Origin of the sequence: Rhodoferax sp. (assembly GCF_044236835.1) — a bacterium.
Lineage (GTDB): Bacteria > Pseudomonadota > Gammaproteobacteria > Burkholderiales > Burkholderiaceae_C > Allorhodoferax.
The window spans coordinates 1-56605 of sequence record NZ_JBIIGC010000009.1; the positions used below are offsets into that span (position 1 = coordinate 1).

53 protein-coding genes and 2 tRNA genes (1 of these 55 cut by a window edge) are annotated in these 56605 nt (G+C 62.4%); 39 read left to right on the forward strand and 16 right to left on the reverse strand.

Going from position 1 to position 56605, the window contains the following annotated elements; genetic code table 11:
- Both ACILRC_RS07770 and ACILRC_RS07775 read left to right on the forward strand, forming a co-directional pair.
- Positions 1 to 626: group II intron maturase-specific domain-containing protein (locus tag ACILRC_RS07770; protein WP_395668792.1), on the forward strand; the 626-nt coding region annotated here is incomplete at its 5' end.
- A 118-nt stretch (positions 627 to 744) separates the two neighbouring features.
- Complete coding sequence (locus ACILRC_RS07775; protein WP_395668793.1) at positions 745 to 1992, forward strand: MFS transporter; 1248 nt, start codon at positions 745 to 747, stop codon at positions 1990 to 1992.
- A gap of 100 nt (positions 1993 to 2092) precedes the next feature.
- Here the strand turns inward: ACILRC_RS07775 and ACILRC_RS07780 are convergent, their stop codons facing one another.
- Positions 2093 to 2863, reverse strand: a complete 771-nt coding sequence (locus ACILRC_RS07780; protein WP_395668794.1) for a 3-hydroxybutyrate dehydrogenase — start codon at positions 2861 to 2863, stop codon at positions 2093 to 2095.
- An 83-nt stretch (positions 2864 to 2946) separates the two neighbouring features.
- Between ACILRC_RS07780 and ACILRC_RS07785 the strand changes: the two genes are divergently transcribed.
- Positions 2947 to 3840 (forward strand): alpha/beta fold hydrolase, encoded by an 894-nt coding sequence (locus ACILRC_RS07785; protein ID WP_395668795.1) that lies wholly within the window; start codon positions 2947 to 2949, stop codon positions 3838 to 3840.
- A gap of 30 nt (positions 3841 to 3870) precedes the next feature.
- On the forward strand, positions 3871 to 6129 hold the full coding sequence (locus ACILRC_RS07790) for a RelA/SpoT family protein (RefSeq protein ID WP_395668796.1): 2259 nt from the start codon (positions 3871 to 3873) through the stop codon (positions 6127 to 6129).
- Between the two features lie 75 nt (positions 6130 to 6204).
- Here the strand turns inward: ACILRC_RS07790 and upp are convergent, their stop codons facing one another.
- Positions 6205 to 6858 (reverse strand): uracil phosphoribosyltransferase, encoded by a 654-nt coding sequence (gene upp, locus ACILRC_RS07795; RefSeq protein WP_395668797.1) that lies wholly within the window; start codon positions 6856 to 6858, stop codon positions 6205 to 6207.
- A 212-nt stretch (positions 6859 to 7070) separates the two neighbouring features.
- A complete protein-coding gene (locus ACILRC_RS07800) occupies positions 7071 to 8639 on the reverse strand; it encodes a helicase HerA-like domain-containing protein (RefSeq protein WP_395668798.1) in 1569 nt (522 codons plus the stop codon).
- Positions 8640 to 8696: 57 nt separating this feature from the next.
- Here ACILRC_RS07800 and ACILRC_RS07805 point away from each other — a divergent pair, with 57 nt between their 5' ends.
- The 11 genes from ACILRC_RS07805 to ACILRC_RS07855 are packed head-to-tail and all read left to right on the forward strand — an operon-like array spanning position 8697 to position 18678.
- Entirely contained in the window at positions 8697 to 9416 is a 720-nt protein-coding gene (locus tag ACILRC_RS07805; protein ID WP_395668799.1) for a YebC/PmpR family DNA-binding transcriptional regulator, read from the forward strand.
- Positions 9417 to 9425: 9 nt separating this feature from the next.
- Positions 9426 to 10718 (forward strand): phosphoribosylamine--glycine ligase, encoded by a 1293-nt coding sequence (gene purD, locus ACILRC_RS07810; protein WP_395668800.1) that lies wholly within the window; start codon positions 9426 to 9428, stop codon positions 10716 to 10718.
- Positions 10719 to 10745: 27 nt separating this feature from the next.
- Positions 10746 to 11666 carry an oxygen-dependent coproporphyrinogen oxidase gene (gene hemF, locus ACILRC_RS07815; protein WP_395668801.1) on the forward strand — a complete coding sequence of 307 codons (921 nt, stop codon included), beginning with the start codon at positions 10746 to 10748 and terminating at the stop codon, positions 11664 to 11666.
- Positions 11663 to 12319: a nicotinate (nicotinamide) nucleotide adenylyltransferase gene (nadD, locus tag ACILRC_RS07820; protein ID WP_395668802.1), complete on the forward strand. Its 657-nt coding sequence runs from the start codon at positions 11663 to 11665 to the stop codon at positions 12317 to 12319. The genes hemF and nadD overlap by 4 nt, the downstream gene beginning before the upstream one ends.
- Entirely contained in the window at positions 12316 to 13089 is a 774-nt protein-coding gene (rsfS, locus tag ACILRC_RS07825; protein ID WP_395668803.1) for a ribosome silencing factor, read from the forward strand. The genes nadD and rsfS overlap by 4 nt, the downstream gene beginning before the upstream one ends.
- An 8-nt stretch (positions 13090 to 13097) precedes the next feature.
- Complete coding sequence (rlmH, locus tag ACILRC_RS07830; RefSeq protein WP_395668804.1) at positions 13098 to 13565, forward strand: 23S rRNA (pseudouridine(1915)-N(3))-methyltransferase RlmH; 468 nt, start codon at positions 13098 to 13100, stop codon at positions 13563 to 13565.
- A 7-nt stretch (positions 13566 to 13572) separates the two neighbouring features.
- A complete protein-coding gene (locus ACILRC_RS07835; protein WP_395668805.1) occupies positions 13573 to 14190 on the forward strand; it encodes a Maf family protein in 618 nt (205 codons plus the stop codon).
- Positions 14172 to 15647, forward strand: a complete 1476-nt coding sequence (gene rng / locus ACILRC_RS07840) for a ribonuclease G (protein WP_395668806.1) — start codon at positions 14172 to 14174, stop codon at positions 15645 to 15647. The genes ACILRC_RS07835 and rng overlap by 19 nt, the downstream gene beginning before the upstream one ends.
- A 3-nt stretch (positions 15648 to 15650) precedes the next feature.
- Entirely contained in the window at positions 15651 to 16814 is a 1164-nt protein-coding gene (locus ACILRC_RS07845; protein WP_395668807.1) for a glycosyltransferase family 4 protein, read from the forward strand.
- A complete protein-coding gene (locus tag ACILRC_RS07850) occupies positions 16811 to 17581 on the forward strand; it encodes a polysaccharide deacetylase family protein (RefSeq protein ID WP_395668808.1) in 771 nt (256 codons plus the stop codon). Before ACILRC_RS07845 ends, ACILRC_RS07850 begins: the two co-directional genes overlap by 4 nt.
- Complete coding sequence (locus ACILRC_RS07855; protein WP_395668809.1) at positions 17578 to 18678, forward strand: glycosyltransferase family 9 protein; 1101 nt, start codon at positions 17578 to 17580, stop codon at positions 18676 to 18678. Before ACILRC_RS07850 ends, ACILRC_RS07855 begins: the two co-directional genes overlap by 4 nt.
- Before the next feature lie 62 nt (positions 18679 to 18740).
- Here the strand turns inward: ACILRC_RS07855 and ACILRC_RS07860 are convergent, their stop codons facing one another.
- Both ACILRC_RS07860 and ACILRC_RS07865 read right to left on the reverse strand, forming a co-directional pair.
- On the reverse strand, positions 18741 to 20492 hold the full coding sequence (locus tag ACILRC_RS07860) for an ABC transporter transmembrane domain-containing protein (protein WP_395668810.1): 1752 nt from the start codon (positions 20490 to 20492) through the stop codon (positions 18741 to 18743).
- Complete coding sequence (locus tag ACILRC_RS07865) at positions 20476 to 21774, reverse strand: O-antigen ligase family protein (protein WP_395668811.1); 1299 nt, start codon at positions 21772 to 21774, stop codon at positions 20476 to 20478. Before ACILRC_RS07865 ends, ACILRC_RS07860 begins: the two co-directional genes overlap by 17 nt.
- A gap of 85 nt (positions 21775 to 21859) precedes the next feature.
- Between ACILRC_RS07865 and ACILRC_RS07870 the strand changes: the two genes are divergently transcribed.
- The 7 genes from ACILRC_RS07870 to ACILRC_RS07900 all read left to right on the forward strand — a co-directional run bounded on the left by ACILRC_RS07870 (position 21860) and on the right by ACILRC_RS07900 (position 26295).
- Positions 21860 to 22627, forward strand: coding sequence for a glycosyltransferase family 2 protein (locus ACILRC_RS07870; protein WP_395668812.1), 768 nt, complete (start codon positions 21860 to 21862; stop codon positions 22625 to 22627).
- A complete protein-coding gene (gene tolB / locus ACILRC_RS07875) occupies positions 22608 to 23915 on the forward strand; it encodes a Tol-Pal system beta propeller repeat protein TolB (RefSeq protein ID WP_395668813.1) in 1308 nt (435 codons plus the stop codon). Before ACILRC_RS07870 ends, tolB begins: the two co-directional genes overlap by 20 nt.
- Before the next feature lie 23 nt (positions 23916 to 23938).
- The gene (gene pal, locus ACILRC_RS07880) at positions 23939 to 24481 is read left to right on the forward strand and encodes a peptidoglycan-associated lipoprotein Pal (protein ID WP_395668814.1); all 543 of its coding nucleotides are present in this window, start codon (positions 23939 to 23941) and stop codon (positions 24479 to 24481) included.
- A complete protein-coding gene (ybgF, locus tag ACILRC_RS07885) occupies positions 24478 to 25299 on the forward strand; it encodes a tol-pal system protein YbgF (protein WP_395668815.1) in 822 nt (273 codons plus the stop codon). Before pal ends, ybgF begins: the two co-directional genes overlap by 4 nt.
- A 10-nt stretch (positions 25300 to 25309) precedes the next feature.
- On the forward strand, positions 25310 to 26083 hold the full coding sequence (locus ACILRC_RS07890) for a ThiF family adenylyltransferase (RefSeq protein WP_395668816.1): 774 nt from the start codon (positions 25310 to 25312) through the stop codon (positions 26081 to 26083).
- Positions 26084 to 26133: 50 nt separating this feature from the next.
- Positions 26134 to 26209: transfer RNA gene (locus tag ACILRC_RS07895), tRNA-Lys, on the forward strand.
- A gap of 10 nt (positions 26210 to 26219) precedes the next feature.
- A tRNA-Lys gene (locus ACILRC_RS07900) sits at positions 26220 to 26295 on the forward strand.
- Between the two features lie 34 nt (positions 26296 to 26329).
- Here ACILRC_RS07900 and ACILRC_RS07905 read toward each other — a convergent pair.
- Positions 26330 to 27223, reverse strand: coding sequence for a LysR family transcriptional regulator (locus ACILRC_RS07905; RefSeq protein ID WP_395668817.1), 894 nt, complete (start codon positions 27221 to 27223; stop codon positions 26330 to 26332).
- Positions 27224 to 27320: 97 nt separating this feature from the next.
- Between ACILRC_RS07905 and ACILRC_RS07910 the strand changes: the two genes are divergently transcribed.
- The gene (locus ACILRC_RS07910) at positions 27321 to 28877 is read left to right on the forward strand and encodes an NADH-quinone oxidoreductase subunit L (RefSeq protein ID WP_395668818.1); all 1557 of its coding nucleotides are present in this window, start codon (positions 27321 to 27323) and stop codon (positions 28875 to 28877) included.
- Entirely contained in the window at positions 28874 to 31558 is a 2685-nt protein-coding gene (locus tag ACILRC_RS07915; RefSeq protein ID WP_395668819.1) for a YbcC family protein, read from the forward strand. The genes ACILRC_RS07910 and ACILRC_RS07915 overlap by 4 nt, the downstream gene beginning before the upstream one ends.
- Positions 31559 to 31585: 27 nt before the next feature.
- On the opposite strand, the gene ACILRC_RS07920 is transcribed toward ACILRC_RS07915, so the two are convergent.
- Positions 31586 to 32572, reverse strand: a complete 987-nt coding sequence (locus ACILRC_RS07920; protein WP_395668820.1) for an NADPH:quinone oxidoreductase family protein — start codon at positions 32570 to 32572, stop codon at positions 31586 to 31588.
- Positions 32573 to 32656: 84 nt separating this feature from the next.
- On the opposite strand from ACILRC_RS07920, the gene surE reads away from it, so the two are divergent.
- The 4 genes from surE to rlmD all read left to right on the forward strand — a co-directional run bounded on the left by surE (position 32657) and on the right by rlmD (position 36638).
- The gene (gene surE, locus ACILRC_RS07925) at positions 32657 to 33421 is read left to right on the forward strand and encodes a 5'/3'-nucleotidase SurE (protein ID WP_395668821.1); all 765 of its coding nucleotides are present in this window, start codon (positions 32657 to 32659) and stop codon (positions 33419 to 33421) included.
- An 11-nt stretch (positions 33422 to 33432) separates the two neighbouring features.
- Positions 33433 to 34215 (forward strand): protein-L-isoaspartate(D-aspartate) O-methyltransferase, encoded by a 783-nt coding sequence (locus tag ACILRC_RS07930; protein ID WP_395668822.1) that lies wholly within the window; start codon positions 33433 to 33435, stop codon positions 34213 to 34215.
- A gap of 13 nt (positions 34216 to 34228) precedes the next feature.
- A complete protein-coding gene (locus tag ACILRC_RS07935) occupies positions 34229 to 35092 on the forward strand; it encodes a peptidoglycan DD-metalloendopeptidase family protein (protein WP_395668823.1) in 864 nt (287 codons plus the stop codon).
- A gap of 79 nt (positions 35093 to 35171) precedes the next feature.
- The gene (gene rlmD / locus ACILRC_RS07940) at positions 35172 to 36638 is read left to right on the forward strand and encodes a 23S rRNA (uracil(1939)-C(5))-methyltransferase RlmD (protein WP_395668824.1); all 1467 of its coding nucleotides are present in this window, start codon (positions 35172 to 35174) and stop codon (positions 36636 to 36638) included.
- On the opposite strand, the gene ACILRC_RS07945 is transcribed toward rlmD, so the two are convergent.
- Positions 36635 to 37057 carry a hypothetical protein gene (locus tag ACILRC_RS07945; protein WP_395668825.1) on the reverse strand — a complete coding sequence of 141 codons (423 nt, stop codon included), beginning with the start codon at positions 37055 to 37057 and terminating at the stop codon, positions 36635 to 36637. The genes rlmD and ACILRC_RS07945 overlap by 4 nt on opposite strands.
- Positions 37058 to 37181: 124 nt before the next feature.
- The gene (locus tag ACILRC_RS07950) at positions 37182 to 37877 is read right to left on the reverse strand and encodes a Bax inhibitor-1/YccA family protein (protein WP_395668826.1); all 696 of its coding nucleotides are present in this window, start codon (positions 37875 to 37877) and stop codon (positions 37182 to 37184) included.
- A gap of 279 nt (positions 37878 to 38156) precedes the next feature.
- Here ACILRC_RS07950 and ACILRC_RS07955 point away from each other — a divergent pair, with 279 nt between their 5' ends.
- Positions 38157 to 38564, forward strand: a complete 408-nt coding sequence (locus ACILRC_RS07955) for a heme-binding protein (protein WP_395668827.1) — start codon at positions 38157 to 38159, stop codon at positions 38562 to 38564.
- Positions 38565 to 38576: 12 nt separating this feature from the next.
- Here ACILRC_RS07955 and ACILRC_RS07960 read toward each other — a convergent pair whose 3' ends face one another.
- A complete protein-coding gene (locus ACILRC_RS07960; RefSeq protein WP_395668828.1) occupies positions 38577 to 39398 on the reverse strand; it encodes a pyruvate, water dikinase regulatory protein in 822 nt (273 codons plus the stop codon).
- Positions 39399 to 39546: 148 nt separating this feature from the next.
- Between ACILRC_RS07960 and ppsA the strand changes: the two genes are divergently transcribed.
- The 9 genes from ppsA (at position 39547) to ACILRC_RS08005 (ending at position 48264) form a co-directional block, all read left to right on the forward strand.
- On the forward strand, positions 39547 to 41940 hold the full coding sequence (gene ppsA, locus ACILRC_RS07965) for a phosphoenolpyruvate synthase (protein WP_395668829.1): 2394 nt from the start codon (positions 39547 to 39549) through the stop codon (positions 41938 to 41940).
- On the forward strand, positions 41937 to 44207 hold the full coding sequence (locus tag ACILRC_RS07970; RefSeq protein WP_395668830.1) for a VC_2705 family sodium/solute symporter: 2271 nt from the start codon (positions 41937 to 41939) through the stop codon (positions 44205 to 44207). The genes ppsA and ACILRC_RS07970 overlap by 4 nt, the downstream gene beginning before the upstream one ends.
- A gap of 146 nt (positions 44208 to 44353) precedes the next feature.
- Entirely contained in the window at positions 44354 to 44719 is a 366-nt protein-coding gene (rpsF, locus tag ACILRC_RS07975) for a 30S ribosomal protein S6 (RefSeq protein ID WP_395668831.1), read from the forward strand.
- Between the two features lie 21 nt (positions 44720 to 44740).
- On the forward strand, positions 44741 to 45028 hold the full coding sequence (gene priB, locus ACILRC_RS07980) for a primosomal replication protein N (protein WP_395668832.1): 288 nt from the start codon (positions 44741 to 44743) through the stop codon (positions 45026 to 45028).
- Positions 45029 to 45048: 20 nt separating this feature from the next.
- The gene (gene rpsR, locus ACILRC_RS07985; RefSeq protein WP_029708819.1) at positions 45049 to 45330 is read left to right on the forward strand and encodes a 30S ribosomal protein S18; all 282 of its coding nucleotides are present in this window, start codon (positions 45049 to 45051) and stop codon (positions 45328 to 45330) included.
- Between the two features lie 11 nt (positions 45331 to 45341).
- Positions 45342 to 45794 (forward strand): 50S ribosomal protein L9, encoded by a 453-nt coding sequence (rplI, locus tag ACILRC_RS07990; protein WP_395668833.1) that lies wholly within the window; start codon positions 45342 to 45344, stop codon positions 45792 to 45794.
- Positions 45795 to 46112: 318 nt separating this feature from the next.
- Entirely contained in the window at positions 46113 to 46664 is a 552-nt protein-coding gene (locus ACILRC_RS07995; protein ID WP_395668834.1) for an isochorismatase family protein, read from the forward strand.
- Positions 46661 to 47269 (forward strand): DJ-1/PfpI family protein, encoded by a 609-nt coding sequence (locus ACILRC_RS08000; protein WP_395668835.1) that lies wholly within the window; start codon positions 46661 to 46663, stop codon positions 47267 to 47269. Before ACILRC_RS07995 ends, ACILRC_RS08000 begins: the two co-directional genes overlap by 4 nt.
- Entirely contained in the window at positions 47254 to 48264 is a 1011-nt protein-coding gene (locus tag ACILRC_RS08005) for a GlxA family transcriptional regulator (protein WP_395668836.1), read from the forward strand. Before ACILRC_RS08000 ends, ACILRC_RS08005 begins: the two co-directional genes overlap by 16 nt.
- Before the next feature lie 74 nt (positions 48265 to 48338).
- Here ACILRC_RS08005 and ACILRC_RS08010 read toward each other — a convergent pair whose 3' ends face one another.
- Genes ACILRC_RS08010 through dapC form a run of 6 tightly spaced genes read right to left on the reverse strand, consistent with a single transcriptional unit; the run spans position 48339 to position 55668 of the window.
- The gene (locus ACILRC_RS08010; RefSeq protein ID WP_395668837.1) at positions 48339 to 50372 is read right to left on the reverse strand and encodes an ABC-F family ATP-binding cassette domain-containing protein; all 2034 of its coding nucleotides are present in this window, start codon (positions 50370 to 50372) and stop codon (positions 48339 to 48341) included.
- Positions 50369 to 51256 (reverse strand): 50S ribosomal protein L3 N(5)-glutamine methyltransferase, encoded by an 888-nt coding sequence (gene prmB, locus ACILRC_RS08015; RefSeq protein WP_395668838.1) that lies wholly within the window; start codon positions 51254 to 51256, stop codon positions 50369 to 50371. The genes ACILRC_RS08010 and prmB overlap by 4 nt, the downstream gene beginning before the upstream one ends.
- Complete coding sequence (gene dapE, locus ACILRC_RS08020; protein ID WP_395668839.1) at positions 51253 to 52413, reverse strand: succinyl-diaminopimelate desuccinylase; 1161 nt, start codon at positions 52411 to 52413, stop codon at positions 51253 to 51255. Before dapE ends, prmB begins: the two co-directional genes overlap by 4 nt.
- Positions 52410 to 53573: a PilT/PilU family type 4a pilus ATPase gene (locus ACILRC_RS08025; RefSeq protein ID WP_395668840.1), complete on the reverse strand. Its 1164-nt coding sequence runs from the start codon at positions 53571 to 53573 to the stop codon at positions 52410 to 52412. Before ACILRC_RS08025 ends, dapE begins: the two co-directional genes overlap by 4 nt.
- 39 nt (positions 53574 to 53612) lie before the next feature.
- Positions 53613 to 54437 carry a 2,3,4,5-tetrahydropyridine-2,6-dicarboxylate N-succinyltransferase gene (gene dapD / locus ACILRC_RS08030; RefSeq protein ID WP_395668841.1) on the reverse strand — a complete coding sequence of 275 codons (825 nt, stop codon included), beginning with the start codon at positions 54435 to 54437 and terminating at the stop codon, positions 53613 to 53615.
- A gap of 25 nt (positions 54438 to 54462) precedes the next feature.
- Positions 54463 to 55668: a succinyldiaminopimelate transaminase gene (dapC, locus tag ACILRC_RS08035; RefSeq protein WP_395668842.1), complete on the reverse strand. Its 1206-nt coding sequence runs from the start codon at positions 55666 to 55668 to the stop codon at positions 54463 to 54465.
- A 103-nt stretch (positions 55669 to 55771) separates the two neighbouring features.
- Here dapC and smc point away from each other — a divergent pair, with 103 nt between their 5' ends.
- Positions 55772 to 56605: the start of a chromosome segregation protein SMC gene (smc, locus tag ACILRC_RS08040; protein ID WP_395668843.1), read on the forward strand. It continues 2682 nt past the right edge of the window; the window shows 834 of its 3516 coding nt (coding positions 1-834); its start codon is at positions 55772 to 55774; the stop codon falls past the right edge of the window.

The window sequence follows — 56605 nt, forward strand, 5'->3', positions numbered from 1 at the left end:
TGTCGGTTCCAACAGAAACGCTGATAAAGCGCCTGAACCCAGTCCTCATGGGCTGGGCTCAGTACCACCGGGGAACGGTTGCAAAGCAGACATTCAGCAAAGTCGATCACCAAATCTATTGGAGATTAATGCGCTGGGGTCTGCGCAGGCACCCCCGCAAGACGTCGGGCTGGGTGTACGAGCATTACTGGAAACAGTGTGGCTCACGCCGCCAGTTCGCGGGATTGCGGGACGACCCGTTTGGGAGTGACGAAAGAATACCGCTGCCGCTGTATTGCTTGGCGGACATGAAAATCGTTCGCCACGTCAAAGTGAAGGGGGACTACAACCCCTTCCATCCCGACTGGGAGGCCTACGGCGAGAAGCTGAGGGTGCAACGGATGGGTAACTCCATCTGGAGCGCACAAAGGGCCTCGCTGTGGTTCGACCAGGGTGGTGAGTGCGCTCACTGTGAGCAAGATATCGACATGGCTGATGAGAACATGGACGACCACCATATCGTCTATCGGCAGCTAGGCGGGAGCGATGCTCTCTCCAATCGGGTGCTGCTGCACCCGATTTGTCACAGGCGTGTCCACGCCCTAGGTTTGAAGGTTATCAAGCCGGTCCCAGCACGGGGACTTTAATCTGGTGAAGCGGTCGAGGGTTATGCAACCTGTTGACGCTGTGTAGCCGGTGGTCGTGCGTGAGCCGTATGCTGGGAAACTCGCATGTACGGTTCTTAGGGGGGGATATCATCGAAAGATGGTGTCCCTACCCTCCACTTCTGCCACCGCCCCCACCGCCAACGCTGGCGCAACCGTTCCGCTGCAGCAAGACGCCAAAGTGATCGGGCTGGTCGGCTTGGCGCACGCCAGTTCGCACTTTGGGCACCTGCTGCTGCCGCTGATGTTCCCGGTGTTCATGAAAGAGTTTGGCCTGAGCTATTCGGAGTTGGGCTTGCTGATGACCACTTTTTTTGTGGTCTCGGGCGTGGGACAGGCGTTTTCGGGCTTTGTAGTGGACCGACTGGGCGCGCGGCCCTTGTTGTTTTTGGCAGTGTCGGTGTTTGCCTTGGCCTGTGTTGCAGCGTCTTTGGTCACCGGCTACGCGGGCTTGCTGGCGGTGGCGGCGCTGGCCGGCATGGGTAACGCCACCTTTCATCCGGTGGACTTCACCATCCTCAACCAGCGGGTGTCAGGGCCGCGCTTGGGTTACGCCTTCAGCGCCCATGGACTCACCGGCAATTTGGGGTGGGCAGCGGCTCCGGTGTTTTTTGCCTCCTTCAGTTTGGCCTTCGGTTGGCGCACTGCCTACCTAGCGGCGGCCGTGGTGTACCTGCTGGTGCTGGCCGTGCTGGTGCTGCACCGCGACCAACTCAGCACCCAAGTGGCGCGGCGTGTACCCAGCGCCGCTGGTACCAACCCGGAGCACGACATGGCGTTCATGAAGCTGCCGGTGGTGTGGTGGTGTTTTGGTTTCTTTTTGCTCTCCACCATGACGCTGGCGGTGGTGCAAAGCTTTGCAGTCTCCATCCTCAAGGCCATGCACGGCGTGAGCTTTGAGGCTGCGACCCTCACCCTGACGGGCTACATGCTGTGCGGCGCGCTCGGCATGTTGATCGGTGGTTTTGTCGCGGCGCGGGTTGCCAACAGCGACAAGGTGGTTGCCTGGGCCATGTCGGCAGGCGCGGTGCTATTGGCCCTGTGCGGTGCAGGCGTGCTGGGTGCCAATGCGACCATGGTAGTCTTGGCCGCCACCGGCTTTGCAGTCGGCATTGGGGGCCCGTCGCGCGACATGATGATCAAAAAGGCCACTCCCAAGGGCGCCACCGGCCGGGTGTACGGGCTGGTCTATTCGGGGCTGGACACCGGCTTTGCGATATCGCCGCTGGTGTTCGGTGTGCTGATGGACCGGGGCTGGTACGGGGCGACTTTGCTGGGCGCGGCCCTGATACTGCTGCTGAGCGTGGTGGTTGCATTGGGCGTGGGGCAGCGTACCCGCGCTGCATGAATCGCAGCTCAGCGCCAAGGCAATGCGCTGCTGCCTAACTTGGCGCCTCGATCTGACGGATTGATCGCAGTAAGCACAGCTCCTTAGGTCGCAGCGCGACCTACTGCGCCAACCAACCCCCGTCCATATTCCATGCCGCACCGCGGATGTTGTCGGCCGCACTGGAGCACAAAAAGACTGCCAGGGCACCCAGCTCCTGCGGTGTGGTGAATTGCATCGACGGCTCTTTTTCGCCCAGCAGCCGCTTGGTGGCTTCTTCGTTGGAAATGCCCAGCGCCGCCGCTTTGGCGTCCACCTGTTTTTGTACCAGCGGGGTGAGCACCCAGCCGGGGCAGATGGCGTTGCAGGTCACGCCGCTGGTGGCGTTCTCCAAGGCGGTTACTTTGGTCAGGCCCACCACACCATGCTTGGCTGCCACATAGGCGGACTTTTCCGCCGAGCCCACCAAACCGTGGACTGACGCCACATTGATGATGCGGCCCCAGTTCTTGGCCTGCATCACGGGCAGGGCGGCGCGGGTGGCACGGAAGACGCTGGATAGGTTGATGGCGAGGATGGCGTCCCAGCGCTCGACCGGGAACTGCTCAATGCGGGCCACATGCTGGATGCCCGCGTTGTTCACCAGGATATCGACGCCTCCAAATTGGCTTTGTGCGTAGCGCACCATCTCCTCGATCTCGCCCGGCTTGGACATGTCGGCACCGTGGTAGTCCACCCGCACACCCAGCGCCGCGACCTCCGCCTTGGGTCCCTCTACGTCGCCAAAACCATTGAGCACGATGTCGGCACCCTGCGCGGCCAGTGCCTTGGCAATGCCCAGACCAATTCCGCTGGTGGAGCCAGTAACAAGCGCGGTTTTACCTTTGAGCATGGGAGGATCTTTCTAGGTGGGTGAGGGGTTGATTTACGATGCTGCCATTATCAAACACCCCCGCTTCACACAGCCCCAACGCCATGACCCAACCCACGCTGCATCACATTCCGTGCCCCGACACTGGCACGGGCCATCGCATGGCGTACTGGTCGTGGGGCGACGCGCAGGCCGAGCACACGGTGGTGTGCGTGCATGGGCTCACCCGACAGGGGCGTGACTTCGATGTGTTGGCCCAGTCGCTGCTAGCGCGCGCAGGTGGTGCGTTGCATGTGGTTTGCCCCGACGTGGTGGGGCGTGGCCAGAGCGATTGGCTGGTCGACCCCCAGGGCTACCAAGTGCCCGCTTATGCGGCAGACATGCTGGCGCTGCTGGCGCATCTCAAGCCACGAACGCTGGACTGGGTGGGCACCAGCATGGGCGGCTTGATTGGCATGGCGGTGGCCGCCCACGCCAAAGCCGTCGGCGCGAGCGTGCGGCGGCTGGTGCTAAACGATGTAGGACCTGTCATTGAATGGCAATCCCTGGTACGCATCGGCAGCTACTTGGGCCGCACCATGGCGTTTGATTCCCTGCAGGCCGCAGCCGACGCCATGTGGTCGGTGTCCACTGGCTTTGGACCCCATACGCCGCAGCAGTGGCTGGCCTTGTCGACCCACATGGTCAAACCCCGCGCCGACGGTGCACCTGGCGTGGTGCTGCACTACGACCCGGCGATTGCGCTGCCGTTCAAGGCCGTCACCCAAGAGGCTGCGGCCCAAGGCGAGGCCTTGCTGTGGCAGGTGTACGACAGCATCACGGCGCAAACCCTGCTGCTGCGCGGCGCGCAGTCCGATTTGCTCTCCGTGCAGACTGCGCAGCTGATGTGCCAGCGTGGACCGAAAGCGCGTTTGGTGGAGTTTGCCGGCGTCGGTCATGCGCCCACGCTGATCGCCGACGACCAGCAGCAGGTGGTGCTGGACTTTCTGCTTCCCTGAGGCGCGCAGCGTGGTCGCTAGCACCCTTACATGAAGCGTAACCCCGCTGAGCAGGCCCGTGGCCTTCCTTCCGATTGGGTCGCCGCGACCAGCCAAGGCCCAGCGGAGCCGGCCGACGCCTTGGAACGGGCGCGCGCGTTCGCAGAACCCCTGCTCGCCAGCGAAACACTCGACACCGGTGAAAACGTGCTGGCCCATGCCGATGCGGTGGCCGACATCCTGCGCGGCATCGGCGGCTCACAGGCCATGCAGGCCGCAAGCTACCTGGTCTACGCCTGCGAGCACTTGAACCGACCGCAAGAGGTCATCGCCAAGGCCTTTGGCGAGAGCTTTGCCAACTTGGCGCTGGAGACCACCAAGCTGGTGCGGGTGCAGCGCATGGCCCGGCTGGCGCAAAACGCCGCCAGCCACGCCGGTTTACCCGCGCCGATGGCGCAGACCGCAGCGGCGCAGACCGAGAGCGTGCGCAAGATGCTGCTGGCCTTTTCACGCGACCTGCGGGTGGTGTTGCTGCGCTTGGCGTCGCGCTTGCAAACCTTGCGCCACTTCGCGGCCACCAAGTTGCCAGTGCCTGTTGGCTTGGCCAGCGAGTCGCTGCAGGTGTTTGCTCCGCTGGCCAACCGGCTGGGCATTTGGGAGGTCAAGTGGGAACTCGAGGACTTGTCCTTTCGCTTTCTGGAGCCCGACACCTACCGCCAGGTTGCCGTTTTGTTGGACGAAAAGCGCGCCGAGCGCGAGGCCTCGGTCGAGGCGCTGCGCAGCCAACTGGCCGATGAGCTGGCGGCGCAGGGCATTGCGGCCACCGTGCAGGGGCGACCCAAGCATATCTACAGCATCGTCAAAAAAATGCGCGGCAAGTCACTGGGCTTTGACCAGGTCTACGACATCCGTGCGCTGCGCATCGTGGTGCCCAGCGTGTCCGATTGCTATGCGGCATTGAGTTGGGTACACAGCCGCTTCGCCCCCATCACCGCCGAGTTTGATGACTACATCGCCCGCCCCAAAGGCAACGGCTACCAGTCGTTGCACACGGTGGTGCGTGACGCGCAGGCACAAGCCATTGAAGTGCAGGTGCGCACCCAAGCCATGCACGCCCATGCCGAGCACGGTGTGGCTGCGCACTGGGCTTACAAAGAAGCTGGCACCAAGGGCTACGCGGGCGTGTCGGCCACGGGCGAATACGACGCCAAGATTGCGGTGTTGCGCCAGCTGCTCGCCTGGGAGCGCGACCTCTCGCGCGGCGACGGTTCGGACGGCGAGGGCAGTGCGCCCGCGTCCGGGGAGGGTGTGCTGGACGACCGTATTTATGTGCTCACCCCCGACGCGGCCATCGTGGACCTGCCGCACGGCGCTACGCCGGTGGACTTTGCTTACAGCGTCCATACCACCCTGGGGCACCGTTGCCGCGGCGCCAAGGTGGACGGCGCGATGGTGCCGCTGAACACGCCACTCAAAAACGGCCAGACGGTGGAGGTGACGGCGGTGAAGGAGGGCGGGCCCTCGCGCGATTGGCTCAACCCCGACTTGGGCTACCTGGTGAGTCATCGCGCGCGTGCCAAGGTGCGCGCCTGGTTCAATGCGCTGGCCATGGGCGAGACCGTCTCCAAGGGCCGCGACGCGGTCGAAAAGCTGCTGCAGCGCGAGGGCAAGACGGCCATCAAGCTCGACGATTTGGCGGCCCAGCTCGGCTTTGATTCAGCCGACGATTTGTTTGAGGTGGTGGGCAAGGACGAGTTCTCCTTGCGCAGTATCGAGATGGTGTTGCGCCCGCCCGAGCCTGTGCCGGCGGAAGGTGACGCGGTGCTGCTCAAAAAGCCACGCGCGCCGGGTTCGTCGGGTAAGGCGGGGGTGCTGGTGGTGGGCATCGACTCGCTGATGACACAGCTGGCCAAGTGCTGCAAACCCGCCCCGCCTGACTTGATTGCCGGTTTTGTGACGCGGGGCAAGGGCGTCAGCGTGCACCGGGCCGACTGCTCCAACCTGCGAAACATGGTGCAGCGCAGCGGCGAGCGCTGCATCGACGTGGCCTGGGGCAACGCCGCCGGTGACAGCGCCAGCGTCTACCCCGTGGATGTGGCGGTGGAGGCTGTCGACCGCCAGGGCCTGCTGCGCGACATCTCCGAGGTGTTCGCCAAGGAAAAAATGAATGTGATTGGCGTGCAGACGCAGTCGGTGAGGGGGATTGCGTGGATGACGTTCACTGTCGAAGTGTCCGACTCGGGCAGGTTGTCCAAAGTGTTAACGACGGTGAGCGAGCTGGGCGGGGTGCGCCAAGCCCGCCGGCGTTAGGCGCGGCATCCGCATCCGCGCCCAGTTTGCGAAACCCTCGCGCTACCGTTGCGTTGCCGCTGAAGCGTGCGGTGCCTATTGCGTACCAAAAATCCGGTCCCCCGCATCGCCCAAGCCCGGCAGGATGTAGCCGTGGTCGTTGAGCTCGCGGTCGATCGCGGCGGTGAAGATCGGCACATCCGGGTGCGCCTGGTACATGGTGTTGATGCCCTCGGGGCAGGTCAGCAGGCACAGGAATTTGATCGACTTGGGCCGGCACGCCTTGAGCCGGGTGACCGCAGCCGCCGCCGAGTTGCCGGTGGCCAGCATCGGGTCGACCACCACGATGTCGCGCTCTTCCATGTTTTTGGGCATCTTGAAGTAGTACTCCACCGCTTGCAGGGTCTTCGGGTCGCGGTACAGCCCGATGTGGCCGACCCGTGCGCCCGGCACCACCGACAGCACGCCATCCAAGATGCCGTTGCCCGCCCGCAAGATGCTGACGAACACCAGCTTCTTGCCGTCGATCATCTGGCCGGTCATGGTCTCCAGCGGCGTTTCGATTTGCACGTCTTGCAGCGCCATGTCGCGGCACACTTCATACGCCATCAGGCTGCTGAGCTCGCCCAGCAAGCGGCGAAAACTGTTGGTGCTGGCCTCCTTGTTGCGCATCAAGGTCAGTTTGTGCTGCACCAAGGGGTGGGAGATGAGGTGCACGTTGGCGCGTGCGGCGCTGTTGATGGGGATCATGGATGCAGGCTTTCGTGGGGGTGGTGTGCAAAAAGATGGCCCGGGGCGGCCCAGACGCCAAACTCTACCGCAAGCCAGCCGCTTTCTCGGGCAGTGGTCCGTGGTCAGGCGACTTCGCTGCGGCAACGACGCAGCCGCCTGTGCAACGCAACCCCAAGGCTGCACGTTGGCAGCACTGCCCCAAGGTGGCGTCGCCAGCGCCGCTGCGGGGCCTAGCGCCGGGAGCCGCCAAAGATGCCGCCCAGCACACCCCGAATGATCTGGCGGCCCACTTCGCGCCCGATGGCGCTGGCGGCACTCTTCATGAGCTGCTCGCCGACGCTTGCGCGCTTGCGCCCGGTGCCACCGCCGAGCAGATCACCCAAGCCATCGAGCACACCGCGCTGGTCCGTGCCCTGATCGGTCGGCTGCTCGCGGCCTGGGGTGGCGCTGGGGGTGCGGCCCGACGGCGCCGGGGCAGGCGCGGCACCGCGCAGCGCCTCGTAGGCGGAAGCCCGGTCGAGCGCCTGTTCGTACACCCCTGCGACCATGGACTGGGCAAGAAGCTCTTGGCGCTGGGCTGCCGTGATGGGGCCAATCTGGCTGGCGGGCGGCAACACGTACACGCGCTCGGTGAGGGTGGGGCGGCCCTTGTCGTCCAGCAGGCTGACCAGGGCCTCGCCCACGCCCAGCTCGGTGATGGCCGTAGCCACGTCCAGTCCGGGGTTGGCCCGCATGGTCTCGGCCGCCGCCTTGACCGCCTTTTGGTCGCGCGGGGTGAAGGCGCGCAGCGCGTGCTGCACCCGGTTGCCAAGCTGGGCCAACACGGTGTCGGGGATGTCCAAAGGATTTTGGGTGACAAAAAAAATGCCCACCCCTTTGGAGCGCACCAGTCGCACCACCAGCTCGATGCGCTCCACCAGCACCTTGGGCGCGTCATTGAAGAGCAGATGGGCTTCGTCAAAAAAGAACACCAGCTTGGGCTTTTCTAGGTCGCCCACTTCGGGCAGGGTTTCAAACAGCTCGCTGAGCATCCAGAGCAAAAAAGTGGCGTACAGGCGCGGCGCGTTCATCAGTGCGTCGGCAGCCAGCACGTTGATGACGCCCTTGGCTTGGCCGTTGGCGCCGGGGTAGCGGCTGTCGGTTTGCATGAAGTCGGCGATGTTGAGCATCGGTTCGCCAAAAAAGCGGTCACCGCCTTGGCTTTCGATCTGCATCAGGCCGCGCTGGATGGCGCCGATGCTGGCGGCGCTGATGTTGCCGTACTCGGTGGTGTAGCTCGACGCGTTGTCGCCCACATGCTGGCACATGGCGCGCAGGTCCTTCATGTCCAGGAGCATCAATCCATCGTCATCGGCGATCTTGAACACCAGTTGCAGCACACCCGCCTGGGTTTCGTTGAGGTTGAGCATGCGCGACAGCAGCAAGGGCCCCAAGTCGCTCACCGTGGCGCGCACCGGGTGGCCTTGCTGGCCAAACACATCCCACACCGTGGTGGGAAAGGCAGAGAACGCCGGTGTGGGCAGCCCCCGCTCTGTGATCACCTTGCCCAGTTTGTCGCCCAAGGCGCCAGGCTGCGACAGCCCGGTCAGGTCGCCTTTGATGTCAGCCAAGAACACTGGCACGCCCAGGTTGGAAAAACCCTCAGCCAAGCTTTGCAGCGTGATGGTTTTGCCGGTGCCAGTGGCGCCGGTGATCAGCCCGTGGCGGTTGGCCTTGTCTGGGCGCAAAAAACACTGGATGCCTTGCCCGCCTGCGGTGCGCTGGGCGATGAGGATGCCCTCGTCCTGAATCGATGCCATGGGACTCCCGAAAAGTACAATCCTGCCGCTAAGTTAACCAATTTTAGAGGGCAGCACGTGGCAGGACACAGCAAATGGGCGAACATCCAGCACCGCAAAGGGCGCCAGGACGAGAAGCGCGGAAAGATCTGGACCCGCATCGTGCGCGAAATAACGGTAGCGGCCCGCGCAGGCGGCGCCGACCTCAGCGCCAACCCCCGTTTGCGCTTGGCCGTTGAGAAGGCCAAGGCCGCCAACATGCCCGCAGACCGGGTTAAGTACAACATCGACAAGGCCACCGGCAACGCCGAAGGCGTGAGCTACGAAGAGATCCGTTACGAGGGCTATGGCATCGGCGGCGCGGCCATCATCATCGACACCATGACCGATAACCGAGTGCGCACTGTGGCAGAGGTGCGCCACGCTTTGAGCAAGTACGGCGGCAACATGGGCACGGAAGGGTCGGTGGCCTTCCAGTTCAAGCACTGCGGCCAGCTGGTGTACGCACCCGGTACCAGCGAAGACAAGGTCATGGAGCTGGCTTTGGAAGCCGGTGCCGACGACGTGGTGACCGACGAGGACGGCGCCATTGAAGTCCTGACCGCGCCCGCTGACTTCGAGGCAGTCAAAGCCGCTCTGGAGGCTGCTGGTTTGCACGCCGAGATCGCTGGCGTGACCATGCGGGCCGAAAACACCATTGAACTCAGTGGCGACGACGCGCTGCGCATGCAAAAGCTGCTCGACGTCATCGAAGACCTGGACGACACCCAGGACGTTTACCACAACGCTGCCCTGTAGAAAGCCGACATGAATATTTTGGTTGTAGGCGGCGGCGGGCGTGAACATGCTTTGGCGTGGAAACTGGCCCAGTCGCCCAAGGTGCAAATGGTGTACGTGGCGCCTGGCAACGGCGGCACCGCGCTGGACGCGCGCCTGAAGAACTTGCCCATCACCGACCTCGTGGAGCTGCGCCACTGGGCGCAAAACAACAAGATCGGCCTGACCGTGGTTGGCCCCGAGGGGCCCCTGGCGGCGGGCATCGTTGACGAGTTCCGTGCCCACGGCTTGCGCATCTTTGGCCCCACCCAGGCGGCGGCGCAGTTGGAGAGTTCCAAGGCTTTTTCCAAGGCCTTTATGCAGCGCCACGGCATCCCCACCGCGGCTTTCGCGACGTTTTCTGACGCGCAAGCTGCCCATGCCTATGTGCAAGAACGCGGTGCCCCCATTGTGGTGAAAGCCGACGGCTTGGCAGCAGGCAAGGGCGTGGTGGTGGCCGCCAGCTTGGAAGAGGCGCACGCGGCGATCGACTTCATGCTGCAAAACAACGCTGCCGACGTGGTGCACAACGCCGGCGGTGCGCGCGTAGTCATTGAGGAGTTTTTGGAAGGCGAAGAGGCCAGCTTCATCGTTCTATGCGATGGCAAGAATGTGCTCCCGCTGGCGACTAGTCAAGACCACAAACGCCTGGGTGACGGCGACCGCGGCCCCAACACCGGCGGCATGGGCGCGTACTCCCCGGCACCCATCGTGACGCCCGAAATCCACGCCCGCGCGATGCGCGAGGTGATCTTGCCCACCATCCGGGGCATGGACAAAGACGGCATGGGCTACACCGGTTTTCTCTACGCCGGCTTGATGATCGACGCCCAGGGCCAGCCCAAGACGCTGGAATTCAACTGCCGCATGGGCGACCCAGAGACCCAGCCCATCCTGATGCGGCTCAAGACCGATTTGCTCGAAGTGCTTTTGGCTGCCACCGCGCCTGGTCCGCACGGCAAGCTTGATGAGATCGAACTTCAGTGGGACCGGCGCACCGCCTTGGGCGTGGTGTTGGCCGCAGCCGGTTACCCGGCCCAGCCGCGCAAGGGCGACGCCATCACCGGACTGCCAGCGGATGCCGACGATGCGGTGGTGTTCCATGCGGCAAGCGCGCAGCGCGACGGGCAGTTGGTGACATCTGGGGGGCGTGTGCTGTGCGTGACCGCTCTGGCCGATGGTGTGCGCCAAGCCCAGCAGCGCGCCTACCAGGTGGTGCAGGGTATCCATTTCGATGGCTTGCAATACCGCACCGACATCGGCCACCGGGCGCTCAAGGGCTGAGCCGCCCACCTTCTACCGACCGAATCCATGACTCCATACGCCACCCCAAGCCACGTTCGCAGCTACCTGCTGGACTTGCAAAGCCGCCTCACGGGTGCCATTGCCAAGATCGACGGCGGCACCTTTTTGGTGGACGCCTGGGAGAAGCCGCCTGGCGAGATGCTCCAGGGCAATGGCATCACCCAGATTCTGGAAGACGGCGCGGTGTTTGAGCGCGCTGGTTGCGGCTTCTCGCATGTGCGTGGCCCCAAGCTGCCGCCCAGCGCAACCCAACACCGACCCGAGCTTGCGGGTGCGCCCTTCGAGGCCATGGGCGTCTCTCTGGTGTTCCATCCCCGCAACCCTTATGCGCCCACGGTGCACATGAACGTGCGCATGCTGGCCGCCAAGGCGCCGGATGGCCGCGAAGTGTGTTGGTTTGGCGGCGGCATGGATCTCACACCCATCTACGGTTTTGAGGAGGACGCGGCGCATTTCCACCGCACCTGCCGCGATGCGTTGAGCGAATTCGGCGACGACAAGTACCCGCGCTTCAAAACCTGGTGCGACGAATACTTTTTTCTCAAGCACCGCAACGAGCCGCGTGGCATTGGCGGCGTGTTTTTTGACGATTTTTCCGAGCTGGGCCAAGACCGCAGCTTTGCCATGCTGCAGGCGGTGGGCGACGCCTTTTTGACGGCCTACCTGCCGATCGTGGAGCGCCGCAAAGACACGCCGTACACCGAGCGCGAGCGCAACTTTCAGCTCTACCGCCGTGGCCGCTATGTGGAGTTCAACTTGGTGTGGGACCGCGGCACCCACTTTGGACTGCAGTCCGGCGGGCGCACCGAGTCGATTTTGCTGTCCATGCCGCCGTACGCCAGTTGGTCCTACCAAAACGTGCCCGCCGCGGGCACGCCCGAGGCTGCGCTGTACGAGCGTTTTTTGGTGCGCCGGGATTGGGTGTGAATGCCCTGGCACCGCAGCGCGCGGTGCCGCGCATTGGCGTTTTTGGCGGTGCCTTCGATCCGCCACACCGCGCCCACGTGGCCTTGGCGTGTGCGGCAGTGCAACAGCTCAGCCTAGACAGCCTGCGGGTGGTGCCCACCGGCTTGGCCTGGCACAAGGCGCGTGCGCTCAGCGATGCTCAGCACCGCCTGGCCATGTGCGCACTTGCGTTTGCCGAGGTTCCCAACGTGCAGGTCGATGACCGCGAGACCCGCCGCACAGGCCCCAGTTACACCGCGGATACGCTGTTGGAGATTCAAGCCGAGAATCCCCACGCCCACCTGTACCTGCTGATTGGCCAAGACCAGGCCCTGGCCTTGCCGAGGTGGCAGCGTTGGGATGAGGTGGTACGCACCGCTACAATTTGCGTCGCTTCGCGCCCCGGTTCATCGCACGGATACCCGGGGTCTGCCGAGTCCACAAGCGACAGCCGGTTGGCCGATTTGGAATCGCTTTCGATTCCAGATTGCATCCAGATCGACCTGCCCCCTATGGAATTGAGCGCAACCGAAGTGCGCCACCATGCTGGGATGCACCACCCCATCACGCAGTGGGTGTCCGAACCAGTTGCGCGTTATATTGAAAACCACCACCTTTACCAAGCTGACCGATGACCACTTCCCCTGTTGCCAAAAAAGACATCCAAAAACTGCAGCGCGCCATCGTCGACGGGCTGGAAAACGTGAAGGCGGTGGACGTGGTGGTGTTTGACACCGAGCACCTGTCGGCCTTGTTCGAGCGGGTCATCATCGCTTCGGGAAGCTCCAACCGGCAAACCAAGGCCTTGGCCTCCAGCGTGCGTGACGCGGTCCGTGAAGCCGGTTTTCCCAAGCCGCGCATGGAGGGCGAGGGCAATGGCGAGTGGATCATTGTGGATTGCGCCCAGGCGGTGGTCCACATCATGCAGCCCAACTTCCGCCAGTACTACCACCTTGAAGAGCTGTGGGGCGAGCGCCCAGTGCGCCTCAAGCTCGGTGCGGCCAAGCCAGTAGTGCCGGCCAAGGCGGCCGCGGTGGGCACCAAAGAGAAAGCCCCCACCACGCTTAAGCGCGCCAGCGCCGCCAAGAAAGGCGTGGCCGAGGCGTTCCCGTCCAAGGCGCAGGTCAAGAAAAACATGGCCGCTAAGTCGGCTGCCACCGGTTCTGCGGGAGCAAAGCCCGCCACAGCAAAGTCCGCGAGTCCGAAAGCACCAGCGGCCAAGACGGCTGTCACAAAGTCCGCACCCGCCAAGTCCGTGCCGTCCAAGCGGGTAGCAACGCAAGCGGCTCCGTCGCGCATTGCCAAGCCATCTGCGGCTGCGCCCAAGAAGACTGCGACGCAACCCGCTACCAAGCCTGCAATGAAAAGCGCGCCTGCCAAGAAGGCGACCGCTCGCAAAGCCTGAAGTCGCTTGTGCGCCTGTGCATTGTTGCGGTAGGCCAGCGGGTGCCCGACTGGGCCCAGACGGCGTGGGACGATTACGCCAAGCGCTTCCCGCACGAGATCAAGATCGACCTCAAGGCGGTCAAAACCGAAACCCGTGGTTCCAAAACCTTGGACACGATCTATGCCGCCGAGCGCGCGCGCATCGAGGCCGCCATTCCGAAAGGCAGCCGTATCGTGGCTTTGGATGAGCGCGGGACCAGCCTGACCACCATGGCGTTGGCCGGTCGACTCAGTGATTGGCAGCTAGGTGGCGGCGACGTGGCCTTGGTGATCGGCGGCCCCGACGGCTTGGAACCGGCCTTTCGCCAAGCGGCCCACGAGCGCATCCGCTTGTCCGACTTGACCTTGCCCCACGCGTTCGCGCGGGTGCTGCTGATTGAGCAGCTCTACCGCGCCTGGTCGATCCAGGCCAAACATCCTTACCACCGCGAGTAGCCCCTGCATGCCCGCCTTCATTTACCTTGCATCGCAAAGTCCCAGGCGCAGCCAGCTGCTGACCCAGTTGGGCGTTGCGCACGAGTTGTTGGTGGCCGACCCCGAAGAGAATGCCGAGGCATTGGAAGAACCGCTGCCCAAGGAGGCACCCGCAGCCTATGTGCGCCGGGTCACCGACTTGAAACTGCAAGCCGCGTTGCGGCGCAGGGTGCAACGCGGCTTGCCCCCAGCGCCCGTGCTGTGTGCCGACACCACTGTGGCCCTGGGGCGCACCTTGTATGGCAAACCACAAGACGCTGCCGACGCCGCGCGCATGCTGGGCCAGCTTGCAGGCGCCACCCACCGGGTGCTGACGGCGGTGGCTCTGGCGTTGGAAGAGCAACACTGGCGCGCGCTGTGCGAATCCCGAGTCACGTTTGCGCCCATGGATGCGGCCCAGATTGACGCGTATGTTGCCAGTGGCGAGCCGATGGGCAAGGCCGGTGCCTATGCGGTGCAAGGGGCTGCTGCTGCCTTCATCACCCGCATGTCCGGTAGTTACACTGGGATCATGGGTTTGCCCTTGTTCGAAACCGCCACGCTGCTTGCGCAACTGGACCTGGCACGATGCACCAAGACATCCTGATCAACTGGTCGCCGCAGGAGACGCGGGTTGCGATCGTCGAGAACGGCGCTGTGCAGGAGTTGCACGTGGAGCGCACGCTGGAGCGAGGCTTGGTTGGCAACGTGTATTTGGGTAAGGTGGTGCGGGTGCTGCCCGGCATGCAGTCGGCCTTTGTGGACATTGGTTTGGAGCGCGCAGCCTTCCTGCATGTGGCCGATGTCTGGCACCCGCCCCAAGAGGGCGAAACCATTAGCGCTGCCAAGGCTGCGCATGCAATGGTGCCGATTGAGAAGCAGGTGTTCGAGGGTCAGGCGTTGATGGTGCAGGTCATCAAAGACCCGATAGGTACCAAGGGCGCGCGGTTGTCCACGCAAGTAAGCATCGCGGGGCGCTTGCTGGTGTTTTTGCCGCAAGACGACCACATGGGCGTGTCGCAGCGGATTCCCGCTGCACAGCGCGAGAGCTTGCGCTCCCGCTTGCTGGAGCTGGCTGGGTCGGCAGGTGGCGGATTCATTTTGCGCACCAATGGCGAGGATGCCAGCGATGCCGAGCTGGCCGAAGACATTGCCTACCTGCGCAAGGCTTGGGCCCGTGTCAAGTCCGCGTCTACGCGGCTGCCTCCCATGAGCTTGCTGCACCAAGACCTGAGTTTGCTGCAGCGGGTGTTGCGCGATCTGGTGGTGGAAACCACTCAGACCATTCGCGTCGACTCGCGCGAGCAATTCGACGCGCTGTTGGCGTTTGGCCAAGAGTTCATGCCTTTGGCTGCGGGCAAATTGCAGCACTACAAGGGCGAGCGGCCGATTTTTGATCTGTACGCGATCGACGAAGAAATTGCCAAAGCGCTGGCACGCCGCGTCGACCTCAAGTCTGGTGGCTACCTGATCGTGGACCAGACCGAGGCGCTGACCACGGTGGACGTCAATACCGGTGCCTACGTGGGCGCGCGCAATTTCGACGACACGATTTTCAAGACGAACCTGGAGGCGGCTCAGGCCATTGCGCGGCAACTGCGCCTGCGCAACCTGGGCGGCATCATCATCGTCGACTTCATTGACATGGCGCGCGAGGACCACCGCGATGCGGTGCTGGCCGAATTCAGAAAGCAGCTCGCGCGCGACCGAGTCAAGACCATGGCCGGCACCTTCTCGCAGCTGGGTCTGGTAGAGATGACGCGCAAGCGCACCCGCGAGTCGTTGGCCCACATGCTGTGCGAGCCCTGTGCCGTGTGCGATGGCAAAGGCGTGGTCAAGACCGCGCGCAGCGTGGCCTATGACATCCTGCGCGAGATACTGCGGGAAGCGCGCCAGTTCAATCCCCGAGAGTTCCGCATCGTGGCTTCGCCCAAGGTGGTGGAACTTTTTCTGGACGAAGAAAGCCAGCACCTTGCAGGCTTGAGCGAGTTCATTGGAAAGCCGGTGTCATTGCAAAGCGAGGCTGCCATGGCCCAGGAGCAATACGACATCGTGCTGCTGTAGCCCATGTTCGCTGGAAAACGCCTGCGCATTGCGGTGCTCAGTCGCCATTTCGTTCGCACCGGCGGCGGGGCGGAGCGTTATGCGATCGCTTTGGTGGAGCAAATCGCAGCGCAGCACGAGGTGCATGTCTTCGCACAACACATCGACCACCAATGGCAGGGCGTGACTTACCACCGCCTTGGCTTCCATCTGCATCGGCCCCGTTGGATCAACCAGCTGGGTTTTTCCCTTGCCACATGGTGGGCGACCCGCAAAGGCTTTGATGTCGTGCACTCGCACGAGAACGTGTGGCACGGCAATCTGCAAACCGTGCATGTGCTGCCGGTGCGGCACAGCCTTTTCTTCGGCAAGGCTGGGCTGGCGCTGGCCAAGTCGTACCTCAGGGTGGCCACGAGTCTGCGTTTGATGAGTTATCTGTGGCTGGAGAAATGCCGCTTCAACCCGATCCCAGGGCGTCGGGTGGTGGCGGTGTCCGAGGCACTGCGGCAATCCATGCTGCAGGCCTTTCCCGGCGTGCGCCCAGCCCTGGACGTGGTGACGCCCGGTGTGGCGCTGCCATCAGCGGCAACCACGCCCGAAGTGCGTCTGGCCGCGCGCCAGCGCTTGGGCTTGCCGGATCAGGGCAGCTGCCTTTTGTTTGTGGGCAACGACATTCGCAAAAAGGGCCTGCCTACGCTGCTGCAAGCCCTGGCGAAGTTGCCGGCAACGGTGTCGCTGGCGGTGGTCAGCCGGGCGGGGCAGCGTGAGGCCGTGGCGGCACTGGCCAGCGCCTCAGGTGTAGCGCAGCGGGTGTTTTTCCTGGGGTCGCAGCAGGACATGCAAGCCGCGTACTGCGCCTGCGACATCCTGGTCCACCCCACCTTGCAGGACGCCTACGGTATGGTGGTGCTGGAGGCATTTGCTTACGGTCTGCCGGTGGTGGTCAGTGCACTGCCGTACTGCGGGATTGCATCGGACCTCAGGCACCTGCAACATGCGTGGCTGCTGGGCCAACCCGGTGATGCGCTGGCGCTGCAGGATGCGGTGGCCACCTTGCTGGCAGACCCTGCACTGGCGCAGCAGCTTGGGCAACAGGGGGCAGCCTTTGCCCGAGCCCACGCCTGGCCCCAAGTCGCACGGCACCACCAACAGATTTTCGAGGCCATCGTCGCGGAGTCCGACCCGTGAAAGCCATACCGATCCTGATGTACCACCAGATCGAAGTCGCAGCGCCCAAGGGCAGTGCGATGCGGGGCCTGGTGGTGGCACCTCGCACTTTCTTTTGGCATATGGCCGTGCTATGGGCCTTGGGCTACCGTGGTCTGTCCATGGGTGAATTGGAGCCCTACCTACAAGGTACGCGACGCGGTCGGGTGTTTGGCATCACGTTCGATGACGGCTACGCCAACAACCTGGAGCATGCCCTGCCGGTGCTGCGGCGATTTGGATTCACATCGACCTGTTATGTGGTGGCTGATTTGGTGGGCCAGCACAACCGCTGGGATGCCGTTTTGGGAGTGGCGCCCGCCCGCTTGATGGACGCCACGCAACTGCAGCAGTGGATCGATGGCGGCCAAGAGGTGGGCTCGCACACGCTGACCCATGCCCACCTGCCCGAGCTCTCCAGCGCGCAACAGCTGCAGGAAATTGCTGTTTCCAAAACCCACTTGGAGTCTGTACTGCGCCAAGCAGGCGGCGTGCGGCACTTTTGTTACCCGTATGGCGAATACACCGCAGACACACTGCAGGCGGTACGTACCAGTGGCTACGCAGGTGCCACCACCACCGAGCGAGGCAGGGCCTGGATATCGCCCTCCATTGGCATGTGGGACCTGCCGCGCGTCTTGGTCAGCCGAACGACCACCGTGCTGCATTTGCTGCTCAAGTGTTTCACCCGCTACGAGGACCGCAGGCGCAGCGCTGCCCGCTGCGCACCGCCGGGCAACCAGCCTTGAACCCCAAGAACATCCTGCTAATCAAGTCGCACAGCATGGGCATCGGCGACCTGTTGCGCAGCTCCGCAGCGTGGGCGGTGCTGCACGCGCGCTGGCCGGGGGTGAAGCTGCACTTGCTGATGTTGAGCAAGCATGCGGGCTACCCCTCGGAGGCCTTCATTCGGGGCCACCACCTGCTGGCAAGTGCGCACTTTGTGACCGTCAAGACCGGCGATCCGGGTAGCGGCCCGCAGCGCAGTTTGCCTCTGTCGGCGGTCTGCGCTGCAACTGCGCAGGCACTGCAGGGTCTGAATATCGATTGGGTGATTGACTTCGAATCCAGTGGCATCAAGACCGCGTGGCTCACCCGCTGGATTGCCAAGCGCAAGGGCGCGCGTTCGGTGGGTATTGCGCAGTTCCCGCTGCGGCGGCTTTTCTACGATTTAGCAGCGCCTTCCACCCACCGTTACCGCGCTCTGCATGGGCTGGAACGGCAGATGGATTACACCGAGCGAGACTTTGTCGTGTTGGCCGCACTGGGCCTGGCCCGTGGTGGCCAGCGCATCCTGTTGCATAGCGGCCCCGAGGGCCGCGCTTGGCGTAACGCCCACCCGATTGCGCGGCCCGGCAGGAAAGCCGTGGTGCTCAACATTGGGTGCGGAACGGCGGATGCGTTGGTCAAGCGCCCACAACTCTCGGCGCTGGTGGACTGCTGCGTGGCCTTGTATGCGCTGGAGCCGTTTGATTTGCACCTGTCCGGAGCTGCCTTCGAAGGCGCAGTGAACACGGAGTTCGCCGTGCTGTTTACCCAAGCCTTGCGGCAAGCCGGCCACGCCGTGGGGCCACCGTCGGGTTGCGAGGTGGCGGATTGGTCGGGCACGCTGTCCCTGGACGCTCTTACAGGCCTATTGCAGCAGGCGGATTTGGTGGTCTCTAGCGACTCAGGCCCGTACCACATGGCTGTGGGCCTGGGCGTGCCGACCTTGTGCTGGTTTAACTTTGCGACGCCGCCGTCCTACCACCACGCCGAGGACATGGCCTGTATGGTGCTTCCGCAACCGGCCGAGTTCGCTGCCACTGCACTGCGTCTGCTGCGGCATGCGCCGCGTGCGCTGTGAGCGCAAAAACAGCGCAAAACTAGGTTGATCTCGGAGTGAACGTGGCGCGGGTGCTACTTGCATCACGCGTGGCTGAGTCGTATGAAGTCCTCATACGCCCCGCCTTGGGCGATCAAGGCATCGTGGTTGCCGCTTTGCAAGATGCGGCCGTGCTGTAAGACGTGAATGGTGTCGGCATCGCGAATAGTGCTCAGCCGGTGGGCGATCGCGATGGTGGTGCGCCCCGCCATCGCGGTGCGCAGCGCGGCCTGCACCAAGCTGTCGGTATCGGTGTCCAGCGCCGAGGTGGCCTCGTCCAGAATCAAAATGGGCGCGTCTTTGTAGATCGCCCTGGCGATGGCCAGGCGCTGGCGCTCACCACCCGACAGCAAGCTGGCGTTGTGGCCCAGCACCGTGTCCATGCCCTGTGGCAATGCTGCAACGCGCTCGGAGAGGTTGGCCGCTACCAATGCAGCGTGGGCACGTTCACGGTCCAGAGGCTGGCCCAAGGCTACGTTGTGCAGCACCGTGTCGTTGAGCATCACCACGTTTTGGCCTACCAGCGCAAACTGCTGGCGCAGGCAGTACACATCCCATTCGCGCAGGTCAACGCCGTCAAGCAAGACCTGGCCCTCGGTGCAATCAACAAACCGCGGTAGCAGGTTCGCCAGGGTGGTTTTGCCGGAGCCCGACAGCCCCACGAGGGCGACGAACTGCCCCGGCGCAATGGTTAGGTGGATGCTGCTGAGTGCGTTGCTGGTGGCTTCGGGGTAGCGCACACCCACACCCTGGAAGGTGATGTGGCCGTCGCAATGCGGTTTGCAAAAGCTGCCGCCTCGCTCAGGCACGACGCTCTCGACCAAGGCGATGGCACGCTCGGCTGCGACCACGCCACGGGTGATGGTGCTGGAGACCTCCGAGAGGTGTTTGATCGGTGCAATCAGCATCAGCATGGCAGTCACGAATGCCACAAAACCGCCTGCCGAGAGCGCGCTGGACTGGCTTTGCACAATGGCCACGGTGATGACCGCCGAGAGCGCGATCGAGCCGAAAAAGTTGGTGATGGGCGCCACCGCCGAGCCCGCGATGGCGGATTTCATGGCCAGCTTTTGCAGCAGGCTGTTGACGATGTGGAAGCGCTCTTGTTGCTGGGCCTGTGCGTGCTGGATGCGGATTTCCTTGTGGGCCAGCACGTTCTCTTCCACCACATAAGCCAGCTTATCGATGGTGGCTTGCGAGGCTTTGGTGAGGCTGTAGAGGCGTTTGGCCAGCAAGCGCATGGCCCACGCAACCATCGGGAAGATGACCAACACGATCAGGGTGAGTTGCCAGTTCAGGTACAGCAAATAGCACACCAAGGCCAGCAGCGAGAGGCTGTCCTTGACGACCGTGGTGATGGACTGCAGCAGCAGCACTGCACCGTTGGTGGCTTCGAAAACAATGGTGTTGGCCAGTGCAGTGGCGGGTTGTTTGCGGTACAGGTCGAGTTCGGCAACGCTGATGCAGTCAAACATCTTTTTTCGCAGGCTGTGCAAACTGGTTTGGGCGATCTTGGCAAGCGCCACATCCGACAAGAAGGACGCACTTGAGCGCAGGGTGAACAGGGCAATCACCGCGACTGGAATCATCCACAGGTCCAGCGTTTGGGATTGGAAACCGTCGTCCAGAAGTGGCTTGAGCAGCGCGGGTATGGTGGGTTCCAGCGCGGACCCCACTACCACCGAGAGTGCCAGCACCCACCAAGCCAGCCGCGGTTGGGTGAAGTAGCCCATCACACGGCGCAGCCTCTTGAGCACGCCCATGCTGGCCAATGCGTCGTCAGTGAGTTTTTGCATCGTTTGGAGCTGGTGGGTAAAGGGCAGATGGCGGTGGGTGCTTGTGCATGGCTAGCAGGATGCCCAAGCCCACACAGAAAAAGTCGCCCATGCCTATGCCGTAGATCATTGAGTTGAACATGCCAGAGATTGCCAAGGCCAGCGCGATGGCTTGCAAGGTGTGTGCATCGCGCGGTTCCATCCGCGTGGAATACGCCCATAGCGACCAAAACACCGCCAACAAAAGCGCCAGACCGAGCAGCCCGCCTTCAACGGCCCACAGCAGGAAGAGTTGGTGCGGGTTGTCAGCGGTGGGTTGGGGCACGTTCTGCCCGCCGATTCGCAGGTATTCGTGGTTCCAGCTGCCCGCGCCCGAGCCCAGCAACGGCCGCTGCGCAATGGCTTGCACCGACGCACCCCAAAACGCCAGGCGCTCGCCCGATGAGGAGTTGGTGGCGCCGGTCTGGGCGTAGGCCTGTACTTCGTGCACGACCAGCACCATGCGGTTTCTGAAATGGTCGGATGCTCCCGCCAGCACAGCAAATGCCACAAAAGGCACGGCGAGCGTGGTCCAGCGCCAACGGCGTGGCACCGCATGCAGACACGCCAAACTCACCAGCCCCAAGGCAACCAGGTGGCCGCTTCGGCCTTGCAAAAAGCCTAGTGTCAGCAACAGAGTAGCAAGCGCGAGCACCACGGCAATCCAGCGTCCGCGCAGACCGAAGATGACATCGCGTTGGAACCACAGTATTGCGGCCAGAACGGACTGCGAGATGGACTGCTCCAAGTAGCTGCCAAACACCGCATACGTGGTGTCTGCGCCATTGGCCGTGACCCATGGCGCACGCACGCCGACCACCAGCAGCCAGGCGCTGAGCACCACAAACACCTGTCCCAGCGTGAATGCACGCAGCACCACCAAGCCGCGATCGCTGGTGGCAATCAGGTAGCAGACCACCGGGATGGTCAGCAGCCGCGCATGCCGCGTCCACGCCAGCCACGCGGATTCGATGGGCACCGTAGACCAGAGGGCACTGAGAGCCATATAGGCGCAGGCCAGCAAGACCATGATGGTCACGGGCCGCAGCGCCGAATCGCGCTGGTCCGCTGCGCTGCGCCAAGACGCCGTTGCGCGCTGCGCCCACCACAACAGGTACGCCAGGGCCAGCAGGTATAGCACCAACCGGCCGATGGCCGCCACCGCCGTGCCCAGGCTGGGCGACACCGCGACAAAACACAGCAACCACAGGCTCGCGGTGGCGAATCGGTCGTGGGTGCGGTGTTCGCCTTGGGACTGGAACATGTAAGGATTTGGATTGTGGACCGGCGCGACTTGGGGCCTGCGCCGCTATGCTAACGTCCGTCTTTTCATCTGACGGCCGCCTACCTTGAGCCAGCTAAGTGTAATCATCATCACCCTCAACGAGGCCGGCAACATCGGTGCGTGTCTGGACTCGGTTGCCTTCGCGGACGAGGTGATCGTGGTGGATTCAGGCAGCAGCGATGCGACGGTTGCGATCGCCCAAGCCAAAGGCGCGCGGGTGACCGTCACTACCGACTGGCCCGGATTCGGCCCACAAAAAAGCAGGGCGCTGGCACTAGCCACCAAACCTTGGGTGCTCTCCTTGGACGCCGATGAGCGGGTGCCCGAATCACTAGCGCGAGAAATCCAAGTGGCCATGGCCCGTGAGGACGCTGCGGCGTACGCGATACCCCGGTTGACCCAGTTTTGTGGCGAATGGATTCGTCACTGCGGCTGGACCCCGGACTATGTGCTGCGCTTGTTTCGCCGGGACGCCGCACGCTTCAGCGCCGATCTGGTGCACGAGCAGGTGCTGGTGGATGCGGGTGGCACGCAGCGCCTTGGATCTTCGCTTTTGCACTACAGCTACCCCACGCCGCAAACCTACTGGCGCAAACTGGAACAATACAGCCGGGCCTGGGCGCTGCAACGCCACCGGCAGGGGCAGCAAACATCGATGGCCCGCGCGGTGTTCTCGGGCCTGTTTGCCTTTGTGCGCTCTTATGTGGCGCGCTTGGGTTTTTTGGATGGTGCGATGGGCTTTGCGGTCTGTGTCATGCAGGCCCAGGCGGCGTACGGAAAGTACTTCGAGTTGTACTGTTTGAATCGACAACATGAACGCAAGACTGCTTAACGTTTTTGGCCGAGGCCTGTTGGGGCGCAGCCTATTTGCCTGCCTAATTTGGCTGCTTGTCGGCCCCGCTGTGGCGCAGTTTCGGGTCGAAGTGACCGGGGTCGGTATGACCCAGTTGCCCATCGTGGTGCAGGCGTTTAGGGGCGAGGACACCAGCCCGCAAAAGATATCGTCCATCGTTTTGGCGGACTTGGAGCGCAGCGGCCAGTTTCGCGGCGTGGACCCTGGTGCCGCAGCAGGCGACGAGTTGAGTCGCCCGGACTTCTCCGTCTGGCGCCAAAAGAATGCCGACGCCTTGGTGACCGGCAGCGTTACCCGCTTGGCGGATGGCCGTTACGACGTGCGCGTGCGCTTATGGGATGTGGTGCGCGGCCAGGACCAGGGTGGTCAAAGCCACGCGGTAGTGACCGGCGATTTGCGCTTGGCAGCCCACCGCATAGCCGATTTCGTGTACGAAAAATTGACAGGCGACCGCGGCGTGTTTTCCACCCGGGTGGCCTATGTAACCAAGAATGGCAACGCGTTCAATCTGTGGGTCGCGGATGCTGATGGAGAAAATCCGCAAAGCGCCCTTAACAGCCCTGAGCCCATTATTTCTCCGGCCTGGTCGCCCAACGGCGCGCAGTTGGCCTACGTCTCATTCGAGGCGCGCAAGCCGACCATCTATGTCCACGAAGTGGCCTCCGGTAAGCGCCGTCTGGTCGCCAACTTCAAGGGCTCCAATAGCGCACCAGCCTGGTCGTCGGACGGTCGCTTCCTGGCAGTGACCCTCAGCCGGGACGGCGGCTCGCAGCTCTACATGCTCGATGCGCAGACGCCCGGCGCCGAACCACGGCGCTTGATCCAATCCTCCTCCATCGATACTGAGCCCGTGTTCGCGCCCGACGGCAAGACCATTTACTTTGTCAGCGACCGGGGTGGCTCGCCCCAGATCTACCGTGTTCCGGTCGCGGGCGGCAACCCAGAACGGGTGACCTTCACCGGCAGCTACAACATCTCGCCGGACCTCAGCCCCGATGGCCGCTGGATGGCGTACATCTCGCGGGTTAATGGCGCGTTTCGGCTGCACCTGATGGATCTCAGCAGTGGTGCCACCACGGCGCTGACCGATTCCAACGCCGACGAGAGCCCCAGCTTTTCACCCAATAGCCGGCTTGTGATTTACGCCACGCAGTTGCAAGGCCGAGAGGCCTTGATGACCACCACCCTGGATGGGAAGGTCAAGGCCCGCCTGGCCGGTCAAAATGGCGATATTCGGGAGCCGGACTGGGGCCCCTTCTTGAAGTAAGCAAAGTAACACTGGAGTTTTGAATGAAGCTGTATCTATTGGCTGGTCTGGCGGTAGCAACCTTGAGCGCCTGTGGCACCTCGGTCAAGCTCGATCCGGTTCCGATTGAAGACAAGGCAGGTGTGCCAGTGACGGTCAGTCCCACGCCTGCCGCACAACCCCAAGGCAACGAGGTCGGTACTGGCCAAGTCACCACCGTCAATCTGGGCGGTGGCATGAGCGAAGCCGAGATCCAGTCCCTAGGGCGCTTGGTGTATTTTGATTACGACAGCTTCGTGATCCGCCCTGAGTTCCAAACGGTCATCGAGTCCCACGCCCGTGTGCTCAAGGCGCAGCGTACCCGCAAGGTCGTGATCGGCGGCCACACGGACGAGCGCGGCGGACGTGAATACAACCTGGCTTTGGGCCAAAAGCGGGCAGAGGCGGTCCGACAAGCCTTGTCTTTGCAAGGCGTGCTGGACGCGCAGCTTGAAGCGGTTAGCTTCGGCGAGGAAAAACCGGCCGATGCCGCTGGTTCTGAAGCAGCCATGGCCAAAAACCGTCGCGCTGAGATCTCTTACCGATGATGGGCTTCAAGTTGCTGTCCCGTCCCGGCGCATGCAAAGGCCTCGTTTTGGCGCTGGCGCTCGTGTTTGCCAGCGCAGCGCAGGCCGGGCTCTTTGATGATGATGAGGCACGGCGTGCCATTTTGGAGCTACGCCAGCGCATGGATGCCATGCGCCAAAGTATCGATACCGTGCGACAAGAGGCCGACCAAAAAAATGCCGAGGAGGTGCGCCGAGCTACCGAGGAAAGCGCACAGTTGCGACGCGCCTTGTTGGATTTGCAAAACCAGCTCAGCACCGCCCGTGCCGAGGTCGCCACCTTGCGCGGCCTCAACGAGCAACTGGTGCGCGATGTCTCTGAGTTGCAACGCAAGCAAAAGGACGCCGAGCTGGCGTTGGAGGATCGCTTGCGCAAGTTCGAGCCCATGCGGGTCACGGTCGATGGCAAGGAGTTCATGGCCGAGCCTGCCGAAAAGCGGGACTTTGAGGCCAGCTTGGCCACATTTCGCACAGGCGACTTCGCCAACGCTGCCTTGGCCTTTGTGGACTTCCTCAGCCGCAACCCCCAAACGGGCTATCGCGCATCGGCCCTTTTCTGGTTAGGCAATGCGCAGTACGCCACCAAGGACTACAAAAGTGCGCTGACCAACTTCAGGAGTTTGGTTGCACAGTCGCCTGGGCATGTGCGTATCCCGGAAACGATGCTGGCGGTTGCCAACTGCCAGATCGAACTCAAGGACCTGCGCGGTGCGCGCAAGACGTTGGAGGAGCTTATCGCCGCCCACCCCAGTACCGATGCGGCTGGCGTCGCGAAAGACCGCCTAGCGCGGTTGAAGTGAGCGCGCGCCGGTGAGTGTGGAGCGCCGCTTTGCGGGTTTGGCGCGGCTGTTGGGCTCTGAACCGGCCGCTCGGGTGTACGACGCGCATGTTGCCGTCGTGGGTTTGGGTGGGGTGGGTTCCTGGGCTGCCGAGGCATTGGCCCGCAGTGGCGTTGCGGCACTGACCTTGATCGACCTGGACCATGTCTCCGAGTCCAACATCAACCGGCAAATCCATGCGCTGACCCCCAGCCTGGGCATGGCCAAGGTTGAGGCGATGCGCCAGCGTATCGCACTGATCAACCCGGACTGCCGGGTCACAGCAGTGGATGCATTTGTGGAGCCTGACAACTGGCCAAGCATCTTGCCTTTGGATGTGGACGCGGTGATAGACGCCTGCGATCAACTACCTGCCAAGCTCGCCATGGCGCGCTGGGCCCGCGACACCCACGCTGTGTATGTGACGGTGGGTGCAGCCGGCGGCAAGCGCATGGCACAGGGTGTTGAGATTGCGGACTTGGGCCAAGTCACGCACGACCCACTTCTGGCCAAGCTGCGATACCAGTTGCGCCGCTTGCCCGGCGCTCCCGAGCAAGGCAAACCGTTTGGCGTGGCCTGTGTGTTCAGCCGTGAAGCAGTGCAACCGCCGCCCGCCTCGTGCGAGGGAACCAGCGATGGCTCATTGAACTGCCATGGCTATGGATCGCTGGTCACCGTGACCGCGACGTTTGGCATGTGCGCGGCGGGATGGGTCATGGAGAAAATTTCTTCCCAAGGCCAAATGCCGAAAAAACGACCGCTATAATCGTGGGCTTCGCGGCACAGCGCCTTTCGCAAGAAGGACGTGAAGCTGTCGGGACGTTAGCTCAGTTGGTAGAGCAGCGGACTTTTAATCCGTTTGTCGTGGGTTCGACCCCCGCACGTCCCACCAAAATTCCCCGGGGATCTTAGCTCAGCTGGTAGAGCAGCGGACTCTTAATCCGTAGGTCGAGAGTTCGAATCTCTCAGATCCCACCATCCCTACGTACGTCGCATTTCGACGAGCCCGCCATCAGGCGCTAGTGGGGGATGCCCCCAGCAGCCGCTCCACAATGTCGGTCCGATGTCGCTGCGGCTTGGTGATGGCGTAGAAGCGTTCTTGCAGTTGCGGTGACCCGCCCAGCACCACCAGCGATCCCGCGCGCAACTCGTCTTGCACCACCACTAGGGGCAGCACCGTGAGCCATCCGCTGTCGCGGGCGATCAGGCGCAACATGGCCATGTCATCGACTTCCGCCCGTACCCGCGCAACGACGCCCGCTGCCGCGCACAGGGCATCGAACTGGGCGCGTACCGCATGCCGGGGTCCGGGCACCGCCAAATCCACACCCTGCAAGTCCTCGGGCAAACGCAGGCTTTGCCCCTTCCATGCCGCGCTGGGGCCCACCAAAGCGACGGCCTGGCTTCCTAGGAACCGGCAGTGCAAAGGACGCTGGGGGTCGCTGGGTACGGTCTCGTTGGCCAGCACCACATCCAGTTGGTGCTGTACCAGTCGCGCAAGCAAGTCATCTAGCGTGCCAGATTCGAGCGTCAACACGACGTTTGGGTCGGTCAGCAGAGGACGAATCCAGTTCTCCTGATAGTTGCGCGAAAGCGTAGCCACGCTGCCAACCCGCAAGCGCGTGACGCCTTGGCTGTGTCCCTGCAAGCGGCCCAGCATTTCTTGGCCGAGGCCAAAAATGGTGTCGGCATAAGACAAGACCAATTGGCCTGTGTCGGTCAAGACCAGCCGACGCCTTTCACGGGTGAACAGAGGTTCCCCGATCCGTTCTTCCAGTTGCCGAATCTGGGCCGAGAGTGCCGACTGCGAGGTGTGCAGTTCCGCCGCCGCGCGGGTCAGGTGCCCGATTTTGGCCACCCGCCAAAAATAGAACAGGTGGTGAAAGTTCAACTGCTCCAGGTTCATGATCTATTTTTAAGAATAAAAAATAACTTTCTATGTATTTTACAGAACTTAAAAGCTTCGCCACCATACCGCAACTTCCATTAAACCTCTCCACCTCGTGAACCTGCCTGCTTCTTTTTTAGCCGCCGCGCTGTGCCTTCCGATGGCCGCGATGTTGCTTGCGATGCTTTCCGTTGGCGCCACCGGGAGATCTACAGGGTGGCACTGGCGTGCTTTCCTTGGCCTGTCCGTCACGGCGCTGGTGGCCACGTTGGCCGTGCTGCTGCTGGTTGCGGGACCCACGGGTGCGACCGGCTGGGCGCCGTGGTTGCGTCCGACGCCGCTGGGCGTGGCGATGGCGGTGCTGGTGCAGTTGCTGGGCACCGTGATTGGAGCTTTCTCTTGGCGCTATTTGGAGGGCGAGGGTCGACAAAGACGCTATATCTCTGCCTTGGCCGGTGTGTTGGCGTCGGTGCAGATCTTTTTGTTGGCTGACCATTGGGCGGTGATGGTGGTGGCTTGGACGCTGGTTGGACACGCTTTGCAGCACCTGCTGTGCTTTTATTCCGAGCGCCCCTTTGCCCTGCTGGCGGCACACAAGAAGCGTCTTGCCGACCGTTTAGCCGATGGGCTGCTGCTGGCTGCGGCCGCACTCGCTTGGACCGAAGTCGGCAGTGGCGCGTTCCCTGAGCTGTGGTCCCACATCGAGCGTGAGGGCATGGGCCTGCAGTTGCAACTCAGCGCGGTGGCGCTGGTGCTTGCCGTCGTGTTGCGCACTGCGCTGTTTCCGGTGCATGGCTGGATCGTGCAGGTGATGGAGGCGCCCACCCCCGTGTCCGCACTTTTGCATGCCGGGGTGGTGAACTTGGGCGGTTTTGCCTTGATTCGATTCGCCCCGATGCTGGAACACGCCATGGCCGCCCGCGTGTTGTTGGTGGGTTTTGGTCTGGCCACTGCGGTACTCGCCGGGCTGGTGATGTTGACGCGCGTGAGCATCAAGGTGCGCCTAGCTTGGTCCACCGTAGCGCAGATGGGGTTCATGGTGCTGGAGTGCGGGCTGGGTCTGTATACCTTGGCTGCCCTGCACCTGATGGGGCACTCGCTCTACAAAGCACATGCCTTTCTGGCGGCCTCCACCGTGGTGCGCGATACCCGTATCGGCTTCATGCGTGGTCCGGTGGTGCCCACGACATTGGGGGTGTTGCTGGCACCGGTGTTGTCGGTATCGGCTGTGGCCGCCATGGTGTGGTTGGTGGACGACGCAGCCTGGCCGTGGTGGTGGACGGTGCTGATCGGCTTCGCGTGGGCTCCGCTGCTCTGGCACTGTGACCCGCGCAAGGGGGTGCGTGACGCCTACCGGCACACGGCTGCAGGGGTGTTGATGGTGGCCGGCCTGGGGGTGTTGGCTTTGCTCGTCCATGGCCTGCCGTGGGGCGTGCAGGACCATCCGAACGACGCCTTGGGCATGTTTGCCTTGTTCGGCATGGTGCTGCTCTACCTTTGCTTGGTGGTGTTGCAGCTTCGCCCAGAAGCCTTGCAGGTCTGGCGGCGCTGGAGCTACGCGGGCTTTTATGTTGACGAGGTGGTCACCCGGCTGGTGCTGCAACTCTGGCCTGCAGGCTGGGCGCCGCAACCCACCTCCCCACGTCAGAACATACAAAAAGCGATCCCATGAAACACGCACACACCGACCGCGCACCCGCCGAGCGCCTGCGATCCATCTTGCCCAAGCAGGCTGACGCCCCGGACATGACCCAACAAATCAACACAGCTTGCGAACAGGCCTGCCAGGCCATCGCACCGGCGTGGCCACTGGACCGTGCGATTGCGGTCAATCCCCACTGGTCGCGCATTGGCATGCCGGTGCGCCAGGTGGCAGCGCGCATGGCGGTGCTTGCGGGGATTCGGGTATTTCCCTCCCGCGCAGACCAACGCCAAGCTTGGTCGCAGGGGCGCATCACGCCGCACGATTTGCAAACTGCACTGACGACGCTTGCGCAGTTCGATGCAGATGCAAATACGGGTACCGGTGCGATGGCAGATCAGGCGACACCTGAGCCACCGCGGGGACCACGCTGGACCCCAGCGCAATGTGTGGAAGCTCTCGGTTTCGAAGCACCTGTGGTCCAGCTCCCGCTGTTGATTGACCTTTTGGACAACGCAGCACAAGCCCACACGCGTCTGCCGTGGCGTCAGGCCATCACCCACCAGGTGAGCCAAACCTGTGCAGCGTACTTTGACACCCAGCAGGCCGATTGGCAGCCCCAACGCGCCCAGGGTCTGTACCAGTTTTGGCTCGACACCTTGCAGCACGACCACGGCATCGGAACGCTGATGGGCTTGCCGCAGCTCGGCGTGGCCCTACAGGCTTTGCCGCGCACGCCGCAGGACGCCGAGCGCTGGGTGCTGCAGCGTCTGGGGCTGCCGCCGCAGGTGTGGGCGGACTACCTGGAAGCCGTTTTGCTCACCGTGAATGGCTGGGCCTCTTGGTGCGCTTACCTAGGCTGGCAAGCCCGACTGGAAGGCAAATCCGACAGCCATTTGCGCGAGCTTTTGGCGATCCGCCTAGCCTGGGGTGCCGTACTGCTGGAGTGCCGGGGCGGTAGCTCCCCGGCGCCAGCATTTGGGATGCTGCAAGACCAGTGGAGCCGCGCCCATGAGGTCTTTGCACAGGCCCAGGAGGCGCTGCGCCTAGACGAGGTTTGGCAGGTCGCCTTGGAAGCTGGTTACCAACGGTCGCTGGCAGACAAGTTGTTGCGGGTACCCGTCGCGGCTGCGTCTTTCGGCACTGTGGAGCCGTCGGCTGCGGCGGCACAAGCGCAAGCCTCAGCGTTACAAGTGCAAGTTGCAGAGGTATCGGTGCAGGCTGCGTTTTGCATCGATGTGCGCAGCGAACCCCTGCGCCGGGCGCTGGAGGCTGCATGCCCATCGATGCAGACCGTGGGATTTGCCGGTTTTTTTGGCCTGCCAGTGGCCTACACACCCTTGGCCACCGCCGCCCGCCGGCCACAGTTGCCCGGCTTGCTGGCGCCTGCGCTGGAAGTGACCGACCGTATCGTGCTGGCCGAGGGTGCCCAAGGTGAGGCACCTTCGCTACCCGCAGCCGAGCAGGCGCGCTTGGACCGTTTCAGGCTGGCGGGCCAGGGCCAAGCGGCCAGCCGTTGGCCAGGGGCGGCGTTCTCTTTTGTCGAGGCGGCGGGCATGGCATATGGCGCGAAGTTGCTCCAGTGGCTGTGGCCTGGCCAAGGGCAACGGGCGCAGGATGACTTGGCGGGATTGCCTGCGCGCTACCGGTCGGTGTGCCGGCCGCAGCTTGCTGGGTTGGACACCGCTGCCAAGGTCCATTTGGCCGCCGGGGTACTGCACGCGATGGGGCTGGAACGTGGGCTGGCGCCGCTGGTTCTGTTGGTCGGCCACGGCAGCCAGTCCAGCAACAACGCCCATGCAGCCGCGCTGGACTGCGGTGCCTGCTGCGGCCAAACCGGAGAGGTGAATGCCCGGTCCTTGGCGCTTTTGCTCAACGAGCCTGCAGTGCGCGATGGCTTGCATGAGCGCAACATCGCCATCCCTGCAGCGACCTGGTTTGTAGCCGCACTGCACAACACCACCACCGACGAGATCGAGGGTTTCGATCTGGACTTGTTGCCATCCCCGGCACGCGCCCGCTGGGACGCGCTGCGTGGTGCCTTTGCCCAAGCGGGCGACCAGGTGCGCCGGGAACGGGCTGGCACACTGGGCATTGCGCCCGGACTCGGTGAGGATGCGCTCTTGCGCGTGCTGCGCCAGCGCGCCAACGACGGCGCACAAACCCGCCCCGAATGGGGATTGGCGGGTAACGCAAGCTTGTTGATGGCACCGCGTGCGCGCAGCCGCGGCTTGGTGCTTGAGGGGCGCAGCTTTCTGCACGACTACGACGCCAGCCAGGACACCGATGGGCGGGTGCTGGAATTGCTGATGACCGCACCCATGGTGGTGGCCCATTGGATCAATTGGCAGTACCACGCGTCCACCGTCGATCCGCTGCACCTGGGCAGCGGCAACAAGGTGCTGCACAACGTGGTGGGTGGCCACATTGGCGTGTTTGAAGGCAACGGTGGCGACCTGCGCATCGGGCTGTCACGCCAGTCTTTGCACGATGGCCAACGCTGGGTGCACGAGCCTTTGCGGCTGACGGTGGTGATTGAGGCACCCCAAGCAGCGATCGAGGCTGTGATTGAAAAGCATGCGGTGGTTCGCCAGCTTTTGGACAACCAGTGGCTGACGCTGTGGCGCATGGAAGCCGACAGCTTGTATGTGTATCGCTCAGGCCAGTGGTATCTGATCCAGCGTGGCAGTTCGATAACTCTAGGTTTCTAGCTCGATAGGCGGTTCTTCGTTGGATCCTTAGGCGGCCAAGTCACGCACCAGCACCAGCTTGCCCTTGACATCGCGCGCGGCCATGCGGGCAAAGGCTTGTTTGAGGTCGGAAAAGGGCAGGGCGCTGTCGATAACTGGCCGTATCTTTCCCTCTTGGTACCACTGTCCAAGCGCTGCCAGCATGGCGGCGTTGTGGGCTGGCTCGCGCTTGGCAAACTCCCCCCAGAACACGCCCACAATCGATGCGCCCTTGAGCAGCGCGAGGTTGAAGGGCAGGGCAGGAATCGGGCCCGCCGCGAATCCCACGACCAAGTAGCGGCCCCGCCATGCGATGGCGCGCAGCGCGGGCTCGGCGAGGTCGCCGCCCACGGGGTCGTAGACCACATCCGGACCCCGACCCTGGGTGTGCGCCTTGAGGGCATCGCGCAAGTTCTCGGTGCGGTAATTGATCACCGCGTCCGCCCCCAAGGTTTTGCACAACGCACATTTTTCATCGCTGGAGGCGGCGGCGATGACCCGCGCGCCCACCGCCTTGGCGATTTGAATCGCAGCGGTACCCACGCCACCGGCCGCGCCCAGCACCAGCACAGTTTCACCGGCGCGCAGCTGCCCTCGGTCCACCAATGCATGGTGTGAGGTGGCGTAGGTCATGACCCAAGCCGCAGCGTCGCCCCAGGGCATGCCTTCAGGCAATGGTACGCACAGCGCGGCTTGCACCGCTGCCTGGCTGCCAAAGCCCCCCGTGCCGCTGACGCATGCCACGGCCTGGCCGACGCGCAAGTGCGTGACACCCAGTCCCAGTGCAGCGACGACGCCTGCGAATTCGGCGCCCGGTACAAAGGGCGGCGTTGGTTTGAATTGGTACTTGTTTTGAATGATCAGCAAGTCTGGAAAGTTCAGGCTGGCGGCGCGAATGTCTACCACCACCTCACCGGCCTGGGGCACGGGGTCGGGCGTTTCCTTCCACTGCAACGCGTCCACGCCCACCGGGTTGTCACACAGCCATGCATGCATCATTTGTCTCCAAGAATGTGGCGTGATGATAGGTCGAACCGGCTACCGTGCCCCACCTACAATCGGCGGGAAACTCCACGCACCATGAAAATTCTGATCTCCAACGATGACGGCTATCAAGCTGCAGGCATCGTCGCTTTGTACGAAGCGCTCAAGCAAGTGGCCGATGTCGAGGTGGTGGCTCCCGAGCACAACAACAGCGCGAAATCGAATGCGCTGACGCTGCACTCCCCGCTGTATGTGCACCGCGCGGCCAACGGTTTTCGCTACGTTAACGGCACCCCCGCAGACTGCGTGCACATTGCCTTGACTGGTTTACTGGACTACCGGCCGGACCTCGTGGTCTCTGGCATCAACAACGGTGCCAACATGGGCGACGACACCATCTACTCCGGCACCGTGGGTGCGGCCATGGAGGGCTTTTTGTTTGGCGTTCCCGCCATCGCTTTTTCTCAAGTGGAACGTGACTGGGTGGAGCTGCAAAGTGCGGCGCGCAAAGCCCGCGAGTTGGTGGAGTCCATGCAGCGCCAGCACCTGATTGGCGTGCAACCCTGGCTGCTCAATGTCAACATCCCCAACCTGCCGTATGCGCAGATCGGCAGTGTCAAGCTGTGCCGGTTGGGCAAGCGCCACGCCGCGGAAAAGGTGATCCAACAGACCAGTCCCCGAGGAGAAACCATGTACTGGATTGGTGCCGCTGGTCCCGTGGCGGATGACGCCGAAGGCACCGACTTCCATGCCACCGCTACCGGCCACATGGCCGTCACGCCGCTCAAAGTCGATCTCACAGACCACGCGAGCCTGGGCTATTGGGCTCAGACCGCTGCCCGCATGAACGCCGCAAGCTGACGCCGGCCACGATGAAAGAGCGGCCAACGTTCCCCGCCAAGCTGGCAACGGCCCAACATCCTGCGGGCCCAGGTTCCGCAAAAGCGCGAAGCTTGCCCGCACCATTGCCACCTGCCCAAGGGCTGGGCATGGATTCTGTGGCGGTGCGCATGCGCATGGTGCATTTGCTGCAAAAGCAAGGGGTCAGTGATGCGGCAGTGCTTGCCGCCATGGGCACGGTGGAGCGGCACCGCTTTGTGGACTCGGCCTTGGTCAACCAAGCCTATGAAGACACCAGTCTGCCCATTGGGCTGGGGCAAACCATTTCCAAGCCCGGCGTGGTGGCACGCATGCTGGAGTTGCTGCGCAACGGTGCGACAGGCACCTTGGGCCGGGTGCTGGAGGTTGGAACCGGCTGCGGCTACCAGGCTGCGGTACTGAGCCTGCTGGCGCGCGAGGTGTACAGCATTGAGCGGCTGCGCGGCTTGCACGACAAGGCCCGCGACAATGTGCGCTACGCCCGGCTGGCCAATTTGCACCTGCTATTTGGCGACGGCATGCAGGGCTTTGCCGCTGGCGCGCCCTATGCCGGCATCATCGCCGCAGCCGGTGGTGAGGCCGTGCCCCAGGCGTGGGTGGATCAACTGGCCGTCGGCGGGCGGCTGGTGGCCCCCATCGCTGCGCCTGCCCACGGCGCGTTGCATGCCAAGGCGGCTGGGCAAGCGCTGGTCGTGCTGGACAAAACGGCCGCGGGCGTGCGCCAAACCGTGCTCGAGGCGGTGCATTTTGTCCCTCTAAAATCCGGTGTCGCATGAAAAGGAAGCGTGTATGAAGTGTCTGCAAGGTGCTGGTGCATGGCTGTGTGCTGCGGTGGCGCTGGCGCTCGCTGGTTGCGGTACCTCTCCGACCAACCGTGCCCCGGTCGAAGACCGCCGTGCCGCTGCGCCCCAGCCTGCTGTGGTGGTTCCGGTGGTCAAGCCTGCCGCCGGGTTTGAGAATGCTGGCCGCTCGGGCTACTACACCGTCAAGCCGGGCGACACTTTGATTCGCATCGGGCTGGAAAACGGCCAAAGCCCCAAAGACATCGCCCGCTGGAACAGCCTGGACAACCCCAATAAGATTGAAGTCGGTCAGGTGCTGCGGGTGATGCCGCCTGTCGCCAATGAAGCGGTCGCCGTGGCCACGGTCAAACCCGTGGCGAGCAGCTCGGTGGTGAGTACCCCCATTGCGCCGGCTGCACCGGCCAGCGCGGCCTCTGCACCTGCTCGGGCGAGCTCAGCGCCGAGTATGCCCGCCGCCGCGGCTGCGCCCAGCACCGGAGATGATGACCTGGGTTGGATTTGGCCCACGCGGGGTCCGGTTCTGGACAGTTTTGATGAAGTCAAGAACAAAGGTGTTGATATCGGCGGGGTGGCCGGCGAGCCGATTTTTGCCGCGGCCGACGGCAAGGTGGTCTATGCCGGCTCGGGTCTGCGCAACTACGGCAACCTGATCATCCTCAAGCACAACAACACCTACCTCACGGCGTACGCCCACAACCAGACTCTGATGGTCAAAGAGGACCAGACCGTCAAGAAGGGCCAAAAAATTGCGGAGATGGGCAGCAGCGATGCCGATCGTGTGAAGCTGCACTTTGAATTGCGCAGGCTGGGCAAAGCGGTGGATCCGCTGAAGTACCTTCCGCCCCGTTAAGGCCATCGCGGCAGCGTCCATTCCACCCTTGCGGGCGGCAGCCAGTGCCCGCAGATGCCCAGCCCCACACCGCACCGCAGTGACTTCCGCATCCCGTACCAAAGACCCCACTCCCACGCAAGAGCTGGTCGTCGAATCGCTTGACCTCGAGGCGCAGGGCATCGCCCACCGGCCCGATGGCAAAGTGGTGTTCATCGAAGGCGCACTGCCGTTTGAGCGGGTGAGCGCCACCATCCACCGCAGCAAAAGCAGCTTCGACAAAGGCAGCGTCGCAGCCATTCACCGTGAGTCGTCGCAGCGCGTGGTACCGGCTTGCGTGCACTTCGGCTTGCACGAAGGTGCGTGTGGCGGCTGCAAGATGCAGCATCTGCACATGGGCGCCCAGGTGGCGATCAAACAACGGGTGCTCGAAGACCAGCTTGCCCATATCGGCAAGGTGCGTCCAGAGCACGTCATGCGTCCCATCGAAGGGCCGTCGTGGGCGTACCGCTACCGTGGCCGTTTGTCGGTGCGGTATGTGCGCAAGAAGGGCAGCGTGTTGATCGGCTTTCACGAGCGCAAGAGCCACTTTGTGGCGGACATCAAAAGCTGCGCGGTGCTCCCGACCCATTTCAGCGCGATGTTGGTGCCGTTGCGCGAGCTCATTGGCGCCATGGACGCCCGCGAGCGCCTGCCACAGATCGAGTTCGCCATTGGCGACCCCGATCTGCCCGAGCCGGTGACGGCCTTGGTGCTGCGCCATATGGACCCGCTGGGCCCAGCCGATGTGGCGCGCCTACAGGCCTTCGCTTGCGCTCACCCCGGCGTGCAATGGTGGCTGCAGCCCAAAGGGCCAGAGACGGTGCACCGCCTAGATGAGCCCGAGGGGCACACCACGGGTGCTTTGGCGTACCGATTGCCGCAGTTCGGTATCACCATGCCGTTTCGGCCTATCGATTTCACCCAGGTCAACCCGCAGATCAACCGGGCCTTGGTTACGCGGGCAGTCAGTTTGCTGGAGGTCGCTGCGCACGAACGGGTGATCGATTGGTTTTGTGGTCTGGGGAACTTCACCCTGGCGCTGGCCACGGTGGCGCGCGAAGTGCTTGGCGTCGAGGGTGCGGAGTCTCTTGTGGCGCGCTCGCGCGAGAACTTTGCGCTCAACCAGCCTGCGCAGGCGGGACGCAAGGCACTCGGACCAACGCAGTTTGTGGCACGCAACCTATTTGAGATGGATGCGCCGCTATTGCATGCCGACGGCAGTGCGGAAAAGTGGTTAGTAGACCCGCCGCGCGAGGGAGCGTTTGCCTTGGTGAACGCGCTTGCAGCATTGCGGCAATCGCAGTCTACACATTGGAAGCCGCCACAGCGGATCGTGTATGTGAGCTGCAATCCTGCTACCTTGGCGCGCGATGCCGCTGTGCTGGTACACAGCGCAGGGTACCGGTGCACACGTGCGGGGGTGGTCAATATGTTTGCGCACACCAGCCACGTAGAAAGCATTGCGGTGTTTGAACACCAGCCCGACTGGGTTCCTGCGTTCGATGAGGCTGGCCAAGCGTCTTAAGACGCTTTGTTTTCGGCTTTGGAGTCGGTTTTTGCCGCGGGCTTGGGTGCATTGTCCGCAGGCTTTTTGGCATCTGCTTCGGTCTTTTCGGCCTTTTTGGGCGCGGACTCCACGATTTCTTCACCGGCGGCCACCAAGGGCGCCTGGGCTGGCCTGAGGCCTTTGGGTTCGATGCCGTCGATCTTGTTGTCACGCATGTACTGGTCCATTTCTTTCCAGCCGGCAAATACGGCTGACTTGGACGCTTTTTCGTTCATGGCATAGCAGTCTTCGATGCTGCGCAGGCCGTGGCGGCATGCACTCCCGATGGCGCGCGCATCGGCCTCCCGCTGCACCACCTTGGGGTCGGCCAGAAGTGCTTCGAGGTCGCACCCGGAGAGGAAGAGACCCAAAACAAGAAGGAAGGGACGTACGTTCATGGACTCACATCGGGCGGCATAGGTGACTATCGGCAATTGTGCGGCAGGGTTGAGCCAAGATTGAAACCGCCGCCCCAAAGAAAAAAGGCCCGAGTGGACCTTTTTTCAGGGGTTGTGCGCGTTGTTAGTCGCGCTCGCCACCAAACACGCCAAGCAAAGCCAGCAAGCTTTGGAACACGTTGATGATGTTCAAGTAAAGCGCCAGGGTGGCGCTGATGTAGTTGGTCTCGCCACCGTCGATGATGCGCTTGATGTCGTAGAGCATATAGGCGCTGAAAATGCCGATGGCAGCCATGGAGATGGCCATCATGCCAGCGGTGGAGCCAACGAACAGGTTGATCACCGAACCCACCAGAAGCACGATGACGCCCACAAACAACCACTTGCCCATGCCCGACAAATCACGCTTGATAACGGTGGCCATTGACGACATCACCAAGAAAACGCCTGCTGTGCCGCCGAAGGCAGTCATGATCAGTTCAGCGCCGTTGCTAAAGCCCAAGGTTCGCTCGATCAGACGCGAAAGCATCAGCCCCATGAAAAAGGTGAAACCCAGCAAAATAGGCACGCCCGCCCCAGAGTTCTTGGTTTTTTCGATCGCATAAATGAAGCCGATTGCGCCAGCGAGAAAAACCACGAAGCCCATCACGCCCGAGAAGTACTGCCCGACGCCGGTTGCCACGCCAAACCAGGCGCCCAGCACAGTGGGAACGAGGCTCAAAGACAAAAGCCAATAGGTATTGCGCAGCACCTTGTTGCGCTGCTCGGCAGACACTCCATAGCCAGAATCTGCCACCAGTGTGCCAATGCGATCAGTCATTGCGATTGCTCCTAATAAACCCCACGAAGTGGGTACGCGCGATTCTAGGGTGTGGGGATAGCGAACACCAGCAAATTAGGACGATTACCCTGAAGTTCATCAGGGTTGATGCGGTGGGGCGGCCAAGGGTGTGGTGCACGCAGTTGGACCGCTTTGCCGTTGACCATATTCGCCACGCCACCGCGTACTTGGCTTGGAATGCGTCTGCATGCATCGAATTCGCCTTATGGCTGGCCGGTTATGCTCTGGCCCCGTCAAAACACCTTACCGGAATACTCTATGAAGACAAAACCCGCCCTGGAATTGGCCGACTTGAAGCTGATTGCGAACGCCGCCCAGGATGAAGCACTGAAGAATCACTGGGCCGTCACTATCGCCATCGTGGATGACGGAGGCCATTTGCTGTGGCTGCAGCGCCTCGACGGCGCGGCACCGGTGTCGTCCCACATTGCGCCGGCCAAGGCACGCACCGCCGCGCTCGGCCGTCGCGAAAGCAAGACTTACGAGGACATGATCAATGGCGGTAGGGCCTCCTTCCTGAGCGCACCGACGTTGGAAGGCATGCTAGAAGGTGGCGTGCCGATCATGAAAGATGGGCAATGCTTGGGGGCTGTGGGCGTCAGTGGCGTGAAGTCGTCCGAAGACGCGCAAATCGCCAAAGCTGGGATTGCAGCGATCGGCCTGTAAACCGTTAGGTCGCTAGTAGGCCAGTCGTTCGGGGTGCAACTCCTGCAAGATGGTGGTTGCTATTTCCTCGATGGATTTGGTGGTAGTGGAGAGCCAGCGGATGCCGGCACGGCGCATCATGGTCTCCGCCTCGCTGACTTCGTGGCGGCAGTTCTCTAGCGAGGCGTAGCGGGAGTTGGGGCGGCGCTCGTTACGAATTTCGCTTAGCCGCTCGGGGTGGATCGTGAGTCCGAAAATTTTCGCCTTGTGCGGCACCAGCGCTACAGGCAACTGGCGGCGCTCAAAGTCTTCTGGGATCAGCGGGTAGTTGGATGCCTTCAGGCCATATTGCATCGCAAGGTACAAGGATGTGGGCGTTTTGCCGCTGCGGCTAACACCTACCAATATGACGTCGGACTGTTCCAGGTCGCGGTTCGACTGCCCGTCGTCGTGTTCCAGTGAAAAGTTAATGGCCGCAATTCGGTTGTTATAAGCCTTGCTCTTGCTGGCATCGCTGAAGCGGCCGATTCGGTGGTTCGACTTGAGCCCGAGCTCGGTTTCCAGCGGGTGCACAAAGGTACCGAACATGTCAAGGAGCATGCCGGTGCAAGATTCCTGGATCACCCGCAAGACTTCCATATTGACCAAGGTGGTAAACACAATCGGGCGCCGTCCGTCAACCTCGGCCGCGTGGTTGATCTGGCGCACTGCCTGGTGGGCTCGGTCCACGGTGTCAACAAACGGTAGGCGAACATGGCGCGCTGCGGTTTCAAACTGCGCCAAGATAGCGTTTCCAAAGGTTTCGGCGGTGATTCCAGTGCCGTCGGAGACGAAAAAAACTGTTCGGTTGGGCATGGTGCTAGGGCTGAATCGGCTGCAAAACCGCACCCTACAATGAATCCCCAATGGCGCTGGCTCCGGTGGGTCCAATTTCCAAAAAAACAACAACAGAAAGCCCATCTGCCGGCCAAGCCGACCGGTTTTTAAACTCTGGAGCTTTCTTATGTCGACACTTTTTAGCGCCACGGACCTGGTGGTGCCTTTCGAGAATTTGCGCATGTCGGACGTCGAGGCAGTAGGCGGCAAAAACGCCAGTTTGGGCGAGATGATTGCCAACCTGCCCCACGGGGTCAAAGTGCCTACCGGCTTTGCTACCACAGCGCATGCGTTTCGGGAGTTTCTTAAGCATGCGAATTTGTCGGAAAAAATCAACCAACGTCTAGCCAGCCTCGACGTGGACGACGTCCGCGCATTGGCCCAGGCGGGTAGTGAGATCCGCACCATGGTGGAGCAACAACCTTTCCCTGCCGCCTTGGAGGCCGCTATTCGGGACGCCTTTGCAATCTTGCAAGGCGGCGCAGCCGAGGCGTGTTTTGCGGTGCGATCGTCGGCTACTGCCGAGGACCTGCCCGATGCTTCGTTTGCCGGGCAACAGGAGACGTTTCTCAATGTGATCGGAATCGATGCGGTTCTGCTCAAAATTCGCGAAGTTTTTGCGTCGCTCTATAACGACCGCGCCATCAGCTACCGGGTGCACATGGGCTTTGCTCACGCCGAAGTCGCACTTAGTGCGGGGGTGCAGCGGATGGTGCGATCGGACCGGGGTGCAGCCGGCGTGATGTTCACGCTGGACACGGAGTCCGGCTTCACCGACGTTGTCTTTATCACCTCCAGTTATGGCTTGGGTGAAACCGTCGTCCAAGGCGCCGTCAACCCCGACGAGTTTTATGTGCACAAACCCATGCTGCAGGCGGGCAAGCGCGCCATCGTTCGACGCAATTTGGGCTCCAAGCTGCTTCAGATGGAGTTCACCTCGGCCCAGGAAAAGGCCACCAGCGGCAAGCTGGTAAAGACAACGGACGTACCGCCTGAGCTTCGAAATCGCTATTCACTCACCGATGCCGATGTGGAAATGCTGGCGCGCTATGCGCTGGTAATTGAGGCGCATTACGGTCGTCCCATGGACATTGAATGGGGCAAGGATGGCGTGGACGGCGAAATCTACATCCTGCAGGCCCGCCCAGAAACCGTGAAAAGCCAGGCAGCTGACAAGGTGGAGTACCGCTATAAGCTGGTAGGCAAAGGGCCGGTGTTGGTCGAGGGGCGGGCCATTGGGCAGAAAATTGGTACTGGTCCGGTGCGCATCGTGCACCACATCAACGACATGGAGTCGGTCCAGGCTGGCGACATTTTGGTCACCGATATGACAGACCCCAACTGGGAACCGGTCATGAAGCGCGCAGCTGCAGTGGTCACCAACCGGGGCGGGCGAACCTGCCACGCCGCCATCATCGCGCGGGAGTTGGGCATCCCGGCGGTGGTGGGATGCGGCAACGCCACCGACACCCTGCGCAATGGCATGTTGGTGACGGTGAGCTGCGCCGAAGGCGACACTGGCTACATCTACGACGGTTTGCTGGAAACCGAAATCTCGCAGGTCCAGCGCGGCGTGATGCCCGACGTGCCGGTGAAAATCATGATGAACGTTGGCAACCCTCAACTGGCCTTTGACTTTTGCCAGTTGCCAAACCACGGTGTGGGTTTGGCGCGGCTGGAGTTCATCATCAACAACAATATTGGTGTGCACCCCAAAGCTATTTTGGACTACCCCAATATCGATGCCGACCTCAAAAAGGCGGTGGAATCGGTGGCCCGCGGGCACGCTTCGCCACGCGCGTTTTATGTAGACCGGGTTGCAGAGGGCGTGGCTACGATTGCGGCAGCTTTTTGGCCCAAGCCGGTGATCGTGAGGCTGTCGGACTTCAAGAGCAACGAGTACCGCAAGCTCATTGGCGGCAGCCGCTATGAGCCTGAAGAGGAAAACCCCATGCTTGGTTTTCGGGGTGCCGCGCGCTACCTCAGTGCTGACTTTGGCGAGGCATTTGCCATGGAATGCGAGGCACTCAAGCGGGTTCGCAATGAGATGGGCCTGTCCAACGTCCAGGTGATGGTTCCCTTTGTGCGCACCTTAGGCCAGGCCCAGCGCGTCACCGAATTGCTCTCCAAGCACGGAATGCGACGGGGCGATAACGACCTCAAGCTCATCATGATGTGTGAGATTCCCAGCAACGCTATCCTGGCGGACCAGTTCCTCCAGTACTTTGATGGTTTCTCCATTGGCTCCAATGACTTGACGCAACTCACTTTGGGTCTGGATCGGGATTCCGGTTTGGATCTGCTTGCGGCGGATTTCGATGAGCGTGACCCGGCGGTCAAGGCACTAATCAGTTTGGCGATTAGTGCCTGCAAGCGCCAGGATAAGTATGTGGGGATCTGCGGTCAGGGGCCTAGCGATCACCCGGATTTTGCTCGGTGGCTGGAGTCTGAAGGGATATCCTCCATTTCGCTGAACCCCGACTCCGTCATCACCACCTGGCAGCAACTTGCACTGCAATGAATGCCGGTGAGCGCACCAACCACTGGCACCTGCATACGGTGCTTTTGGTGTTGTGGTTCGCTGCCTCTTTTGGAATCGTCTTTTTCGCCCACGACTTGCAGTGGGTCGTTGCAGGCTGGCCGGTGGGTTTTTGGTTTGCCGCTCAGGGCTCGCTGCTGATCTTTGTGCTGATCGTGGTGCTCTTTGCCGTACTGTCGGAGCGCGATGGCGAGTCGCCGGGCGCCCCAGCACCCGCCCTACGTTTGCCCTCAATGCCCCGGCTGCATCGGCGTTTTGTTGCCCTAGTCTTGGGCCTGTTGGTTTTCTTGGCACTGCTGGCTTGGGCTGAGCAACAAGGCCTGCCGCGGTCATGGATCGCCGGCATCATGCTCACTGCAACCTTGGTGGTGTACGCGGTCATTGGAGTGCACGGCCGCACCGCCGATGCCGCTGAGTACTACGTGGCAGGACGCCGCATTCCGGCGGCCTACAACGGCATGGCCACTGCGGCAGATTGGATGAGCGCCGCGTCCTTCATCAGCCTGGCGGGGGGCTTGTACCTGCAAGGTTACTCTGGTGCCGGAGGTCAGCCAGGTGGGCTCGCCTACATCATGGGCTGGACCGGCGGTTTTTGCCTCGTTGCGTTGTTTGTCGCACCTTACCTGCGGCGCCTGAACCTGTACACCTTGCCAGACTACTTTGCGTTGCGCTACGGAGGGCGGTGGCCTCGGCTGATTGCGGCCATGGCCACAGTGCTGGTCTCTTTTACCTATGTGGTGGCTCAAATATACGGCGTCGGTTTGATCACATCGAGGCTGACCGGCGTTCACTTCGAAATCGGGATTTTGCTGGGGCTCGGCGGCGTTCTGGTGTGTTCCTTTCTTGGCGGTATGCGCGCGGTCACGTGGACTCAGGCGGTGCAGTACTGGGTCATGATCATTGCGTTCTTGATCCCGGTGTCTTGGTTGGCCTACAAGCAAACTGGTAACCCAGTGGCGCCGTTGGCGTATGGACAGCAGTTGCAAAAGGTAACTGCGCTGGAACAGGGCATCATCCATTCAGCTAAGGAAAACGAAGTGGCCCGGGCGTACTTGCAACGCGCCGAAGCGCTGGACCAGAAGTTGCGCGATGTGGGGCGCGCATTAGACGCCGAACGACTTGAACTGCGCGCAAAGCTGGTCGCCTTTGACGCAGCCAAGGTGGACGGTGCAGCACCTAACGAAGTCCGACGCGAGCTTGCCGCGCTTCCGCGCGACCCCCAGTCTGCCACCGAGCGATGGACGCACCTAGCGGCGGATTACCGCGAGCGTGCAACGCCACTTGGTGGCATGGCTCCACACACCAAACCTTTCGACGGCAACCCGAATGGGACTCCACAGCAGCAGACCTTGTATGAGCATTCGCGCGCCAACTTTCTGGCGCTGATGTTTTGCCTGATGGTCGGAACCGCGGGCCTGCCCCACTTGCTGACCCGCTTCTATGCCACATCTAGCGTTCAGGAAACACGCCGCTCGGTTGCTTGGTCTTTGGTCTTTATTGCGGTGCTTTACGTTTCTGCGCCGGCATTGGCGGTGCTGGTCAAGTACGAGGTCATGGCCAACTTGGTGGGGCAACCGTTTGACGCGTTACCTGCTTGGATGGCGCAATGGGCAAAAGACCCCTCACTACTGAGCTACGCCGACATCAATGGCGACAAGGTGTTGCAGTTCGCTGAGATCAAGATGGGCCCTGACTTGGTGATGCTGGCCTCCCCTGAGATTGGTGGTCTGCCTTACGTGGTGTCGGTGCTGGTGGCAGCTGGTGGTTTGGCTGCAGCGCTGTCCACGGCCGATGGCCTATTGCTGACGATTGGAAACGCCGTTGCACACGACATGTATTTTGAAGGCGAGTCAAGCAAGGAACAAGCCATGCGTCGGGTAATGTGGTCCAAGTTCGCACTTTTGGTATTTGCGCTGATTGCGGCCTATGTTGCAGCCCAGCGCCCTGCTGGCATCCTGTACTTGGTCGCCGCGTCTTTTTCGCTAGCTGCCGCTGCGTTTGTGCCGGCAATGGTGCTTGGTATCTTTTGGTCAGGAGCCTCGCGCATCGGCGCTGTGGGTGGCATGGTGGTGGGCTTGGGCCTCACCTTGGGCTACATGGTGATCAACCATAGCAGTGTGCGACAGGCTCTGCGCTGGTCGCATGATGGTTTGTGGTTTGGCATTCAACCTGTTTCTGCTGGCGTCTTTGGCGTGGCCGCCGGTGTAGTGACTACGGTGCTGCTCAGCCTAGTTTTTCGGCGCCAATGAGGCGGCTGGGCATTCTGCGAGTCTGGATCTCTCAAGTGCCCCTGCGGTTTCGTACTACAATCGCGGGCTTGCCTTACCACACCCCGTCTTGACGCCGGGGGTGGTTTTACCCCCCCCATTTAATGGGAAATCCACAAGGAGTACCAATGCGTCATTACGAAATCATCCTCATGATCCATCCGGATCAGAGCGAGCAGGTTCCAGCCATGCTGGAGCGTTACAAGGGCATGATCACCGCCGGTGGCGGCAAGATCCACCGTGTTGAAGACTGGGGTCGCCGCCAGTTGGTCTACATGATCAATAAGCTGGCCAAGGCCCACTATCTATGCATCAACATCGAAGCTGAGCAAGCAGTTATGGCCGAGTTGGAGCATGCGTTCAAATTCAACGACGCTGTGTTGCGCCACCTCACCGTGCTCAAGAAGAAGGCCGAAACTGGACCTTCGTCCATGATGAAAACGGTAGAGCGCGAAGACGCGCGCAAGACCCAGCAGGCCGAGTACCAGGCCTAAGGGGCCGCCGCCTCGCTTGGAGTGCACACCAACACCTGTGTTCTAAGTGCCTGTATCGCCGAGGTCGAACCTCTGCGGTATACGCCCTCCGGATTGCCGGCGCTGACCTTGCGACTCGAGCACGAGTCACAGCAAATGGACGGTGGCAATCCCAGAACCGTGAAGGTGGCCCTCAAAGCGCTGGCTTTCGGTGTGCTGGCAGAGCGGCTTGCTAAGCAGGCTGTCGGCAGTCACTGGAAATTCAGTGGTTTTTTGAGCAACGCGCGGCAAGGTAAATCGGTGGTTTTGAATATTCAAGATTTTTTTTAAGACTTTTTTAGGAGTCCATGATGCCCGGACCAAAACGCTTCAACAAAGACAAGCGCCCCAAGCGCAATACCCAATCCCTGCTGTTCAAGCGCAAGCGCTTTTGCCGCTTCACCGTCACCGGTGTGGAAGAGATTGACTACAAAGACATCGACACCTTGCGCGATTTCATTGCGGAAAACGGCAAGATCATCCCGGCACGTCTGACCGGCACCCGCGCCATTTTCCAGCGCCAGCTCAACACCGCGATCAAGCGCGCTCGCTTCCTGGCGATGTTGCCTTACAGCGACCAACACAAGATCTAAGGAGCCGAGCCATGCAAATCATTCTGCTCGACAAAGTAGTCAACCTCGGCAACCTCGGCGAAATCGTCAAGGTCAAAGACGGCTATGCCCGTAACTTTTTGATTCCCACCGGCCGCGCACGCCGTGCGACCGAAGCCGCCAAGGCCGAGTTCGAAGCCAAGCGCGCCGAGCTCGAAAAGGTAGCCGCTGCCAAGTTGGCCGAGGCCCAAGGCCTGGGCGAGAAGCTCGCAGGTACCACGCTCAAGCTGACCCAAAAGGCTGGCGTGGATGGCCGTCTGTTTGGTTCGGTCACCAACTCGGACATTTCCGAAGAGTTGGTGCGTACCGGCTATAAGGTGGCCAAAGCCCAGGTGCGTATGCCCAACGGCCCGATCAAAACGATTGGCGACAGCACCGTGAGCGTGGCCTTGCACACCGATGTGGTGGTCGAGATCACCGTATCGGTGTACGGAGAGACTGCCTAAGCCTCGGAGCCTTCATCACTTGGGTTTGCGGTGGCGTTCAGTACGCCACCCAAGACCTAAACCAAGCCGTTCGCGCGCTGCGTGAGCGGCTTTTTTGTTGGCCCCATCGCCTTGGCGATGGCGTAGCGGCGAAGGCAGTGCGCGGCTGCGCGTCTTAGACAGGTTCTCGCTACGCCACATCGGGGTGGTCAGTTTGCCCGACTCGTCCATCTTCTATTTGTCTGAAAATGATCGACGCTTGTCGCTTTGCGCGTGGACCCATGTCGCCATTAGGGGAAAAATAGGGGTCTACTGAGCAAGCGACCCAAGGAGTACGACATGCACACCTGTCTTTTTGTGATCGACGCGCAAGAGTCTTTTCGCCAACGTACCGACTGGAACGCCGCGCTGGCCGCCCAGTACCTCACTCATCAGAACGCGCTGGTGGATGGAGCCAAGGCGCAAGGTATGCAGATCGTTCGCATTGTTCACAGCCAGGGCGCCAACGAAGTTGCCAACCCGTTTTCAGAAGCGTCTGGGGGCCTGCAACCCTTGGCGGGCTTGGTCCAGTTTCGTGCCGCGGCGACCTTCGTCAAGAGCCGCCACAGCGCCCTGGTGGGTACCGACTTGCAGGTGTGGCTGACAGAAAACCACATGCGCAAGATCATCGTCAGCGGCATCCGTACCGAGCAATGCTGCGAAACCACCACCCGCCACGCCTCGGACCTGGGTTGGGAGGTGGACTTCGTTGTAGACGCTACCTTGACGTTTGACATGATCCAGCCGGACGGCACGACCCTCCGTGCGGCAGACATCAAGTCGCGAACGGCCACCGTGCTGCACCAGCGTTTTGCCAGGGTGTGCACGGTGCAGCAGGCCCTGGCAGCATGACCGTCAAGCACATCACCCTGTTGGCCTTCGACGGGATGGAGGCGCTGGACTTTGCCGGGCCCTTTGAAGTGTTTACCACCGCATCGCGCATGCACCAGCGCTTGCACCCGGGCACCGCGCCGTGGTGCGCGGTGCGTTGTGTGGCGCAGGGCGACGGTCCGGTGACGGCGCGTGCTGGTCTGCGCGTTGTGCCAGACGCCACCTTTGATCAACCAGCAGACGACATCGATGTGCTGCTCATTCCAGGCGGCGTGGTCAGCGAGGCGATGCAAAGCGAGGCAACCCTGCATTGGATACGCCAAAGCGCCGGGCGGGCACGCATCACTGCGTCGGTGTGCACGGGCGCCTTTCTGCTGGCGGCCAGCGGCGTGCTTTGCGATGAAAAGGTCACCACCCACTGGGAAGATGTGGCCGACTTGCGCGCCCAGTTTCCCCAACTGCAGGTGCAAACCGGAGTGCGCTGGGTCGATGAAGGGGCAGTTGTCACGTCAGCTGGCATCAGTGCGGGCATCGACATGGGCCTGCACCTGGTGCAGCGCTTGGGCGGCGAGACGCTGGCTGTGCGCACCGCACGGCAAATGGACTTTGCATGGACACGCAACTGAGCGCTGCGTTGCGCGCTGCGCCCGAGCTGCGCTGGGAGGTGTTGTTCGTGCTATTGCCCGATAGCTTGGTGCTGGATTGGGCGGGGCCTGCCGAGGCCCTGCGCGTTGCCAACCAGACCATGTCTGAGCTGGGTAGCGCCGAACCGTTTCGCCTGCGTTATGTCGGGCCCGTGGGCGAAGCGTCGAGCTCGGTCGGCGTGACCCTGGCGGGTGTGGAGCCCTTGCCGAAGGTGTTCGAGCGTCCCACGTGGATCGTGTTGCTGGGCCAGCCTGGAAAGCGCATCGATGTGCACAACAGCGCGACGCAAGCGTGCCTGCGCTGGCTGGAAAAGCTCCGGCTACAGCGCGGCGTGTTGGAACTGCTGACGGTGTGTACCGGCGCCGTGATTGCGGCCCACGCGGGCCTGCTCCATGGGCGGCGCGCAACCACGCACCACCAGCACCTGGACGAATTGCAAAGCGCAGCGCCTGGTTGCCACGTGGTGGGCAACCGGGTGTTTGTGGAAGATGGGCCGATTTTCAGCAGCGCCGGTGTGACCACCGGGGTGGATCTGGTACTGCAGCGCATCAGCGAAGTGTGTGGCGCAGCGGCGGCGGCCGAGGTGGCGCACACCCTCGTACTACCGATGCGCCGCGGGCCACAGGACCCGCAGCTGTCGCCCTTTTTGGCCCACCGTAACCACCTGCACCCAGCAGTACACCGTGTGCAGGACGCAATCAGCCATACCCCCACCCACGGCTGGGACCTTGCAGCCATGGCTTCCATCGCCCACACCTCGCCGCGCCACTTGAACCGCTTGTTTGCAGAGCATGCGTGCGTCGCACCCTTGACCTATCTGCGGCAAATCCGGCTGACGCTAGCCCAGCATGCGCTGCGCAGCGGCAGCACCGTGACGCAGGCCGCAGAGATGGCGGGCTTCAGTTCAGACACCCAGCTGCGCCGGGCTTGGCACCAATTCGGTCTGCGGGGTACACCCTCTGGTGCGGGTGAATAAGGAGAGGATTCCAGGCAAGCAACCGCCAGGGTGCGCAGCAGCGTTTGGCATGGCACCGACCGGGACGACACCCCCTAACGCGCGGTCGCATCCTCCGCCACCACGCTGAGTTCCAGCCAGCGCTCTTCCAGTTGCTCACGTTCGCTGTTAAGCGTGTGCAGGCGTTTGGCCAGCTCGGCGATATCGGCAGGGTTGGGCAGGGCGGCCAGACGGGTTTCGATGGTGGCGGCCTCCTCCTGCAGCACGTGGATGCGTGCCTCCACCGACTGCAACTCTTTTTGCCAGCGCTTGCGCTGCTCTGACGACGGTGCGCCGACCGGTCCGGCGGCGTGGGTCGAACCTTTCGCGCTCGAAGCGCTCTGGGCGGCCACCGCCCCTGCGTTGGCGCTTGCTGGCGTGGTTTGCACAGCTGCCGCGCGCACCTCACTTTTGCTCGCCACCTTGGCTTCGTCCCGCGCGGCTTCGCGCTGGCGCTTGGCCTCGTCGAGCAGGTAGCGCTGGTAGTCGTCAAGGTCCCCATCAAAAGGTGCTACGCCACCGCGTGACACCATCCAAAACTCGTCGCAGACCGAGCGCAGCAGCGCGCGGTCGTGGCTGACCAGCATCACCGTGCCTTCGAACTCATTGAGCGCCATGCCCAGCGCTTCCCGCGTGGCCAAGTCGAGGTGGTTGGTGGGCTCGTCCAGCAGCAGCAGGTTAGGGCGCTGCCAGACGATCATGCACAGCACCAAGCGCGCCTTTTCCCCGCCGCTCATGCTGCCAACGGTCTGCTTGACCATGTCGCCATTGAAGTTGAAGGTGCCCAAGAAGCTGCGCAAGTCCTGCTCGCGGGTGGCTTGGCCTTGCAGCTTGCCAAGCGCGGTGAGTTGCCGCACCAGCCCGATCATGTGCTCCAGCGGGTTGTCTTGCGGTCGCAGCACGTCAAGCTCCTGCTGCGCGAAGTAACCAATGTTGAGGCCCTTGCCCTCGGTGATCTCGCCGCCCTGGACCGCCAGAGCGCGTGCAATGGTCTTTACGACGGTGGACTTGCCTTGTCCGTTGGCGCCCAGAATGCCAATGCGCTGGCCCGCCAGCACCGAGCGGCTCACATTGCGAACGATGACCACGGGGGGTGTGCCCAGAGCTGCGTCCTCGGGCGGCGGGTAGCCAAAGCTGGCGCCCTGCATGGACAGCATGGGGTTGGGCAAATTGGCTGGCTCTTTGAATTCGAAACTGAAATCCGCCTCGGAGAGCAGCGGTGCAAGCTTCTCCATGCGGTCCAGCGCCTTGACCCGGCTTTGCGCCTGCTTGGCCTTGCTCGCCTTGGCCTTGAAGCGGGCGATGAACTTTTGCAGGTGTGCGATTTTGTCCTGCTGCTTGGCGTAGGCGTTTTGCTGCAGCTCCATTTGCTCGGCGCGCATGTCCTCGAACTTGCTGTAGTTGCCGCCGTAGCGCACCAGTTTGGCGCTGTCCATGTGCAGGGTGACTTGCGTCACCGCATCGAGAAATTCTCGGTCGTGGCTGATCACAATCAGCGTGCCCTCATAGCGCTTGAGCCAGGCCTCCAGCCAGACCAGCGCGTCCAAGTCGAGGTGGTTGGTGGGTTCGTCCAGCAGCAGCAGGTCAGACGGGCACATCAGCGCGCGCGCCAGTTGCAAGCGCATGCGCCAGCCGCCCGAGAAGCTATTCACCGGCCGCGCCAATTCGATGGTCTTGAAGCCCAGTCCCAAAATGAGCGCCTGCGCGCGTGCTGCGGCATCGTGCTCGCCAGCGTCTTGCAGCGCCATGTAGGCGTGGGCCATGCGGTCGTAGTCGTCAGTGGCTTCGGCGGCAGTGACTTCGGCCCGTGCGGCCACCAGCGTGGTGTCGCCTTCGAGCACGAATTCGGTGGCACTTTGCTCGGTCTCCGGCATGTCCTGCGCCACCTGACCCATGCGCCATTGCGGCGGTACGTAGCATTCGCCTGCATCCTCGTGCAAGCTGCCATTGAGCAGGGCAAACAGCGACGATTTACCCGCGCCGTTGCGCCCCACCAGACCCACTTTTTCGCCCGGGTTCAGGGTCATGGAGGCGCCGTCGAGCAGCACCTTGGCGCTGCGGCGCAGTGTGACGTTTTTTAAGGTGATCATGGCAACAGTGCTTCGCGCGTTAGCAACAAGACCTGGTCTTCGCCTGCGCTGGTTTCCAGCCAGACCGCATCCAAGCTGGGAAATGCGGCCTCAAAGTAGGGACGTTCGTTGCCGATTTCCAGCACCAGCACCGCCCCCGGGTTCATGTGGTGCGGCGCATCGCGCAGCAAAGTGCGCACAAAGTCCATGCCATCGCTGCCACCCTGGGCGTTGCCGTCCAGCGCAATCCGTGGCTCGTGCTGGTACTCCGGGGGCAGGGCGGCCATGCTGTGGGCATTGACGTAGGGCGGGTTGCAAACAATAAGGTCGTAGCCACCGGGCAGGTTGGTTAAGCCGTCGGATTGCAGCAGCCGGATGCGTTCTTTCAGCCCGTGCCGCTGCACATTGATGCTGGCCACATCCAATGCGTCTTGCGAGATATCTGCCGCATCCACCACCACCTCTGGGTATACCGAGGCCGCAATGATGGCCAAGCTGGCGTTGCCGGTGCACAGGTCCAGCACCGTGTGGGTGGACGCTTGCAGCCAGTAATCCAACCCACCGCCCACGAGCAGCTCGGCAATCAACGAGCGCGGGATGATGACCCGCTCGTCCACATAGAAACCAAAGCCCTGCAGCCAGGCTTCGCCGGTCAGGTAGGCCAAGGGTTTGCGCAGCGTGATGCGCTGGGTCAGCAGGTCCGCTACGCGCTCGCGCTGCGCGTCGGAGAGATCCATCTCGGCCAGCGCATATCCAGCGTCCAAGGGCGTGTCCAGTGGCAAACCCAAGGACCACAGTACCAGCCATGCGGCCTCGTCATGCGCACTGGTGGTGCCATGGCCGAACGCAAGGTTTGTCGCGGTCAGCGCCTGGGCCACCGCGTGCACCTGTTCGTGCAGCTTCATGCGCGCGCCTGCGCTTCGAGGTTTTCCAAGACCCGGCGGTAAATGTTTTTCAGCGGCTCGATGTCGGCGAGCGCCACACACTCGTTGAGCTTGTGGATGGTGGCGTTGGGCGGCCCCAGCTCAACCACCTGGGGACAGATTTGCGCAATGAAGCGGCCATCGCTGGTCCCGCCGGTGGTCGAGAGCTGGGTCTCCAGGCCGGTTTCGGCCAAGATCGCGCTGCGCACCGCGTCCACCAAAACGCCTGGCGGTGTGAGAAACGGCAAGCCGCCCACGGTCCAAGCAATGTCGTAATCCAGACCATGTCGGTCCAGCACCTCGGTCAGGCGGCTTTGCAGGGACTCTGGGGTGGACTCGGTGGAAAAACGAAAGTTGAAATCGACCACCACCGTGCCTGGAATGACATTGCTTGCGCCCGTGCCACCGTGAATGTTGCTGATCTGCCAGGTGGTGGGTGGGAAAAACGCATTGCCTTGGTCCCAGACCACGCCAGTGAGTTCGGCCAAGGCCGGTGCCGCCAGGTGGATGGGGTTTTTGGCGAGATGCGGATACGCGATATGCCCTTGCACGCCTTTCACCGTGAGCTTGCCGCCCATGGTGCCGCGACGCCCGTTTTTGATCATGTCGCCGGTGCGCTCCACCGAAGTGGGCTCGCCCACGATGCAGTAGTCCACCGCCTGCGCTCGCGCCTGGAGCATGCGGCAAACGACCACGGTGCCGTCCTTGGCTGGGCCTTCCTCGTCGCTGGTCAGCAGGAAACCAATTCCGAGCCGGCTCTGCGGCTGCGCCGCAAGAAACTCCCGCGTGGCCACCACAAACGCAGCGAGCGAGGTCTTCATGTCGCTGGTGCCGCGGCCGTACAAGTGGCCGTCGCGGTGGGTGGGCACAAAGGGCGGAGACTGCCATTGGTCCAGCGGGCCGGTGGGTACCACATCGGTGTGGCCGGCAAACACCAAGGTTTTTGCGCCGGACCGTGCGGGCCGCAAGGCCCACAGGTTGTGCACGCGGAAGTCGTCGGGCCCGCTGTCGATGGTTTCGCTCACAAAGCCCAGTGGCTCCAGATGCTGGATGAGAAGCGCCTGGCAGCCGCCATCGTCCGGTGTGACCGAGGCCTGGGACACGAGCTGCTCGGTCAGTGCAAGGGTGTCTGGCGTCACTGCTTGATGTCCAAGGTGATCTCGGTGAAAGCCACTTCTGGCTCTTCTGCCTGGGGTGGCGCCGGTGGCTTGGTGCTTTGGCCAAAGTCGTTTTGCAGCCGCCACATCAAATTGGTGGGCGAGTCGGCGTGGGCGAGACCCTCCTTGCGGTCCACCACGCCCTCGCGGATCAGCCGGGCAATGTCCTGTTCAAACGACTGCGAGCCTTCGGCCATGGACTGCTCCAGCGACTCCTTGAGTCCAAAAAAGTCGCCTTGCGCAATCAGGTCGGCCACGAGTTTGGTGTTGAGCAGAATCTCGACCGCCGGCGTGAGCACGCCCTGCACAGTGCGCAGCAGGCGCTGCGAGACCACCACTTTGAGCGCGGCGGCGAGGTCACCCAGCAAGGTCTCGCGCACCTGTGTTGGGTAAAAGCTCAGGATACGGTTGAGCGCCTGGTGGCTGTTGTTCGCATGCATGGTCGCCAGGCACAGGTGGCCGGACTGCGCATAGGCGATGGCGGCGGACATGGTCTGTTGATCGCGAATTTCGCCAATAAAAATGACGTCGGGCGACTGGCGCAATGCATTCTTGAGCGCCACCTCCAGCGACTCGGTGTCGGTGCCGATCTCGCGCTGGTTGACGATGGACTTTTTGTTCTTGAACAAGAACTCGATGGGATCTTCCAGGGTCAAGATGTGCCCGGCCACACGGGCGTTGCGCAAATCAAGCATGGACGCCAAGGTGGTGCTTTTGCCGGAGCCGGTGGAACCCACCATCAGAATCAAACCACGCCGCTCCATGATGAGCTCGCCTAGAACTGGCGGAACGGACAGCTCCGACAAAGGCGGCACTTCCACTGCGATGTAGCGGATTACCGCCGCAATCGAGCCACGTTGCCGCATGGCGCTGAGGCGAAAACGTCCCACGCCCGCTACGGGGAAACCAATATTGAGCTCGCCAACTTGGTCGAGTAGCGCCAGTTTTTCCGGCTGCAGCACCTCTGCCAGCAGATCGCGCGGCGCGTCGGGCGGCAAGACCTGGCTGTTGATGGGCACGCACAGCCCATTGATTTTCATCAGCGCCGGCGCGTGGGCGGAAAGGTACACGTCCGATGCGTTCTTCTCTGCCATCAAGCGCAGGATGCGCTCCATGGTGCCGGACGCGGGGGCGGGTGACATGGCGATCGCGGCGGGAGTAGGGTGCTTGGGGTGGTCGGCTCAGTCGCGCAACAAGTCGTTGAGCGAGGTCTTGGCACGGGTTTGGGCGTCGACGCGCTTGACGATGACGGCGCAGTACAGGCTGTACTTGCCGTCGGCGCTGGGCAGGTTGCCTGATACCACCACCGAGCCCGCAGGAATGCGGCCGTAGGTCACGGCGCCGGTGGCGCGGTCGTAAATCTTGGTGCTCTGGCCGATGTACACGCCCATGGAGATGACCGAATTCTCTTCGACGATGACGCCTTCCACCACCTCGGAGCGCGCGCCGATGAAGCAGTTGTCCTCGATGATGGTCGGGTTGGCCTGCACCGGTTCCAGCACACCACCGATACCAACACCGCCGCTTAAGTGCACGTTTTTGCCGATCTGGGCGCAAGAGCCTACGGTAGCCCAGGTGTCGACCATGGTGGCCTCATCCACATAGGCGCCGATGTTGACGTAGGAGGGCATGAGGATCACGCCTTTGGCCAGGTAGCTGCCGCGCCGGGCCACAGCCGGTGGCACCACGCGCACACCGGTGGCTTTCATGGCGTCTTCGTCGAGGTGGGCGAACTTGGTTTGCACCTTGTCATAGAAGCCCAAATCGCCCGCCCGCACCACCGTGTTGTCTTTGAGGCGAAAGCTCAGCAGCACCGCTTTTTTGATCCACTGGTGCGTGGTCCACTGGCCCACACTTTCGCGGGTGGCAACGCGCAGCTTGCCAGAGTTGAGCGATGCAATGACGTGCTCGACTGCGTCCTTGAGTTCGGCCGAGGCGGACTGCATGGAGAGGTTGGCGCGGTCGTCCCAGGCGGCGTCGATGATGGCTTGGAGTTGCTGTGTCATGGTGTCTTGTCTTTTTCGGATGGGGTTATCGGGATTGCACAAACTCGACGATGCGCCGCGCGGCTTCCAGGCACTCGTCGGCGGGTGCCACCAGCGCCATGCGGATGCGGCCTGACCCGGGGTTGCCGGCGTCGGTATCGCGCGCGAGGTAGCTGCCGGGCAGAACCGTGACATTGTAAAGAGCGAGCAGATCGCGCGCGAAGTCGGTGTCGCTACCGGCAACCCGGGCCCAGAGGTAGAAACCGGCGTCGGGCAGCGCCACATCCAGCACATTTGCCAGCAGCGGCGTGACCTGCTCAAACTTGACCCGGTACTGTGCGCGGTTGTCGACCACATGCGATTCGTCGTTCCAGGCAGCCACGCTGGCGGCCTGCACCACTGGGCTCATCGCGCTGCCGTGGTAGGTGCGGTAAAGCAAAAAGCGCGCTACCAGACTGGCATCGCCCGCGCAGAACCCGCTGCGCATGCCCGGCACATTGCTGCGCTTGGACAGGCTGCTAAAGACCACCAGATGCTTGAAATCGCTGCGCCCCAGGCGCTGGGCCGCTTCCAGTCCGCCCAGCGGAGGATCCTGGCGGAAGTAAATCTCGCTGTAGCACTCGTCCGACGCAATCACGAATCCGTAGCGGTCACTCAGGGCAAACAGCCGCTCCCATTCGGACAACGGCATCACAGCGCCCGCCGGGTTGCCCGGCGAGCAAACAAACAACAGCTGGGTGCGCTCCCACACTGGCTGGCCCACGCTGTCCCAGTCGGGTGCGAAATTGCGTGCGGCCATGGGCGGCACGAAGTGCGGTTGGGCGCCAGCCAGCAGGGCGGCACCTTCGTAGATTTGGTAGAACGGGTTGGGGCAGACCACCAGCGGTGCAACCTGGGCCGACGGCGCAGGGTCAACCACGGTCTGGGCGATAGCGAACAAGGCTTCGCGTGAGCCATTCACGGGCAAAACTTGGGTGTCAGCGTTCAGTTGTACGCCGTAGCGCCGCCCAATCCAGGATGCAATGGCTTGTCGCAAGCGTGGCTCGCCTGCTGTGCCTGGGTAGCTGGAGAGACCTTCGGTCTGCGCAATCGCGTCGCAGTAGGCTTGCTTGATGCACTGGGGCGTGGGGTGTCTGGGTTCGCCGATGCCCAGGCTAATGGGTGTGTAGGCCGGGTTGGGCGTGACGCCGGCAAAGAGCTTGCGCAGCCGCTCAAAAGGGTAGGCCTGTAGAAGGGCCAAACGGGGGTTCATGGGCCGGAATTATGGCCCAGCGCTGCAGGCTATCATTGCGCGCTGGCCGCACCCGCTGGCGGCTTTCACGAAATCCATTGCTCAGGCCAAGCCTCCCTGTCACGTGCGCCTCAACTCCATCAAGCTTGCCGGTTTCAAGTCGTTTGTAGAACCCACGAATTTCATGCTCCCCGGGCAGCTGGTGGGTGTGGTGGGTCCCAACGGCTGCGGTAAGTCCAACATCATGGATGCAGTGCGCTGGGTATTGGGTGAAAGCCGGGCCAGCGAGCTGCGCGGCGAGTCCATGCAGGACGTCATTTTCAATGGCACCAACCACCGCAAGGCCGCCAGCCGTGCCAGCGTGGAGTTGGTGTTTGACAATGCTGACCACCGCGCTGGCGGCCAGTGGGGCCAGTTTGGCGAGATCGCAGTCAAGCGGGTGCTCACGCGCGACGGTGGATCGAGCTACTTCATCAACAACCTGCCTGTGCGCCGGCGCGATGTGCAAGATGTCTTCCTGGGAACAGGCTTGGGGCCGCGCGCCTACGCGATCATCGGACAGGGCACCATCAGCCGCATCATCGAGTCCAAGCCGGAAGAGTTGCGCCTGTTTCTTGAGGAGGCCGCGGGCGTCTCCAAGTACAAAGAGCGCCGCCGCGAAACCGAGAGCCGACTGTCTGACACCCGCGAAAACCTTACCCGCGTAGAAGACATCCTGCGCGAGCTCAACGCAAATCTCGACAAGCTCAGCAAACAAGCCGAGGTCGCTCAGACCTACCACCGGCTGCAGTCGGACGCCAACCTCAAACAGCACCAGCTGTGGTTCCTCAGGCGCGCTGAGGCGCAGGCCGAGCAGTCGCGTATCCAGGCCGAGGGTCAAGCTGCGGCAACTGCGCTAGAGGCTCGCATGGCGGACCTGCGCCAACTTGAAGCGCACCTGGAGACGGTGCGCCAGTCG

Coding starts and splice junctions, on each gene's coding strand:
- ACILRC_RS07775 (WP_395668793.1), top strand. CDS start 745: ATGGTGTCCCTACCCTCCACTTCTGCCACCGCCCCCACCGCCAACGCT.
- ACILRC_RS07780 (WP_395668794.1), bottom strand. CDS start 2,863: ATGCTCAAAGGTAAAACCGCGCTTGTTACTGGCTCCACCAGCGGAATT.
- ACILRC_RS07785 (WP_395668795.1), top strand. CDS start 2,947: ATGACCCAACCCACGCTGCATCACATTCCGTGCCCCGACACTGGCACG.
- ACILRC_RS07790 (WP_395668796.1), top strand. CDS start 3,871: ATGAAGCGTAACCCCGCTGAGCAGGCCCGTGGCCTTCCTTCCGATTGG.
- upp (WP_395668797.1), bottom strand. CDS start 6,858: ATGATCCCCATCAACAGCGCCGCACGCGCCAACGTGCACCTCATCTCC.
- ACILRC_RS07800 (WP_395668798.1), bottom strand. CDS start 8,639: ATGGCATCGATTCAGGACGAGGGCATCCTCATCGCCCAGCGCACCGCA.
- purD (WP_395668800.1), top strand. CDS start 9,426: ATGAATATTTTGGTTGTAGGCGGCGGCGGGCGTGAACATGCTTTGGCG.
- hemF (WP_395668801.1), top strand. CDS start 10,746: ATGACTCCATACGCCACCCCAAGCCACGTTCGCAGCTACCTGCTGGAC.
- rsfS (WP_395668803.1), top strand. CDS start 12,316: ATGACCACTTCCCCTGTTGCCAAAAAAGACATCCAAAAACTGCAGCGC.
- ACILRC_RS07835 (WP_395668805.1), top strand. CDS start 13,573: ATGCCCGCCTTCATTTACCTTGCATCGCAAAGTCCCAGGCGCAGCCAG.
- rng (WP_395668806.1), top strand. CDS start 14,172: ATGCACCAAGACATCCTGATCAACTGGTCGCCGCAGGAGACGCGGGTT.
- ACILRC_RS07845 (WP_395668807.1), top strand. CDS start 15,651: ATGTTCGCTGGAAAACGCCTGCGCATTGCGGTGCTCAGTCGCCATTTC.
- ACILRC_RS07860 (WP_395668810.1), bottom strand. CDS start 20,492: ATGCAAAAACTCACTGACGACGCATTGGCCAGCATGGGCGTGCTCAAG.
- ACILRC_RS07865 (WP_395668811.1), bottom strand. CDS start 21,774: ATGTTCCAGTCCCAAGGCGAACACCGCACCCACGACCGATTCGCCACC.
- tolB (WP_395668813.1), top strand. CDS start 22,608: ATGAACGCAAGACTGCTTAACGTTTTTGGCCGAGGCCTGTTGGGGCGC.
- pal (WP_395668814.1), top strand. CDS start 23,939: ATGAAGCTGTATCTATTGGCTGGTCTGGCGGTAGCAACCTTGAGCGCC.
- ybgF (WP_395668815.1), top strand. CDS start 24,478: ATGATGGGCTTCAAGTTGCTGTCCCGTCCCGGCGCATGCAAAGGCCTC.
- ACILRC_RS07905 (WP_395668817.1), bottom strand. CDS start 27,223: ATGAACCTGGAGCAGTTGAACTTTCACCACCTGTTCTATTTTTGGCGG.
- ACILRC_RS07915 (WP_395668819.1), top strand. CDS start 28,874: ATGAAACACGCACACACCGACCGCGCACCCGCCGAGCGCCTGCGATCC.
- ACILRC_RS07920 (WP_395668820.1), bottom strand. CDS start 32,572: ATGCATGCATGGCTGTGTGACAACCCGGTGGGCGTGGACGCGTTGCAG.
- surE (WP_395668821.1), top strand. CDS start 32,657: ATGAAAATTCTGATCTCCAACGATGACGGCTATCAAGCTGCAGGCATC.
- ACILRC_RS07930 (WP_395668822.1), top strand. CDS start 33,433: ATGAAAGAGCGGCCAACGTTCCCCGCCAAGCTGGCAACGGCCCAACAT.
- ACILRC_RS07935 (WP_395668823.1), top strand. CDS start 34,229: ATGAAGTGTCTGCAAGGTGCTGGTGCATGGCTGTGTGCTGCGGTGGCG.
- ACILRC_RS07945 (WP_395668825.1), bottom strand. CDS start 37,057: ATGAACGTACGTCCCTTCCTTCTTGTTTTGGGTCTCTTCCTCTCCGGG.
- ACILRC_RS07950 (WP_395668826.1), bottom strand. CDS start 37,877: ATGACTGATCGCATTGGCACACTGGTGGCAGATTCTGGCTATGGAGTG.
- ACILRC_RS07955 (WP_395668827.1), top strand. CDS start 38,157: ATGAAGACAAAACCCGCCCTGGAATTGGCCGACTTGAAGCTGATTGCG.
- ACILRC_RS07960 (WP_395668828.1), bottom strand. CDS start 39,398: ATGCCCAACCGAACAGTTTTTTTCGTCTCCGACGGCACTGGAATCACC.
- ppsA (WP_395668829.1), top strand. CDS start 39,547: ATGTCGACACTTTTTAGCGCCACGGACCTGGTGGTGCCTTTCGAGAAT.
- ACILRC_RS07970 (WP_395668830.1), top strand. CDS start 41,937: ATGAATGCCGGTGAGCGCACCAACCACTGGCACCTGCATACGGTGCTT.
- rpsF (WP_395668831.1), top strand. CDS start 44,354: ATGCGTCATTACGAAATCATCCTCATGATCCATCCGGATCAGAGCGAG.
- rpsR (WP_029708819.1), top strand. CDS start 45,049: ATGCCCGGACCAAAACGCTTCAACAAAGACAAGCGCCCCAAGCGCAAT.
- rplI (WP_395668833.1), top strand. CDS start 45,342: ATGCAAATCATTCTGCTCGACAAAGTAGTCAACCTCGGCAACCTCGGC.
- ACILRC_RS07995 (WP_395668834.1), top strand. CDS start 46,113: ATGCACACCTGTCTTTTTGTGATCGACGCGCAAGAGTCTTTTCGCCAA.
- ACILRC_RS08000 (WP_395668835.1), top strand. CDS start 46,661: ATGACCGTCAAGCACATCACCCTGTTGGCCTTCGACGGGATGGAGGCG.
- ACILRC_RS08005 (WP_395668836.1), top strand. CDS start 47,254: ATGGACACGCAACTGAGCGCTGCGTTGCGCGCTGCGCCCGAGCTGCGC.
- ACILRC_RS08010 (WP_395668837.1), bottom strand. CDS start 50,372: ATGATCACCTTAAAAAACGTCACACTGCGCCGCAGCGCCAAGGTGCTG.
- prmB (WP_395668838.1), bottom strand. CDS start 51,256: ATGAAGCTGCACGAACAGGTGCACGCGGTGGCCCAGGCGCTGACCGCG.
- ACILRC_RS08025 (WP_395668840.1), bottom strand. CDS start 53,573: ATGTCACCCGCCCCCGCGTCCGGCACCATGGAGCGCATCCTGCGCTTG.
- dapD (WP_395668841.1), bottom strand. CDS start 54,437: ATGACACAGCAACTCCAAGCCATCATCGACGCCGCCTGGGACGACCGC.
- dapC (WP_395668842.1), bottom strand. CDS start 55,668: ATGAACCCCCGTTTGGCCCTTCTACAGGCCTACCCTTTTGAGCGGCTG.